This window comes from Pantoea sp. sgz302252, assembly GCF_042610525.1.
GTDB lineage: Bacteria > Pseudomonadota > Gammaproteobacteria > Enterobacterales > Enterobacteriaceae > Erwinia.
This window is the reverse complement of the sequence record NZ_JBHDVM010000004.1, coordinates 250,026-307,696: the sequence shown is the minus strand read 5'-3', so window position 1 is coordinate 307,696 and position 57,671 is coordinate 250,026. Positions and strand designations below refer to the sequence as shown.

At 53.0% G+C, this 57,671-nt stretch carries 49 protein-coding genes and 1 pseudogene (2 of these 50 cut by a window edge); 32 read left to right on the top strand and 18 right to left on the bottom strand.

Annotation, left to right across the window (positions count from 1 at the left end):
• Both ACETPC_RS09780 and ACETPC_RS09775 read left to right on the top strand, forming a co-directional pair.
• Positions 1 to 2,391 carry the 3' portion of a flavocytochrome c gene (locus tag ACETPC_RS09780; protein WP_380180833.1) on the top strand. The gene continues 390 nt to the left of window position 1, outside the view, so 2,391 of the gene's 2,781 nt are visible here — the last part of the coding sequence; the start codon falls outside the window, past its left edge; it ends in the stop codon at positions 2,389 to 2,391.
• A gap of 21 nt (positions 2,392 to 2,412) precedes the next feature.
• A complete protein-coding gene (locus ACETPC_RS09775; RefSeq protein ID WP_380180831.1) occupies positions 2,413 to 3,369 on the top strand; it encodes an FAD:protein FMN transferase in 957 nt (318 codons plus the stop codon).
• On the opposite strand, the gene dcuR is transcribed toward ACETPC_RS09775, so the two are convergent.
• Genes dcuR through ACETPC_RS09760 form a run of 3 tightly spaced genes read right to left on the bottom strand, consistent with a single transcriptional unit; the run spans position 3,350 to position 6,688 of the window.
• On the bottom strand, positions 3,350 to 4,063 hold the full coding sequence (gene dcuR / locus ACETPC_RS09770; RefSeq protein WP_380180829.1) for a two-component system response regulator DcuR: 714 nt from the start codon (positions 4,061 to 4,063) through the stop codon (positions 3,350 to 3,352). The two genes, ACETPC_RS09775 and dcuR, sit on opposite strands and share 20 nt — an antisense overlap.
• Positions 4,060 to 5,664, bottom strand: coding sequence for a sensor histidine kinase (locus ACETPC_RS09765; protein ID WP_380180827.1), 1,605 nt, complete (start codon positions 5,662 to 5,664; stop codon positions 4,060 to 4,062). The genes dcuR and ACETPC_RS09765 overlap by 4 nt, the downstream gene beginning before the upstream one ends.
• 46 nt (positions 5,665 to 5,710) lie before the next feature.
• On the bottom strand, positions 5,711 to 6,688 hold the full coding sequence (locus tag ACETPC_RS09760; RefSeq protein ID WP_380180825.1) for a LysR family transcriptional regulator: 978 nt from the start codon (positions 6,686 to 6,688) through the stop codon (positions 5,711 to 5,713).
• A gap of 515 nt (positions 6,689 to 7,203) precedes the next feature.
• On the opposite strand from ACETPC_RS09760, the gene ACETPC_RS09755 reads away from it, so the two are divergent.
• The 14 genes from ACETPC_RS09755 to ACETPC_RS09690 all read left to right on the top strand — a co-directional run bounded on the left by ACETPC_RS09755 (position 7,204) and on the right by ACETPC_RS09690 (position 24,866).
• Positions 7,204 to 8,118 carry a TauD/TfdA family dioxygenase gene (locus ACETPC_RS09755; RefSeq protein WP_380180823.1) on the top strand — a complete coding sequence of 305 codons (915 nt, stop codon included), beginning with the start codon at positions 7,204 to 7,206 and terminating at the stop codon, positions 8,116 to 8,118.
• Between the two features lie 11 nt (positions 8,119 to 8,129).
• On the top strand, positions 8,130 to 8,936 hold the full coding sequence (locus ACETPC_RS09750; protein WP_380180821.1) for a sulfite exporter TauE/SafE family protein: 807 nt from the start codon (positions 8,130 to 8,132) through the stop codon (positions 8,934 to 8,936).
• Positions 8,937 to 8,941: 5 nt separating this feature from the next.
• Positions 8,942 to 9,517 carry a GNAT family N-acetyltransferase gene (locus ACETPC_RS09745; RefSeq protein WP_380180819.1) on the top strand — a complete coding sequence of 192 codons (576 nt, stop codon included), beginning with the start codon at positions 8,942 to 8,944 and terminating at the stop codon, positions 9,515 to 9,517.
• Between the two features lie 320 nt (positions 9,518 to 9,837).
• Positions 9,838 to 10,872, top strand: a complete 1,035-nt coding sequence (locus ACETPC_RS09740; RefSeq protein ID WP_380180817.1) for a GlxA family transcriptional regulator — start codon at positions 9,838 to 9,840, stop codon at positions 10,870 to 10,872.
• A gap of 385 nt (positions 10,873 to 11,257) precedes the next feature.
• Positions 11,258 to 12,559: a serine hydroxymethyltransferase gene (glyA, locus tag ACETPC_RS09735; RefSeq protein ID WP_380180815.1), complete on the top strand. Its 1,302-nt coding sequence runs from the start codon at positions 11,258 to 11,260 to the stop codon at positions 12,557 to 12,559.
• A 20-nt stretch (positions 12,560 to 12,579) separates the two neighbouring features.
• On the top strand, positions 12,580 to 13,830 hold the full coding sequence (locus ACETPC_RS09730; RefSeq protein WP_380180813.1) for a sarcosine oxidase subunit beta family protein: 1,251 nt from the start codon (positions 12,580 to 12,582) through the stop codon (positions 13,828 to 13,830).
• A 21-nt stretch (positions 13,831 to 13,851) separates the two neighbouring features.
• Positions 13,852 to 14,208 carry a sarcosine oxidase subunit delta gene (locus ACETPC_RS09725; RefSeq protein ID WP_380180812.1) on the top strand — a complete coding sequence of 119 codons (357 nt, stop codon included), beginning with the start codon at positions 13,852 to 13,854 and terminating at the stop codon, positions 14,206 to 14,208.
• Positions 14,205 to 17,237, top strand: a complete 3,033-nt coding sequence (locus tag ACETPC_RS09720) for a sarcosine oxidase subunit alpha family protein (RefSeq protein WP_380180810.1) — start codon at positions 14,205 to 14,207, stop codon at positions 17,235 to 17,237. The genes ACETPC_RS09725 and ACETPC_RS09720 overlap by 4 nt, the downstream gene beginning before the upstream one ends.
• Positions 17,230 to 17,865: a sarcosine oxidase subunit gamma gene (locus ACETPC_RS09715; RefSeq protein WP_380180808.1), complete on the top strand. Its 636-nt coding sequence runs from the start codon at positions 17,230 to 17,232 to the stop codon at positions 17,863 to 17,865. Before ACETPC_RS09720 ends, ACETPC_RS09715 begins: the two co-directional genes overlap by 8 nt.
• A 45-nt stretch (positions 17,866 to 17,910) precedes the next feature.
• Positions 17,911 to 18,771 (top strand): formyltetrahydrofolate deformylase, encoded by an 861-nt coding sequence (purU, locus tag ACETPC_RS09710; RefSeq protein ID WP_380180806.1) that lies wholly within the window; start codon positions 17,911 to 17,913, stop codon positions 18,769 to 18,771.
• Between the two features lie 405 nt (positions 18,772 to 19,176).
• Positions 19,177 to 20,196 (top strand): GlxA family transcriptional regulator, encoded by a 1,020-nt coding sequence (locus tag ACETPC_RS09705; protein ID WP_380180804.1) that lies wholly within the window; start codon positions 19,177 to 19,179, stop codon positions 20,194 to 20,196.
• Between the two features lie 882 nt (positions 20,197 to 21,078).
• Complete coding sequence (locus ACETPC_RS09700; protein ID WP_380180802.1) at positions 21,079 to 22,455, top strand: MFS transporter; 1,377 nt, start codon at positions 21,079 to 21,081, stop codon at positions 22,453 to 22,455.
• A 50-nt stretch (positions 22,456 to 22,505) separates the two neighbouring features.
• Positions 22,506 to 23,723 (top strand): SRPBCC family protein, encoded by a 1,218-nt coding sequence (locus ACETPC_RS09695; RefSeq protein ID WP_380180800.1) that lies wholly within the window; start codon positions 22,506 to 22,508, stop codon positions 23,721 to 23,723.
• Positions 23,724 to 23,777: 54 nt separating this feature from the next.
• Complete coding sequence (locus ACETPC_RS09690; protein ID WP_380180798.1) at positions 23,778 to 24,866, top strand: FAD-binding oxidoreductase; 1,089 nt, start codon at positions 23,778 to 23,780, stop codon at positions 24,864 to 24,866.
• A 49-nt stretch (positions 24,867 to 24,915) separates the two neighbouring features.
• On the opposite strand, the gene ACETPC_RS09685 is transcribed toward ACETPC_RS09690, so the two are convergent.
• Positions 24,916 to 26,028 carry a mechanosensitive ion channel family protein gene (locus tag ACETPC_RS09685; RefSeq protein ID WP_380180796.1) on the bottom strand — a complete coding sequence of 371 codons (1,113 nt, stop codon included), beginning with the start codon at positions 26,026 to 26,028 and terminating at the stop codon, positions 24,916 to 24,918.
• Between the two features lie 251 nt (positions 26,029 to 26,279).
• Here ACETPC_RS09685 and ACETPC_RS09680 point away from each other — a divergent pair, with 251 nt between their 5' ends.
• The 7 genes from ACETPC_RS09680 to ACETPC_RS09650 all read left to right on the top strand — a co-directional run bounded on the left by ACETPC_RS09680 (position 26,280) and on the right by ACETPC_RS09650 (position 34,120).
• Positions 26,280 to 26,498 carry a hypothetical protein gene (locus ACETPC_RS09680; RefSeq protein ID WP_380180794.1) on the top strand — a complete coding sequence of 73 codons (219 nt, stop codon included), beginning with the start codon at positions 26,280 to 26,282 and terminating at the stop codon, positions 26,496 to 26,498.
• A gap of 125 nt (positions 26,499 to 26,623) precedes the next feature.
• Positions 26,624 to 27,640, top strand: coding sequence for an isopenicillin N synthase family dioxygenase (locus ACETPC_RS09675; protein WP_380180792.1), 1,017 nt, complete (start codon positions 26,624 to 26,626; stop codon positions 27,638 to 27,640).
• Between the two features lie 13 nt (positions 27,641 to 27,653).
• Positions 27,654 to 28,454 (top strand): MetQ/NlpA family ABC transporter substrate-binding protein, encoded by an 801-nt coding sequence (locus ACETPC_RS09670; protein WP_380180790.1) that lies wholly within the window; start codon positions 27,654 to 27,656, stop codon positions 28,452 to 28,454.
• Positions 28,447 to 29,235, top strand: a complete 789-nt coding sequence (locus ACETPC_RS09665; protein WP_380180788.1) for a methionine ABC transporter ATP-binding protein — start codon at positions 28,447 to 28,449, stop codon at positions 29,233 to 29,235. Before ACETPC_RS09670 ends, ACETPC_RS09665 begins: the two co-directional genes overlap by 8 nt.
• Positions 29,223 to 29,879 (top strand): methionine ABC transporter permease, encoded by a 657-nt coding sequence (locus ACETPC_RS09660; protein ID WP_380180786.1) that lies wholly within the window; start codon positions 29,223 to 29,225, stop codon positions 29,877 to 29,879. The genes ACETPC_RS09665 and ACETPC_RS09660 overlap by 13 nt, the downstream gene beginning before the upstream one ends.
• Positions 29,880 to 30,202: 323 nt before the next feature.
• Positions 30,203 to 33,565 carry a DEAD/DEAH box helicase gene (locus ACETPC_RS09655; RefSeq protein ID WP_380180784.1) on the top strand — a complete coding sequence of 1,121 codons (3,363 nt, stop codon included), beginning with the start codon at positions 30,203 to 30,205 and terminating at the stop codon, positions 33,563 to 33,565.
• A 6-nt stretch (positions 33,566 to 33,571) separates the two neighbouring features.
• Positions 33,572 to 34,120 carry a hypothetical protein gene (locus tag ACETPC_RS09650; RefSeq protein ID WP_380180782.1) on the top strand — a complete coding sequence of 183 codons (549 nt, stop codon included), beginning with the start codon at positions 33,572 to 33,574 and terminating at the stop codon, positions 34,118 to 34,120.
• 78 nt (positions 34,121 to 34,198) lie between these two features.
• Here ACETPC_RS09650 and ACETPC_RS09645 read toward each other — a convergent pair whose 3' ends face one another.
• Positions 34,199 to 34,558 carry a DUF6404 family protein gene (locus ACETPC_RS09645; RefSeq protein ID WP_380180780.1) on the bottom strand — a complete coding sequence of 120 codons (360 nt, stop codon included), beginning with the start codon at positions 34,556 to 34,558 and terminating at the stop codon, positions 34,199 to 34,201.
• Between the two features lie 1,224 nt (positions 34,559 to 35,782).
• Between ACETPC_RS09645 and ACETPC_RS09640 the strand changes: the two genes are divergently transcribed.
• Entirely contained in the window at positions 35,783 to 37,189 is a 1,407-nt protein-coding gene (locus tag ACETPC_RS09640; protein ID WP_380180778.1) for an amino acid permease, read from the top strand.
• A 195-nt stretch (positions 37,190 to 37,384) separates the two neighbouring features.
• Positions 37,385 to 37,786: an H-NS family nucleoid-associated regulatory protein gene (locus tag ACETPC_RS09635; protein ID WP_380180776.1), complete on the top strand. Its 402-nt coding sequence runs from the start codon at positions 37,385 to 37,387 to the stop codon at positions 37,784 to 37,786.
• Between the two features lie 112 nt (positions 37,787 to 37,898).
• Here ACETPC_RS09635 and ACETPC_RS09630 read toward each other — a convergent pair whose 3' ends face one another.
• Complete coding sequence (locus tag ACETPC_RS09630; protein WP_380180774.1) at positions 37,899 to 38,561, bottom strand: GntR family transcriptional regulator; 663 nt, start codon at positions 38,559 to 38,561, stop codon at positions 37,899 to 37,901.
• A 112-nt stretch (positions 38,562 to 38,673) separates the two neighbouring features.
• Between ACETPC_RS09630 and ACETPC_RS09625 the strand changes: the two genes are divergently transcribed.
• The 4 genes from ACETPC_RS09625 to ACETPC_RS09610 are packed head-to-tail and all read left to right on the top strand — an operon-like array spanning position 38,674 to position 42,652.
• The gene (locus tag ACETPC_RS09625; protein WP_380180773.1) at positions 38,674 to 39,354 is read left to right on the top strand and encodes a DUF2848 domain-containing protein; all 681 of its coding nucleotides are present in this window, start codon (positions 38,674 to 38,676) and stop codon (positions 39,352 to 39,354) included.
• A gap of 11 nt (positions 39,355 to 39,365) precedes the next feature.
• The gene (locus tag ACETPC_RS09620) at positions 39,366 to 40,709 is read left to right on the top strand and encodes an amidase (protein WP_380180771.1); all 1,344 of its coding nucleotides are present in this window, start codon (positions 39,366 to 39,368) and stop codon (positions 40,707 to 40,709) included.
• A gap of 1 nt (position 40,710) precedes the next feature.
• The gene (locus ACETPC_RS09615; protein ID WP_380180769.1) at positions 40,711 to 41,346 is read left to right on the top strand and encodes a hypothetical protein; all 636 of its coding nucleotides are present in this window, start codon (positions 40,711 to 40,713) and stop codon (positions 41,344 to 41,346) included.
• Positions 41,339 to 42,652, top strand: coding sequence for an MFS transporter (locus ACETPC_RS09610; protein WP_380180767.1), 1,314 nt, complete (start codon positions 41,339 to 41,341; stop codon positions 42,650 to 42,652). The genes ACETPC_RS09615 and ACETPC_RS09610 overlap by 8 nt, the downstream gene beginning before the upstream one ends.
• 339 nt (positions 42,653 to 42,991) lie before the next feature.
• Here the strand turns inward: ACETPC_RS09610 and ACETPC_RS09605 are convergent, their stop codons facing one another.
• From ACETPC_RS09605 to ACETPC_RS09580, 6 genes are all read right to left on the bottom strand, one after another.
• Positions 42,992 to 43,186: a hypothetical protein gene (locus tag ACETPC_RS09605; protein ID WP_380180765.1), complete on the bottom strand. Its 195-nt coding sequence runs from the start codon at positions 43,184 to 43,186 to the stop codon at positions 42,992 to 42,994.
• Between the two features lie 260 nt (positions 43,187 to 43,446).
• Positions 43,447 to 43,707: a hypothetical protein gene (locus tag ACETPC_RS09600; RefSeq protein WP_380180763.1), complete on the bottom strand. Its 261-nt coding sequence runs from the start codon at positions 43,705 to 43,707 to the stop codon at positions 43,447 to 43,449.
• A 197-nt stretch (positions 43,708 to 43,904) separates the two neighbouring features.
• A complete protein-coding gene (locus ACETPC_RS09595; protein ID WP_380180761.1) occupies positions 43,905 to 46,001 on the bottom strand; it encodes a peptidase domain-containing ABC transporter in 2,097 nt (698 codons plus the stop codon).
• Complete coding sequence (locus ACETPC_RS09590) at positions 45,994 to 47,268, bottom strand: HlyD family secretion protein (protein WP_380180759.1); 1,275 nt, start codon at positions 47,266 to 47,268, stop codon at positions 45,994 to 45,996. Before ACETPC_RS09590 ends, ACETPC_RS09595 begins: the two co-directional genes overlap by 8 nt.
• 90 nt (positions 47,269 to 47,358) lie before the next feature.
• A complete protein-coding gene (locus ACETPC_RS09585; RefSeq protein WP_380180757.1) occupies positions 47,359 to 47,793 on the bottom strand; it encodes a toxin-activating lysine-acyltransferase in 435 nt (144 codons plus the stop codon).
• A gap of 7 nt (positions 47,794 to 47,800) precedes the next feature.
• On the bottom strand, positions 47,801 to 49,348 hold the full coding sequence (locus ACETPC_RS09580; RefSeq protein ID WP_380180756.1) for an MchC protein: 1,548 nt from the start codon (positions 49,346 to 49,348) through the stop codon (positions 47,801 to 47,803).
• Positions 49,349 to 50,931: 1,583 nt separating this feature from the next.
• Here ACETPC_RS09580 and ACETPC_RS09575 point away from each other — a divergent pair.
• Complete coding sequence (locus ACETPC_RS09575; protein ID WP_380180754.1) at positions 50,932 to 52,074, top strand: glycosyltransferase; 1,143 nt, start codon at positions 50,932 to 50,934, stop codon at positions 52,072 to 52,074.
• 258 nt (positions 52,075 to 52,332) lie between these two features.
• On the opposite strand, the pseudogene ACETPC_RS09570 reads toward ACETPC_RS09575, so the two are convergent.
• The 3 genes and pseudogenes from ACETPC_RS09570 to ACETPC_RS09560 all read right to left on the bottom strand — a co-directional run.
• Positions 52,333 to 52,443, bottom strand: a pseudogene (locus ACETPC_RS09570) (integrase); the annotation flags it as partial.
• Between the two features lie 183 nt (positions 52,444 to 52,626).
• Entirely contained in the window at positions 52,627 to 53,718 is a 1,092-nt protein-coding gene (gene ychF, locus ACETPC_RS09565; protein WP_380180752.1) for a redox-regulated ATPase YchF, read from the bottom strand.
• A gap of 12 nt (positions 53,719 to 53,730) precedes the next feature.
• The gene (locus tag ACETPC_RS09560; protein WP_380180750.1) at positions 53,731 to 53,919 is read right to left on the bottom strand and encodes a hypothetical protein; all 189 of its coding nucleotides are present in this window, start codon (positions 53,917 to 53,919) and stop codon (positions 53,731 to 53,733) included.
• Between the two features lie 580 nt (positions 53,920 to 54,499).
• On the opposite strand from ACETPC_RS09560, the gene ACETPC_RS09555 reads away from it, so the two are divergent.
• Positions 54,500 to 55,141: an EAL domain-containing protein gene (locus ACETPC_RS09555; RefSeq protein ID WP_380180748.1), complete on the top strand. Its 642-nt coding sequence runs from the start codon at positions 54,500 to 54,502 to the stop codon at positions 55,139 to 55,141.
• A gap of 46 nt (positions 55,142 to 55,187) precedes the next feature.
• Here ACETPC_RS09555 and pth read toward each other — a convergent pair whose 3' ends face one another.
• A complete protein-coding gene (gene pth, locus ACETPC_RS09550; protein ID WP_380180746.1) occupies positions 55,188 to 55,772 on the bottom strand; it encodes an aminoacyl-tRNA hydrolase in 585 nt (194 codons plus the stop codon).
• Between the two features lie 260 nt (positions 55,773 to 56,032).
• On the opposite strand from pth, the gene ychH reads away from it, so the two are divergent.
• Positions 56,033 to 56,314, top strand: a complete 282-nt coding sequence (gene ychH / locus ACETPC_RS09545) for a stress-induced protein YchH (RefSeq protein WP_380180744.1) — start codon at positions 56,033 to 56,035, stop codon at positions 56,312 to 56,314.
• A gap of 92 nt (positions 56,315 to 56,406) precedes the next feature.
• Here the strand turns inward: ychH and prs are convergent, their stop codons facing one another.
• Complete coding sequence (prs, locus tag ACETPC_RS09540) at positions 56,407 to 57,354, bottom strand: ribose-phosphate diphosphokinase (protein WP_124232585.1); 948 nt, start codon at positions 57,352 to 57,354, stop codon at positions 56,407 to 56,409.
• Between the two features lie 139 nt (positions 57,355 to 57,493).
• Positions 57,494 to 57,671, bottom strand: partial view of a 4-(cytidine 5'-diphospho)-2-C-methyl-D-erythritol kinase gene (gene ispE, locus ACETPC_RS09535; RefSeq protein ID WP_380180741.1) — the 3' end only. It continues 686 nt past the right edge of the window; the window shows 178 of its 864 coding nt (coding positions 687-864); its start codon lies beyond the right edge, outside the window; it ends in the stop codon at positions 57,494 to 57,496.

Below are 57,671 nucleotides of genomic sequence, written 5' to 3'. Positions count from 1 at the left end.
CGTGAAGGCGCTACCACGCCGCAGGCGCTGACGGGCGAAGAAGTCGAGGTGATGATCACCAAATTTGGCGATGCGGTAAACCGCGCTATTAAGGCTGGCTTCGACGGTGTGGAACTGCACGGCGCCAACACCTACCTGATCCAACAGTTCTATTCGCCTAATTCTAACCAGCGTGACGACCAGTGGGGCGGCAGTCGCGAAAACCGTACGCGCTTCCCGCTGGCGGTGCTGGAAATTACGCATAAGATGGCCCGGCGGCTTGCTGATGATACCTTTATTATCGGCTATCGCTTCTCGCCGGAAGAGCTGGAAGTGCCCGGCATCCGTTTTGACGACACCATGTATCTGCTGGAAAAGCTTGCCGCTCGCGGTCTGGACTATGTGCATTTCTCGGTGGGCCAGCTGCTGCGGCCATCCATCGTCGACACCAGCGATCCCACGCCGTTAATCACCAAATTCCGCGCGATGCGTTCAGAGACCCTGGCGAAGATCCCGGTAATCGGCGTCGGCGGCGTAGTCAATAAATCGGATGCTGAAAGCGCGCTGGAACACGGCTTCGATCTGGTTGCCATCGGCAAAGCCTGCATCGCTTATCCCGACTGGGCCGACCGTATTATCCGCAACGAGCGGCTCGAACTTTTCATCGACAGCAACCGTCGTGAAGAACTAAACATCCCGGAACCGCTGTGGCGTTTCTCGCTGGTGGACGCGATGATCCGCGATATGAGCGTGACCGGCCGAAAATACAAGGCTGGCGTCTATCAGGAAAAAGTCGAAGCGGAAGCGCTGAAGCTGAAAATCAACGTCGCGCTGGATACCGACCGCATTACCGATATTACGCTGGTGCCGGACGACACGCTGGATGTGGATTTCACCACCACCTTTGAAAACCTGCGTAACCGTATTCTGGTCGCCAACAGCCCGCATGTGGACGCCATCACCGGCGCGACGACGCAAAGCGAGGCGCTGAAAAAAGCGGTTTCGCGCGCGCTGGCTACCTCCAGCAAAGAGCAGGTGATAGAAGAGGGCGGCAATCCGCAGGCGCCGCAGAACTATGATGTAGTGGTGATCGGCAGCGGCGGCGCAGGCCTGGCGGCGGCCATTCAGGCGCATGATGAAGGCGCACGCGTGGCCATTATCGAAAAAATGCCCACCATCGGCGGCAACACCATCAAGGCTTCGGTCGGCATGAACGCTGCCGAAACCCGCTTCCAGAAGCTGAAAGGCATCAAGGACAGCAAAACGCTGTTCTATGAAGAAACCCTGAAGGGCGGCCACTTCAAAAACAATCCGGTGCTGCTGAAAGAGTTTGTGGAGCTGGCGCCGGAAGCCATCGAATGGCTGGCGGCGAAAGATATAGAGCTGAACGATATCACCATCACCGGCGGCATGAGCATAGATCGCACCCATCGCCCGGCTGACCGTTCAGCAGTAGGCGGCTTTTTAATCAGCGGCCTGGTGAAAAACATCAACAAGCGTGAAATCGAAGTACTGCTGGAAACCACCGTTGAAGAAATTATTTTCGCCGAGGGTAAAGTGACCGGCGTGAAGGTGGTGGATGAATACTACGATAGCCGCATTCTCAACGCCCGCAGCGTGATCGTCGCGACCGGTGGCTTTAGCGCCAACCGCGAAATGGTGACTAAATACCGGCCGGAGCTGGATGGTTTTGTCACCACTAACCATAAAGGTGCGACCGGCAGCGGCATAGCGCTGCTGCAAAAAATCGGCGCCGGCACGGTGGATATGAAAGAAATCCAAATTCACCCGACCGTAGAGCAAACCACTTCCTACTTAATTTCAGAAGCTATTCGCGGCGGCGGCGCTATCCTGGTCAGCCAGGCGGGCCAGCGCTTCTGCAACGAAATGGCGACCCGCGACAAGGTGTCGGCCGATATTATCGCGCTGCCGGAGAAAAGCGCCTGGGTGATTTTCGATGAGCAGGTCAGGCTGAACAACAAGGCCGCTGACGAATACCTCGCCAAAGGTTTTGTGGTCAGCGCGCCTTCGCCGCAGGAGCTGGCGATAAAACTCAATATGGATCTGCATGTGCTGCTGGCGACGCTGGAGCGCTACAACCTCTTTGTTGATAAACAGCAGGATGAAGATTTTGGCCGCCAGACCGCGCTGCGCCATCCGCTGAACCAGGGGCCGTTCTATGCGATCCGCGTTGCGCCCGGCGTGCACCATACAATGGGCGGCGTCACCATCAACAGCGATACGGCGGTGCTGGACGAGCAGCAGCAGGTCATTGCTGGTGCCTGGGCGGCGGGCGAAGTGGTGGGCGGCATTCACGGCGGCAACCGCATTGGTGGTAATGCCATCGCCGATATTATTATCTTCGGTACGCTTGCTGGCCGTCACGCAGCCGATTTCGCCCTGCATCACTAACGTCAGCCAGCGAGGTTAAAGATGCAGCAGCCCTGTTCTTATTCGGCGGTACTGATGGGATCGCCGATCCTGCTGAAGCTGGCGCAGCATGATGAACGGCTGGCGCATGATGTGTTTCGCCTGATTCGCCAGCAGGAAAACCTGTTCACCGTTAACCGCGCAGGCTCACAGCTTATGGCAATCAACGCTGCGGCGGGCAAGCATCCCGTCGCGGTCAGCGCTTCGGTTTTTGCCTTGATTGAGCGCGCCAGGGAAGTGAGCCTGTTGCCAGGCTGCTGTTTTAACTTCGCTATCGGGCCACTGGTTAAACGCTGGAAAATCGGGTTCAAAGGGGATAGCGTCCCGCCAGCACACGAACTGAAGGCGCTGCTGGCGTTAACCCGACCTGAACTTGTGCAGCTGGATAAGCAACAGCACACCGTGTTTTTGCCAGAAGCGGGAATGGAGATCGACCTGGGAGCAATAGCCAAGGGCTATATCGCCGATCGTGTCAGGGATTTTCTGCATCAGCAGGGCTGTTACTGCGGCCTGATCAACCTTGGTGGCAACCTGCAAACGCTTGATGCGCCTGAGGGCGAAACAAGCTGGGCGATAGGCCTGCAAAAACCCTTTGGTGAACCGGGCGCGTTAATCGCTACGGTAGCCGTCAGCAACAAATCCGTGGTGACATCGGGCATTTATGAACGCTATTTCGAGCTGGATGGCCGCTGCTATCACCATATCCTCGATCCGCAAACCGGCTATCCGCTGGATAACGAGCTGCTGAGCGTGACCGTGATCTCCGACAGCTCGCTGGATGGCGATATTTTCACCACGCTGCTTTACGGGCTGGGCGTAGAAAAAGGCCTGGCTTTGCTAGCCGACTATCCGCAAATTGAGGCCGTTTTCGTTACCAGAAAGCAGCAGGTGGTGCTGGCGACGCAGCAGCCTTTCCGGCTGCTGGACGAAAGCTATCAGGTTATTGACAGTACTGCTTAAGCAGCTCGCTGTATTCCGCCTGTAGCCGGTAGCGGTAAACCGGCCTGCCGGTCGCGCCGTAGTGAATGCTGGTAAAAAGGATATTGCACTGTGCCAGCCAGATCAGGTATTTACGGCAGGAGACGCGCGAGATATTAACGGCGGCGGCCAGCTCGTCGGTAGAGAACTCTTCCGCCGGATGCGCGTCTATCCACTGGCAAAGCGTGCGCAGCGTCTGCGGCGTTAAGCCTTTCGGCAGCCGCTTGCCGTCGGTCGAGGCGGCCTGATCGCCGTGGATCAGCCGATCGACATCGGCCTGCTGATACCAGGGCTGGCTGTCCATCAGCGCCTTGCGGCGACGCCAGCCGGTCAGCGCCTCTTCAAAGCGCGAAAACTGGAAAGGCTTAATCAGATAATCGACTACCCCATAGTGCAGCGACTGCCTGACGGTATCGGCGTCCGCAGCCGAGGAGATCACAATCACATCCACAGCCTGCTTCGCCTGGCGCAGCGCGGGCAGCAGATCCAGGCCGCTCTCCTGCTGCAAATAGATATCCAGCAGGATCAGATCTACGCCGCCGTGCAGCGCCATCTCCTTTGCCTGTTGCAGCGTGGAGGCTACGCCCGTACAGTGAAATCCCTCCAGCTGGCCGATATAACAGCGGTTTAACTCTGCGACCATGGCGTCATCGTCGACGACTAACACGTTAATCATGCGCTTTTGTTTCCTCTATCCCAGGGCATCTGGACTAAAAATTGCGTATAAACGCCGGGCTCGGACTCTACAATAATTTTCCCGCCAAGGCTTTCAGTTTGTTGTTTTACCAGAAATAAGCCCATGCCCCGATCTTCGCCTTTGCTGGAGACGCCTTTGTTAAAGATAGCATCCAGCCGCGCTGGCGGAATGCCCGGCCCGTCGTCGCTGACCTCGCAGGCCAGCCAGCCGTTCTGGTAGTGCAGCAGCACGCTGATTTCGCCGCCGGGCTGGCCTTCCGCCGCATCCAGCGCGTTTTCGATCAGGTTGCCCAACACGGTGATCAGCGCGCTTGACTGGGTTTCGCTGCCGCAGTCGGGCAGCAGGCTCTCTTCGCTGATAATCAGCCGATGGCCCAGATCGGCGGCTCGCTCGATTTTGCTCAGCAGAAATCCGGCAATCACCGGCGACTTAATCTTCAGCAGCAGCGAGCCGATCTCCGTCTGGTAGCTGTTGGCCGTCTTGAGAATATAGCTTTCGAGCTGCTGGTAGTTTTTCATATGCAGCAGGCCCAGGATAACATGCAGCTTGTTCATAAATTCGTGCGAGCGCTCGCGCAGCGCATCGACATAGTTGACCAGGCCATCCAGCCGCTGCACCAGCTGGCTGACTTCGGTTTTATCCCTGAAGGTACAGACCGCGCCGATAGTTACGCCTTTGCTGCGTACTGGCATAGTGTTGCTGAGCAGTACACGGCCCTTAAAGTGCAGCTCTTTGTCGCGCTGTGGCGTGCCGCTTTGCAGCACCTCGCGCAGATTAGCGATTAGCGGGCCGGGCGCCTGATCCTGAGGATGGCGCGCTTCGGTGAAAAGCTGCTGCGCGGCGCGGTTGATCAGCGTGACCTGCGCCCGATCGTCTACCGCAATAACGCCTTCTTTGACCGATTGCAGCATCGCCTGGCGCTGCTCGAACAGCATGGAAATCTCATAAGGCTCCAGGCCAGAGAGCACACGGCGGGAAGCCCTGACCAGACAATAAGTGCCAATCGCGCCCGCCAGCATCCCGAACAGCGCCGTCCAGAGCACCGACCAGCGGCTGCGGGCGATCTGCTGCGCCACTTCGCTTAATGAAATCCCGACCGCCACCACGCCGATTTGCCGCTGCTGCGCGTCATAAACCGGCGTAAACACCCGTAGCGCCTGCGCAAGCTGACCGCGGTTCACCGAAACATTTTCACGTCCGGCCAGCGCGGGCTGCAAATCCTCGCCGATAAAGTGGCGGCTGATAGCGTTTTTATTGGGATGGGAGTAGCGGATGCCGCGCATGTCGGTCACCACTACAAACAGCAGATGGTTGCTCTGCTGCACGGCCTGGGTCAGCGGCTGAATAATATTGCGGTCTGGCGGCAGCAGCAGTCCGCGCTGGATTTCGGCGGAGTCGGCCAGCGTGCGGGCGACGGCCAGCGCGGTATCCTTAACGCTGGTGCGGGTAATATGGCTGATCTGAAAAAAGTAAAAAAGATGTACGATCAGCAGTACGGCTGCCAGCACCGCGCCGACCATCAGGCTGACCGAAGTGCTGAGTTTAAGCGGCCGCTTACGGGACGGCGGAAAAGTGCTCATTATCGCTCCATAACATTGACGAAAGCCTGTAGCCGCCGAATTGCTATCAGGCGAGGGCGCCTGATGTAGTGTGGCTTAATGCGGGTTTGCTGAGGCGTAAGGCATCCGCGGCTATCTCTTCGCGCAGTAGCGCTATCAGCTCGCGCAGGCCCTGGGGTACCCGGCGATGGCCGGGATAGTAAAGATACATGGCTGGCTCAACGGGCGACCAGTCGGGCAGCACCACGCGCAGAGAGCCATTCAGCAACTGCTCGGTTACCCGGTTTTCCAGACAGTAAGCGATACCCGTTCCGGCAAGCGCCAGCTCCAGCGCCAGCGTGGTTTCGCTAACGCAGATTTGCCCCGGCACGTCGATAACACGGTAGTCGTTGCCCTGGCGAAACTCCCATTTATAAATCACGCCCTGGCCGGTGCGCATGCGAATACAGGAATGCGTGCGAAGATCTTCAGGCTGCGCGGGCTGGCCCCGATGATAAAGATAGCGCGGCGAGGCGACGGCTACCCATTTTAGTTCCGCGCCCAGCTTCACGGCGACCAGATCTTGCGGCACCGTACCGCCAAAACGAATCCCGGCATCGAAGCCTTCCGCCACGATATCGACCATGCGGTCATCCACGCAGACCTCTACCTCGACTTCCGGGTATTTGCTGAGAAACTTTGGCAGATAGCGGCCAACTATCAGCCGTGCGCCGTCGCTCAGCACATTAAGGCGCAGGCGACCAGCCGGACGATCGCGCATGCGGCTAATCTCGTCCAGCGCATCGCCGATTTCCTGAAAGCCGACGTTCAGCCGCAGCGCCAGACTGGCCCCGGCCTCGGTAGGGAAAACGGTGCGGCTGGTGCGATTAAGCAGCCGCACGCCCAGCCGGGTTTCCAGATTGCGGATGGCGTGGCTCAGCGCAGAAGTGGTGATGCCCAGCTCCACGGCGGCTTTGGTAAAGCTGCGCAGCCGCTCCACCATACGAAAGGCGTTCAAATCGGCAAGATCGCTGCGCGACAGCGCGGCGGTAGATTTTGCGGGCATAGCGCGTTATCCCAAAGATGAGCCAGATTCAATGCTGAATGGAAAGCCATAGCAGCCTGGCGGCGATAAAGGGTGTTAAGTTTAATGATATTCATCGTTGGGAAGCAACCTCAGATGCGGTTAACGGACGGCGGGCAGACCAAATTCCAGGCCGATCGTATTCAGTCCTGCACCGTTTACAGGTCATGTCTTAACCTTCAGCAAAATAATTTGTGGTCTCGGAAAAACGCCATCCGGTTCAGCACATTAGAGTAAGAGATACTGTTTTTACTGCCAGCATTGAAGGTCAGTTTATGGCCGCAAAACCCCAGAGAAAAAATTTGCGCCCAGGCTATAAACAAGGATTTTTGACTGTAAAGAAATCATTTTTTACGTAAACCAACCAAATTATACATAAAAATTACTTATTAGTTTGCGCTTGGTTAATCATATGTTAAAAATACGGTCGCCTTAAAACATACATTTGTCTTGGTTGAATCAGCTCTATTTTTGAAAAAAGGTTGGTAACTCAATTAATGAAAAATGAATTAATTTTGACCAAAGCAGACCGCATACGTGATGTTCTGCCAATGAGTAGTCAGGAATTTAAGAATAAACTCAACAGAGACTGTTTTGTACTGTGGTCTCTTCCGCAATTTAAGGCCGATGAACTAACGGAAACGCCTGTTCTCCCTTCCTACGCGGATTATATTGAAAGAAAAAATAGTGATTTACATGGCGCATTGTTATCCGCTCATTTTGAAGCGGGTTTATGGCCGGTGGTTTACCAGGGAGAAAATAATGGGCACTTAATTCGGCACGTATGCCCAATGATTAAATCCGAAGACAAAGTCAGTTCCCAGGGCGGGAAATTTGATTTTTATCCTCATGTCGATAATCCCGACTTATGTATAGCAGGGGAGAAAATATCCCACAGGAAAGGCCCTTGTCCGGATACATTAACACTGCTTTGCCTGCGTAAAGAAGATAATGTAAAAACTAGTCTTCTAAAGCTGGACGCTGTTTTAGATCTCGTTTCAGATAGTGACAAATATTTGCTGGCTCAGCCTGTTTACAGCGTTAAGCGGCCAGCCAGTTTTGAAGAAGGCAGTTCTGTTGACGGGGTACCGATCCTGGTGCACAACAATAACAGGTGGTACTCCCGCTTTGACTGGCATAATACACGGGGGATAAATTCTGAAGCTGAAAAGGCATTAAAAAACCTGCGTGATCTGACGCTCGATCGCAGTCTCTGGTTTGATGTGCCACTCAACCCCGGTGAAGCAGTTACCTTTCTTAATCAGAGAACCATGCATACCCGAAATGCTTTTGAACCACGTTATGATGGGACAGACAGGTGGTTGTTAAGAGTGTTTGGGTTAACAGAACGCCCTCTGGACAGTCAGTTACTGGAACCAGAAAATTGCCTTCACCACCTACGTACTATTTAACGGATAAAAAAATGTTGGATTTATTTGAACCCTCTTTTTTTACTGAGGGAAGCCTGATCGCTAATTATATTTTTATTGGCCTGGTTTTATTGGTCGTTGCTTCTTTTGTCGCGGGCTACATCGATGCCATTGCAGGCGGTGCCGGCCTGATTCTCATTCCCGCCTTTATCTTAACCGGGCTGCCGCCGCAGATTGCGCTGGGTCAGGAGAAGCTGGTCAGTACCATAGGGACAATCGCAGCCATAAAAAACTTTATAAAAAATAAATCGGTGATTTGGGGCGTCGTGCCGGCTGGCCTGGCCTCGGCGCTGGTGGGTGCTTATGTAGGCGCAAAGGTAATATTGTTATTACCTGCTGAAGCCTTGTCTCTGGTTATTGTAGCTCTTTTGCCAGTCGGCCTGCTGGCAGCTACTATTAAAGGAAAAGTAAAATCCTCAGAAGAGTCTGCAAGTAAATCTTCTTTACAGGTGTTTATGGTTTGTTTTACCGTGGGGTTTTATGATGGTTTTTTCGGGCCAGGAACGGGGAGCTTGTTCATTATCGCGCTGTCGGTTATCAATAAATTTGGTCTTTTACCTGCCTCTGCAACCAGTAAAATCTTTAACTTTTCCTCTAATATTGGCGCTTTTGTGGCCTTTGCCGTAGCTGGTAAAATGGCTTATGTCATTGGCATTCCAATGATCGTAGCGAGTCTGTTGGGGAACCATATTGGCAGTTTACACGCTATAAAAACCAATGGTGAAATAATAAGGAAAGTGCTTTTTATTTCAGTAGGTATTATGATGATAACTTTGTTGATTAAATATTTTGCGGGTTAATGTTGATGAAAGATAATAGTGTAAAAATTACCGTTCGTCTGGCAAATAGCGAAGATATCGCGGAAGTAAAACAGTTGCTGGAGCGCCACCATGTTAAAAATCTGGCTGCCGAACAGCGCGCAAACGGTTTTGTCACAACTGATATGACCGAACAGCAGTTAAAGAATTTAAGCGATGAAGAAAGTGGAGTAGTAGTCGCTTATGATGAAGAGAAGCAAAAAATGGTGGGTCTGTTGTTGGGTGCCTCCTGGCAATTTTTGAAACCCTGGCCAATGTTTGATTATATGGCAAACATTTTGCAAAATTATCAGTTCAGGAATGAAAGCATTTCAGCCGTTTCTTCCTATCAGTATGGCCCAATTTGTATTGACGCAGCCTACAGGAGCCAGGGGATCGGCGAGAAATTATTGGCTTTTCAGCGAAAAGTATTTGCGAAAAAGTTTGGTCAGACGGTGACTTTCGTGAATGTACTCAATCCCCGTTCTTACGCTTTCCACCGCCGTAATCAGTTTGAAGATGTGGGTCTTTTTGAGTTCAATAATAATAAATATCATATGCTGGCAATGAATACGAAAGATTAAGTTTTACTTATGGCTGAGTCCCGGCAAAGCCGGGGCTTTAGCCGCGCATACCTATGAAATTATTATCGGCGGCGGTTCCGATGGTAATGATGTGGTGAATACGGACGTTACCAAAAGTTGAGTTGTGTAGCCTGAAGGCGGGCATGTTCTTCAGGCACCCTACAGAGCCGTTTGCTGAAAGCTTTACCGGAGGCCGTAGCCGGTAAACACGGCTTCATCACACCGCATTCCCTGTTAACACTCCTACAAAAGTCATTGCCTTAATCGACGTGATTCGCTAACTATTAACCTCTTATATTGCCCCTGGGATGCCTATCGCCATGAAGTCCGCCCGTGCCATCACGCTGGAATCCGCCTCGCCGCTCTCGGTCGGTTTTATTCTGCTGCACCGTTTTACGCTGCTGCCTTTCGCCGCTTTTGTTGACTGCCTGCGGCTGGCGGCGGATGAGGGCGATCGCAGCCGCCAGCTACGCTGCCACTGGACGTTTATGACCCCCAACGGCGAACCGGCAACGTCGAGCTGCGGCGCGGTGATCACGCCGTGTGAGGCGCTGATCAATCCGGAAAAATTTGACTATATCGTGGTGATTGGCGGGGTGCAGGACGAAAAAGAGAAGCTGGATCGCCGCGCTATCGACTATCTTCGCCTGGCCGCGCAGTTTGGCGTGCCGCTGGTGGGCCTCTGTACCGGCGTTTTTGCCCTGATTCAGGCAGGCGTGATGGACGGCAGACGCTGCTGCGTTAGCTGGTATCATCACGGCGATCTGGCGCGGCGCTTTCCAGCGATTACACCCGTGGCGGATCGTTTGTTTGTCGATGACGGCAAGCTGATCACCTGCGCAGGCGGCATTGCCGCAGCGGATGTTGCCGCGCACCTGATCGAGCGCCATTTGGGTCGCGCCTGGGCGATTAAAAGCCTGCACATTATGCTGATAGACGAGATGCGGCGCAGCGAGCACCCCCAGCCGCAGCCGGTGATTTTTGAAAAAGTCGAAGACCGGCTGGTACGGCGGGCGATCGATATTATCTCCCAGCATATGGGCGAAGCGATCGGCATTGAGGATCTGGCAAAAAGGCTGAATACCTCGCGCCGGAACCTGGAGCGCAAATTCCAGGAAGAGCTGGGCGTCGGGCCGCAGCGCTTTGCCCGCGATCTCAGGCTGCGCTATGGCTTATGGCTGCTGCACTACACCACCAAAAGCGTTACCGAAATCGGCGAGCGCTGCGGCTTTGCAGATTCGGCGCACTTTTCCCGGCATTTCCGCGAGGCTTTTGGCTATCCGCCTTCCGGCGTGCGTAAAGGCACCCAGGAGCATGTCGATCCTTTCTTTTTACATATTGCCAGCGAGCAATAATAACAGTTTTTGGCATCTTGTAATGACATAAGGCGGCTCGTATTTAATTACAGTCGCGGTATCATCCTTATTATTCCCGGGCCTTATCATCTCCTTCAGCAATAATATTTGCTTATATCTCAAAAGCCTGCGTACAAATATTTTTAAAAATTAAAAAATTTTATCTCTTTGATTTTTAATGCTTGTCGCAGAAATGTCATCTTTTTTGTCGCAAACGTTCAAGCTTCTTGCGCGCACTGCTGGCTATTCTGAAGCGGTGGTGGACGTGCTCCTGAGAAAGTGTGATTTACCTCACAATGCCGCCCTTATTTATTCCGCCTGCTTCGTCCGGCTTTATTTTCATTAAAGCCTTGTGCCCTTACTGCTTGCGCCTGAAGGTGAAAAGATGAACGCAAATGATTTAAATACTGTCGATCCGCAGCTGTTTGCCGCCGTAGTTGACGAAATGGTGCGCCAGGAAGCGCATATTGAATTAATCGCCTCGGAAAACTACGTCAGCAACCAGGTGATGTCCTTGCAGGGCAGCCAGTTGACCAATAAATATGCCGAAGGCTATCCGGGCAAACGCTATTACGGCGGCTGCGAGCATGTGGACGTGGTAGAGCGGCTGGCGATCGAACGTGCCTGCCTGCTGTTTGGTGCTGACTACGCCAACGTGCAGCCCCATTCCGGCGCACAGGCCAACGCGGCGGTATTTATGGCGCTGCTAAAGCCCGGCGACACCATCCTGGGCATGAGCCTGGCGCACGGCGGTCATTTAACTCATGGGGCCGCGCCTAACGTTTCCGGCAAGCACTATAACGCCGTGCAGTACGGGCTGGATCCCGAAACCGGCGAAATCGATTACCGCGAAGTAGAGCGGCTGGCGCAGGAGCATCAGCCAAAACTTATTGTTGCAGGCTTCTCGGCCTATTCGCGCGTGGTTAACTGGCAGCGCTTTCGCGAAATCGCGGACAGCGTGGGTGCATGGCTGATGGTGGATATGGCGCACGTAGCCGGTCTGGTGGCGGCGCGCTGTTACCCAAGCCCGCTGCCGCATGCACACGTTGTTACCAGCACCACGCACAAAACGCTGCGCGGCCCGCGTGGTGGTTTAATCCTCTCGGCTCTCGGCGACGAATCGCTCTATAAAAAGCTCAACAGCGCGGTTTTCCCCGGCCAGCAGGGCGGCCCACTGATGCATGTTATCGCCGCCAAGGCGATGGCCTTCCGTGAAGCGATGGAACAGGACTTTATCCACTATCAGGCGCGGGTAATTGATAACGCGAAAACCATGGCGAAAGTCTTTATCGAGCGCGGCTTCGATATCGTTTCCGGCGGCACCGATAACCATCTGTTTCTGGTCTCGCTGATTAAAAAAGGCATTACCGGTAAAGAGGCCGATGCGGCGCTGGGCCGTGCGCATATCACCGTGAATAAGAACAGCGTGCCAAACGATCCGCAAAGTCCTTTTGTGACTTCCGGCCTGCGCATCGGCACGCCAGCAGTCACTACCCGCGGTTTCGGCCAGAAAGATTGCGAAAACCTGGCAGGCTGGATCTGCGACATCCTGAATGCCTTAGCTAAAAAAGAAGACAGCACCAATATCGAAGCCTGGGTGCGTTTCAACGTCGCCGAGCTTTGCGCCCGCTATCCGGTTTACGGCGAATACCATAAGACCTCGCTCGCTAAAGCCGCTTTCGCCTGATTCGTCCATAAGGAGAGACCATGCAACGTTATTCCGGCTTCGGCCTGCTCAGCCACGGGCTGAGCTACCACGAAAACTGGCAAAAGCTCTGGCGCAACCCGATGCCAAAAAAATCCTATGACGTCATCATTATTGGTGGCGGCGGCCACGGTTTGGGCACGGCCTATTACCTGGCGAAAGAGTTTGGCATCCGCAACGTGGCTGTAATTGAAAAAGGGTGGCTGGGCGGCGGCAATACCGCGCGTAACACCACTATCGTGCGCTCAAATTATCTGTGGGACGAGGCGGCGGCGCTGTTTGAACACTCCATGAAGCTGTGGGAAGGCTTAACCCAGGAGCTGAACTACAACGTAATGTTTTCCCAGCGCGGCGTGCTCAATCTGGGGCATACCTTGCAGGATATGCGCGATATCCAGCGCCGCGTCAACGCTAACCGCCTGAACGGTATTGATGGCGAAGTGCTGGATGCGCGCGGCGTTCAGGATCTGGAACCGCTGCTGGACTGCTCTTCACGCGCCCGCTTTCCCATTATGGGTGCTTCGTGGCAGCCGCGCGGCGGCGTAGCCCGTCACGATGCTGTCGCCTGGGGCTTCGCTCGCGGTGCAGATGCGCACGGCGTGGATATTCTGCAACAAACGGAAGTTACCGGACTGAAGATCCGCGACGGCAAAATTTATGGCGTACAGACCAGCCGTGGCGATATCGAAGCCAAAACCGTGGGCTGCGTGGTGGCGGGTAACTCCGGCGTGCTGGCGAAAATGGCCGGGCTGAGGTTGCCGCTGGAGTCGCATCCGCTCCAGGCGCTGGTATCGGAGCCGCTGAAGCCGGTAGTTAACACTGTGGTGATGTCCAACCACGTGCACGGCTACGTCAGCCAGTCGGATAAAGGCGACCTGGTAATAGGCGCGGGCATTGATGGCTATACCGGCTACGGCCAGCGTGGCAGCTATCCCATCATTGAGCATACCTTACAGGCCATCGTCGAGATGTTCCCGGCCTTCTCGCGCGTGCGTATGAACCGCCAGTGGGGCGGCATCGTTGATACCACGCCGGACGCCAGCCCGATCATTTCCAAAACCAACGTTGACGGCCTCTATTTTAACTGCGGCTGGGGCACCGGTGGCTTCAAGGCGACGCCGGGCTCGGCCCACGTTTTCGCCGCCAGCCTGGCGAAGCGTGAAATGCATCCGTTGGCCGCCCCGTTCTCTATCGAGCGCTTCCACAGCGGCGCGCTGGTCGATGAACACGGCGCCGCCGCCGTAGCCCACTAAGCCGCAGAAAGGAGCAGGACTATGTTTCATATTTATTGTCCGTGGTGCGAAGAGCATCGTGAAGAAGAAGAGTTTCATGCCAAAGGCCCGGCGCATCTTGTTCGCCCGCCTGAACCGGAAAAATGCAGCGATGACGAATGGGGCGAATACCTCTTTTTCCGCGACAATCCGCGCGGCCTGCACCATGAACTTTGGGTACACAATGGCGGCTGCCGTAAATTTTTCAATATTGCGCGTAATACCCAGACCTATGAAATTCTGGAAACCTACAAAGTTGGCGAACAGCCGGGCCTGAAGGATGCACAAGTGCTGCCGCTGCCGGTACGCACCGCCGAAGAGCCGGAAAGCCTGAAAGTGAAAGTGGGAGAACGGGCATGAAGCAGGTTAACCGTCTTAAAGCTGGCGGACGCGTTGACCGCGCCCGCAAACTGACTTTTCGTTTTAACGGCGAGGAACTGGAAGGCTATGCAGGCGATACGCTGGCCTCGGCGCTGCTGGCCAACGGCATCGATATCGTTAACCGCAGCTTTAAATATTCCCGGCCTCGCGGCATCGTTGCGGCGGGCGCGGAAGAGCCGAACGCCATCGTGCAGCTGGGCAGCAAAGAAGCGGAGCAGATCCCTAATATTCGCGCCACGCAGCAGGCGCTTTATCAGGGACTGGAGGCGCGTAGCACCAACGGCTGGCCCAACGTGCGCCACGATGCAATGGGCGTAGCGGGCAAGCTGCTGGGTCGCTTTATGCCGCCGGGTTTCTACTACAAAACCTTTAAAAGACCCGCTTCGATGTGGATGACCTATGAAAAGTACATCCGCAAAGGGGCCGGGCTGGGCCGTAGCCCGCAAGAAGCCGATCCCGATATTTACGACAATTTTAACCAGTACTGCGACGTGCTGATTATCGGTGCAGGCCCGGCAGGCCTGGCCGCCACGCTGGCTGCCGGACAAAGCGGCGTGCGCGTCATCCTCGCCGACGAGCAGGAAGAAATGGGCGGCAGCCTGCTGGATAGCCGCGAAACCCTGAACGATGCGGCGGCAGAGCTGTGGGTAGCTGAAACGCTGGGGCAATTAAAAGGCATGCCGAACGTGCAGCTGCTGCCGCGAACCACGGCTAACGGTTATCACGACCACAACTTCGTGACGCTGGTGGAGCGCCGTACCGATCATTTGGGCATCGTTGCACCACGAGTTAACGGCCATCGTCAGGCCCGTCAGCGTCTGCATCGCGTAAGGGCGAAGCGCGTGGTGCTGGCAACCGGCGCTCTTGAGCGGCCTCTGGTTTACGCGGGCAACGATATTCCCGGTAACTTCCTGGCTGGCGCCGTTTCAACTTATATCCGCCGTTACGGCGTGGTGCCAGGCCAGAAGCTGGTGCTTTCCGCCACCAACGACGAAGCCTGGCGTACCGCGCTGGACTGGTTCGACAGCGGGCGCGAAGTGGTGGCGATTGTCGATGCGCGTCCTCATCCGGATGGCGAATTAGTCAAAGAAGCCCGCCAGAAAGGCATTCGTATTATCACCGGCAGCGCGGTTATTGAAGCTACAGGCTCGGCGCGCGTGCAAAGTGCGCTGGTTGCTGAAATCGATGCAGAACGCTTTCGCGTAACCGGGCCGATTACAAAGCTTGCCTGCGATACCATCGCCAGCTCTGGCGGCTACAGCCCGGCGATACACCTTTCTTCACATACCGGTGCTCGCCCGGTCTGGCGTGAAGATATCTTTGGTTTTGTGCCTGGCTCGGTGAAAGGGATGATTGCAGCAGGTGGCGCGCACGGCTGCTACAGCCTGGCGGACGTGATTCAGGAAGGCGGCAATGCCGGACTGCGTGCGGCCGAAGAGACCGGCGGCAAAATTACGGCGGTGAAGCTGCCGCAGGCTAAACAGCGGCGCGACGGTGCAGCGATGGCGCTTTATCAGGTGCCGCACAGCAAGCCAACAATGCGTGCGCCGAAACAGTTTGTCGATTTACAGAATGACGTAACGGCGGCCTCGATCGAGCTGGCTACGCGTGAAGGCTTTGAGTCGATAGAGCATATCAAACGCTACACGGTAATGGGCTTTGGCACCGATCAGGGCAAGCTGGGCAATATTAACGGCATGGCGATTGCCGCCCGCGTGCTGGGGCGCTCTATACCCGAAGTGGGCACTACGGTCTTCCGGCCTAATTACACGCCGGTCGCTTTCGGCGCGATTACCGGCAGGCACTGTAACGATCTTTTCCAGCCGGAGCGCTATACCGCGCTACATCAGTGCCACGTTGAGTTCGGTGCGGAATTTGAAGATGTCGGCCAGTGGAAGCGTCCGTGGTATTTCCCGCTGGCAGGCAAAAACGAAACCATGCATGAAGCCGTCGCCAGAGAGTGTCGGGCGGTGCGCGAAGGTGTGGGCATTCTGGATGCCTCCACGCTGGGCAAAATCGATATTCAGGGACCGGACGCGCGTGAGTTTCTGGAGCGTGTTTACACCAACAAATGGATGAAGCTGCCGCCGGGCCGCGTGCGTTACGGCCTGATGTGCCGCGATGACGGCATGGTATTCGACGACGGCACCACCAGCTGCCTGGGCGATAACCATTTCCTGATGACCACCAGCACCGGCAACGCGGCGACCGTGCTGGAATGGCTGGAATTGTGGCACCAGACGGAGTGGCCGGAACTGAAGGTTTATTTCAACTCAGTTACCGATCACTGGGCGACGCTGTCGATCTCCGGCCCGCTGTCTCGCCAGCTACTGGCGGAAGTGTGTGATATCGATCTGGCGAAAGAGGCGTTTAAATTTATGGACTGGCGGGAAGGCAACGTGGCTGGCGTGCCCGCGCGCGTATTCCGTATCTCTTTTACCGGCGAGCTTTCCTGGGAGATTAACGTGCAGGCGAACTATGCCCGCCACGTATGGGAAACATTGTTCAGCCACGGCGAAAAATATGGCCTGACGCCTTACGGCACGGAAACCATGCACGTTCTGCGCGCGGAGAAGGGCTTTATTATCGGCGGGCAGGATACCGATGGCTCAATGACACCAATGGATCTGGGTATGCAGTGGTGCGTGGGTAACGACAAACCCTTCTCCTGGATTGGTAAACGTGCCCATCAGCGTAGCGATACACAGCGCGAAGATCGTAAGCAGCTGGTCGGCCTGCTGCCGGAAGATCCTTCGGTGGTGCTGGAAGAGGGCGCTCAGGTAGTTTTCGACCCGCACCAGGCTATCCCGATGCCGATGTATGGGCATGTGACATCCAGCTACTACAGCCCGACGCTCAACGGCGGCTTCGCGCTGGCGGTGGTAACGGGCGGCCATCAGCGCAAAGGGCAGAAAGTATGGCTTGCCTCTTCCGACGGGAAATTCAACGCCGCCACCATTGTCGATACCATTTTTGTTGACCCGAAAGGAGAACGCCAGAATGCCTGAGCCAACCTGCAAAATGTTTCAGTCGCATCCCGACAGCGCGGTGCCAAAAGAGTCGCCTCTGGCCTGGTCGTATCAACATGTCGGCCTGCCGAAGACGGACAGGCAGAGCACGGTGCTGCTGCACGAGCATGCTTTCCTCGGTCATCTGCTATTACGCGGCGGCGCTATCGCGCTGGATAAGGCTTTGCGCAGCGTACTGAATATGTCGCTGCCAGCCAGGCCGCTGTCGCTAACGGAAAAAGGCGATTACAGCGTGCAGTGGCTGACGCCGGACGAATGGCTGCTGATTGTGCCGCAGGGCCAGGAGTTTGAAACAGAGCGCAAGCTGCGCGAGCAGTTACAGGACGAGCACTACGCCATCGTCAACGTCAGCGGCGGGCAGACGCTGTTCACGCTAACGGGCAAAAATGTACTACCGCTGCTGATGAAATCGGCGGTATACGACGTGCATCCGGCTAATTTCCCGGCGGGTAAAAGCGTGACGACCGTTTTCGCCAACACGCCGATGGTGCTGCGCAGGCCCGATGAAGAGCGCTGGGAGCTGGTGGTCAGGCGCAGCTTTGCGGATTACATCTTCCGCTGGCTGCTGGACGCGGGCGCAGAGTACGGCATCAACGTCTCGCGCTGATTAACCGTGACCGGGCCAACGCTGGCCCGGTAAAAGGAGCAATGTATGAGTCGCAATACTGACGGATGGATCTTAACGGCGCAGTGTCCCAGCCAGCTGGGCACGGTAGACGTAGTAACGCGCTTTCTGAAGGAACAAGGTTGCTATATCACTGAACAAAACTCGTTTGACGACAAACATGCGCAACGGTTTTTTATCCGCACCGAGTTCAGGCCTCAGAGCGAAAGCTTCGATGCAGCCGCTTTTCGTGACGGCTTTGGCGCTAAGGCAGCGGCTTTTGACATGACTTTCGAGCTGACCGAGCCAGGCTACAAGGTGCCGGTGGTGATTATGGTTTCCAAAACCGACCACTGCTTAAACGATCTGCTTTATCGGCATCGCACCAACAAGCTGGCGATCGATATCAGGGCGGTTATCTCGAATCATCCCGATCTGGAGCCGCTGGTGCGCTGGCACGGCCTCTCTTATTACCATCTTCCGGTAAATAACGAAACGCGCGCAGAGCAGGAGAAAAAAGTCTGGCAGGTGATTCAGGACAGCGGCGCGGAGCTGGTGATTCTGGCTCGCTATATGCAAGTGCTGTCGGATGAGATGAGCAAAAAGCTGGCGGGCAGGGCGATCAATATCCATCACTCGCTGCTGCCCGGCTTCAAGGGCGCGAAGCCGTATCACCAGGCCTATGCAAAAGGCGTCAAGCTGGTGGGCGCCACAGCGCATTTTATCAATGAGGAGCTGGATGAAGGGCCGATCATCAGCCAAAAGGTAGAGGTAGTCAGCCACAGCGATTATGCGGATGACCTGATCGATAAGGGAAGGGATATCGAAAGGCTGACGCTGGCGAACGCCGTTTCCTGTTATGCCGAGCGGCGGGTCTTTTTATATAACAACCGCACGGTAGTCTTTTAGCCCCGCAATCATACGTAAAGGTACGAAGCTGCGTCTTTTGCGGCTTGAGGTTGATGACAAACCCCTGGTCGCTTTTAAAACGGTGGCAGAGCAGCAGAGGCAGATCGGAACACGGACGCGCCGTGAATACTTCCATGTAGGCTCGGTTGGCGCGTCCATGCGCCAAACGGTCCGTTTATCCGCTCAGCCTCTGCTGCTAAAAAACCGCTGCGTTGCTGCAAAAAACAGAGGCTCACCTGAGCTTTTTTTACTTTGTCAGCAGTCTGAAGCCGCGTCTTTTGCGGCTTCTTCTGTTTTCGTCAGCCGACGATTGTCAGCGGCCCGTGGTTCGGTTTATAAAATCGGGCGCTTATCGCAAGGCGTGGAATAACCCGGCGGCCAGGCCGCCTGAGGCAGAGGCGTAACATGGAACAGAATAGCGAAGTGCCGATGACCCCGGATATTCGGGTCGGTTTTTTGTTAATGAATCAGTTTACGCTGCATACGGTAGCTCAGCTGATCGATCCGCTGCGTTTCGCCGCCGACGTCGCTTTCGGCAGCCGTCAGATTTTCTGTAAATGGGAGTGGATGACCTGTGATAACCGGCCGGTGGTCAGCAGCTGCGGCATGCCGGTAGCGCCAACTGCGCCGCTAAAGCTGGACGACAGCTGGGACTATGTGGTGCTGGCTGGCGGGCTACTGGAAGAGACGCGCAATCCGCCTGACTGGCTGCTGGAGGCGCTACGCAAGCTGCATGCGCTCAGAGTGCCTGTCATCACGCTTTGCAGCGGCTCTTTCGTGGTCGGCAAAGCGGGGCTGCTGGATGGCAAGCGCTGCGCTATCCATTTCACTACGCGCGATGAGTTTAAGGCGCGCTTTCCTAAAGTGACACCCGTTATCGATCAAACCTATATCAGCGACGGCGGCATTATCTCTACGCCTGGCGGTATCTCCGTGGAGCTGGCAGTAGATATTATTCGGCGCCACTGCGGCGAGCTACGGGCGCAAAAGGTGCTGAAGTACCTGCTGGCAGAAGAGGAACAGGCGAAAAAGCCAACGCCCGCCCGCTATCGGCTAAATGAAAAGCAGGCGGTCTGGGACGACCGGCTGGTGCAGCGCACCACCGCTTATATGCAGCAGCATCTTGACTCGCCGGAACCATTGCAGCATCTGACCAAACAGATGAAGGTCACGCTGCGGCAGCTTAACCAGGCCTTTTTGCGCAGCACTGGTGATACCGCCGCCGTGCACTGGCGTAAGCTGCGGCTGGAGAAAGCGCGCAGGCTGATGACCGATTCCGATTACAGCATTAATACCATCGCAAAAGCCTGCGGCTTTGCCGATGCCTCCCACCTGATTACCTGGTTTCGCAAGCACTATGGCGAAACGCCCTCCGGCTTCCGCAAGCGCCGCCGCGACGTCGAGCGTATTTTAAGCCTGGAGTAGCCTGAGGCCACTGTGATTAAGCAGCGGCCTGGCCGCGTTTAAATCAGCGACAAAGCAGCAGAGGCGGAACGGAACATGGACACGCCGTTAAATCATCCCTGATGGCTCGGTTGGCGCGTCCCTGCGCCAAACGGTCCATTTATCCGCTCCGCCTCTACCGCTATCAAGCGACTGTGTTGCTGTAAGAAAGTGAACCCCGGCAAATGCTTCAGGTTGGTCAGCTTTCTGCGACCGCTGTGATTAAGCAGCGGATTCTTCACAGCTCATCCTGCGTCCGGCTGCGATAACTCCTTAAGATTTAACATATTTTTCACAATCAGGCGACTGGCCGTTTGTCTGTTCATCTTTCTGAAATATATAGAAATTATTCCTTATTACCGGTTACGAGTTGCGCTATACGCCAGCAAAAAGGTGGTGTGTTTCACAAAAATAAGAAAACTATATGAAGAAAATGTTAATTGCTTAACCCATTGATTTAGAAACAAATAGAAGATTAAGGCCGTTAAAATTTCATATAAACCCTCTTTTTCTTCTTATTCCGGATTTTTCAGGTTATTGACCAAAGTGAAGTTCAGGTGCAATTATTTCTTTCAGAGATAAAGCAGAAGGTGAAAAATATGTTTTAAAGAATCTATTTTCAGCAGGAGAGATTAGAAATAATGCCAGCATTTATTTAACTTTAATCATTAAAAAAATATTAAATATGGCGTTAAAAGCACAAGATAACATTCCTTAGAACACACAGCCAGAATATATAAAAAATATTATGGCGGCAAAAAGTCATGCCGTTCGTAACTATGGGTGCAGTGAATAATAAGCCAGGTATACTCTCTGCGGAGTGGCTTATTATTCTGCGCCTCTTTAAGCTAACCCGGAGGCTTTATGAGCAAGGCTTACAGTATGTCGGTCGAAGACGCGCCCCTGAATCGATTTCATAATATTTTAACGATGCGTTCCGGCGGCGGTTCTTTTATCGATGGTTACGTATTAAGTATTATCGGCATAGCCATGGCAAAGGTTTCCCCTGCTTTAGGCTTAACTTCTTTTTGGGAAGGCACGATTGCGGCATCGGCTTTAATCGGTATTTTCTTTGGCGGCTTTATGGGCGGCTTTTTAACTGACCGCCTTGGCCGCAAAAGGCTCTATTTTATCGGGCCGCTGCTGTTTATCTTCTGTTCCATCGCGCAGTTCTGGACGGAAAGCGGCGGCATGCTGTTTACGCTACGGTTTATTACCGGTATGGCGGTTGGCATTGAATATCCGGTAGCGACCGCGTTCCTGGTTGAATTTTTGCCAAAAGAGTACCGTGGGCCAAGGCTGGCCGCGCTGACTATTCTCTGGTTCGCCGGTGCGGCCATCGCCTATGTCGCTGGCGAAATCATTATCACTTTTGGCGGCGAGCAGGCCTGGCGGTGGACGCTGGCCAGCGCCGCGCTGCCCGGCCTGATGCTGCTGTTAATCAGGCTGGGCACGCCAGAGTCGCCGCGTTGGCTGATCAGCAAAGGGCGCCTGAGCGAAGCCGAACGCGTCATCAAAAAGGTGTGGGGGCCGCAGTTTGGCATCGGCAATCTGCCGGAACAGCAGGAGCAGCGTCATCTCTCTTTTCTTAGCCTGTTGCATTCCGGCTACGGCAAGCGCATGGCTTTTATCACGCTGTTCTGGACCTGCTGCATCGTACCGCTATTCGCCGTGTATGCCTTTGTGCCGCGTGTGCTACAGGCATTGCACGTTGATGGCAACTGGGCCTCGGCTGGCTCGATAACCATTACCCTGCTTTTTGTTCTCGGCTGCATAGTGGCAACCAGGTTAATTAACCGGCTTGGCCGCCGTAGCCTGCTGCTGCACAGCTTTCTCTGGTCGGGGCTTGCGCTGCTGCTGCTGGGCTGGCAGCACAACGGTGCGCCGCTAACCATTCTGATCCTGTTTGGCGCCTATGCGCTGTTTATCGGCGGCGCGCAGGTGCTGACGCTGGTTTATCCCAATGAAATTTTTCCGACGGAAATTCGTGCTGGAGCCGTAGGCTTTGGCACCTCAATGTCGCGGATCGGCGCAGCGGCAGGTACATGGCTGGTGCCGGTTTCGCTGCAGTCGCTGGGCGTGGAGCAAACCATGTATATCGCCGCTGGTATTACCCTGTTCGGCCTGCTTGTCTCCTGGTTTATGGCGCCGGAAACCACGCAGCTTAATTTAAACGAGGCGGCCTCGCTGGAAAATACGCCGCCAGGGGAAGAGACAACGCCGCAGCCTGCGGTGAAATAAGCCGAATAAAAACCTTCATTTCTGGTAGTAAAGAATGGGAGCGCATTATCGTGAGCACAACCACACTAAATTATATTGAGCAACGTAAAGCGGGCTACGCTTTGGGCCGTGAACTCTATTGCGATGAACAGGTATATCGGCAGGATCTTAAACATATCTGGCACAAAGAATGGATATTCGCCTGCCATACTTTTGAGCTGGAAAAGCCAGGGCAGTTTATTACCCTGCAAATAGGCGACTATCCAATAGTGGTAGTTCGCGGCAGCGATAAAATAGTGCGTGCATTTCATAATGCCTGCCGCCATCGCGGCTCGAAAGTCTGCCAGCAGGAAAAAGGGAAATCGGCAAGGTTAGTTTGTCCCTATCATAAGTGGACGTTCGATCTTAACGGCAAGCTGCTTTATGCCGGGAATATGGGCAGCGAGTTTAATAATGAAGAACATGGCCTTATGGCGGCGCATTGTGAAATCGTTGAAAGCTACATTTATGTTTGCGTGGCCGAACAAGCGCCCGATTTTGCCACCTTTCGGCAGGCCGTTACGCCCTTTATCCGTCCGCACTATCTGGACAACTGCAAGGTCGCTTTTGAATCCAACCTGATTGAAAAGGGGAACTGGAAGCTGGTGTTTGAAAATAACCGCGAATGTTTTCACTGCGACGGCTCGCACCCGGAGCTGATGAACTCTTTTGTAGAGAATCTTTCCGTTGCGGGCGTGGATGCGGACGATGACCCTGAGTTAACGGCGTTCTGGCAAAGCTGCGAAACGGCGGGGCTGCCAGGCCAGCTGGTGATGGATGAACAGGGGCAGTTCCGCATGACGCGTATTCCGCTTTCCGCCAAAGCGGTCAGCTATACCCTGGACGGGCAGCCAGCGGTGGCGCGTCGCCTGGATGAGAGCGGCCTGCACAATATCGGCGCGCTGCTCTACTTCAACTATCCCTCGACCTGGAACCATTTTCTTGGCGATCACGCTCTGAGCTTCCGCGTGCTGCCGCTGGGGCCAAATGAAACCCTGGTGACCACCAAATGGCTGGTGCATAAAGATGCGCAGGAGGGCGTGGATTACGATTTGGACCGGCTGACCAAAGTCTGGCTGGCGACCAACGATCAGGATCGCGAGCTGGTAGAGGGCACCCAGGCCGGCGTTAAATCGCCCGCTTATCAGCCTGGCCCTTTCTCGACGCTAGCGGAAAACGGCGTTTGCCAGTTTGACGACTGGTACTGCGCCACCATGAAAAATCGGCTGGCGGTGGTCAACCTCCTTTAAAGCTCTATTACGGCTCCCAGGCCGGTTCAGGGAGCCTGACGACAGGTGTCGCTTATGCAAAGGTTATCCAGTCTGGATTATTTTAATCCGGTTAATACGCAAACCTGGGCCAACGGCCGCCATCAGGTTCGCTGCCTGAAAGTTATTCAGGAGACGCACGATGTTAAAACTTTCTGCTTCGATATGGCCCAGCCGATGCTTTTTTTCTTCAAGCCCGGCCAGTTTATTACGCTGGAGCTGGCTATCGGCACCGAAACAGTGATGCGCTCCTATACGATTTCCAGCGCGCCCTCTATTCCCTATAGCTTTTCTATTACGGTGAAAAGGGTCGCTGGCGGCCAGGTTTCTAACTGGCTGCACGACAATTTACAGAGCGGCGACTCGCTGATCGTGCATGGCCCGATCGGCCAGTTTAACTGTATGGATTTCCCGGCAGATAAGGTGCTGCTGCTGTCGGGCGGCGTTGGGATTACGCCGGTGATGTCGATGGCGCGCTGGCTGTTCAATACCAATGCCGGGGTTGATATGGCTTTCGTGCATAGCGCCCGCACGCCGGACGATATCATCTATCGCGCCGAGCTGGACTATATGTCGACGCGCATTGAAAACTTCCGGCTGCACGTTATTTGTGAAAAGACGCTAACCGGGCAGGCCTGGAGCGGCTATCGCGGTTACCTTAACGCGGATCTGCTGCAAATCATCGCGCCGGACTTCCGTCAGCGGGAAATTTTCTGCTGCGGGCCTGCGGTCTATATGAACGCCGTGCGCGCTTTTTTGCAGGCCAGCGATTTTGATATGTCGCGCTATCACGAAGAGTCTTTTGGCGAAACAGCAGCGAATCTAACCACGGCGGAAAGCCCGGCGCAGTGCGAAGCAGAAGCGCTCTGCCGGGTTACGTTCAGGGAATCAGGGAAATCCGTGCAGGTCGCGCCTGGCACTACGCTGAACGCCGCCGCGCTTAGCGCGGGCGTGACTATTCCTAAAGCCTGCGGCATGGGTATCTGCGGCACCTGTAAAGTGAGAGTGCTGGACGGGCAAACCGAAATGAACCATAACGGCGGCATCAGCGAGGAAGAGGTGGAAGAGGGCTATATTCTGAGCTGCTGCACGACTGTTAGCGGCAACGTGGATATCGATTATTAAGCATTAAAAAAGCCGGAGCCGACGCTGCTGGTCGGTTCCGGCAAACCGGTCAGGCCGATTTTCTCTGTTCCATGCTGGCTTCCTGCAGCGGCAGCGGGCTTTCAAAGCTGACAAAGCGGTGTGGGCCAGCCAGACCGATGCCGGTTTCTTCCAGATACTCTTTAATGCGCAGGTTGATCTCCTGCTGAATATCCATGTACTGGTTGTAATCGGAGAATTTCAGGATATGCACGACTTCGAACATAATGCGATCCGACTCGAAAGAAGCCAGGTGCGCGCGGTCAAAGCGAGTTTTATCAATATTGCCGATCACTTCGCTCACCATCGGGCCAATTTTGCGCAGCTGCTCGGCTGAAGTTGCCAGCGGCACGCCAAAGCTAAAGACGATGCGGCGCGTTTGCATCCTTTTATAATTGTGGATGGTTTGCTGTAACAGAATGGCGTTGGCGCAGACAATCTGTTCGCCGCTCAGGCTGCGGATACGCGTGGTTTTCAGGCCGATATGCTCAATGGTACCCGCCACATCGTTAAATACCACAAAGTCGCCGATTTCAAAGGGCTTGTCGATGCCGATAGAAAGCGAAGCGAAAAGGTCGCTGAGCACCGTCTGCACCGCCAGCGCGATGGCGATACCGCCGACGCCCAGGCTGGCTACCAGCGCGGTGATATTGACGCCCGCGTTGGCGAGTATCGACAGGATCATCACCGACCAGACCAGCGCCCGAAAAAGCAGCCCAAGAATAATGGTGGTGACAGGGTTACGGTGCGAATCCGGCCCGGAGTTATTCAGCGAGTAGCGCAGCCAGGATTGCACGGCCTGATCGAGCCAGAGCGCAATTTGTAATGCCAGCACTAAAAACCAGGCGTGCGGGATAGTGCCGCTAACCTGGCCGGGCAGCACGATAAATTGCAGGCTGAAAAGAAAAGCGGCAAAGAAGATCAGCGTGACCCTGGTTTTGCTTAGCACATCCAGAAAGACGCGGTGCGCCACGCGATTGTCATGATCCTCCGCCCAGGAACCTATGCGTTTTTGCAGCAGCGAAATAACCTTGCGGATCACCAGAAAGGTCACGGCGGTGATCACCACTACCAGCAGAATGTTCCCCCAGAAGGTCACTGACGTAATCAGCTTTAAATAATTGGTATGAAAGATTTCTTTCACCTGGCCTCCTTGATTCTGTGTTGGTAAGGGGGTAATTGTAGTAGAGGATGACTATTTTTCTTTATTTCTATATTATTTTTTGGTTAGGTTTCTTCTGAAATAAAAAATAAATATCTTTTTTTATTTTTGCCATCTCTTACGTTCTTTAAAGAGAATATTTTCAGTGGCGCCTTTTTTCTGCGGATTCAGAGTGTGGAAAATTTATATTTTTAGACTTAGGGTGTTAATTAACCAGCGCTGGAGAAAAAGTTATGCTTATTTATCAGGTTTTCAATCGCTATATTGGCGTAAAGCGTGAGCAGACGCGCTGGCTGGCGTACCGAATCGACCTGAGTGAACGAAAATCTTCACCCCTGCGGGACGTTATTATTCCGGATGAGTTAACCGAAGCCGAACTTCCCGGCTGGCTGGGCGATCTGTTCCATGAGTCCGCCAGCGAAAAATATCCTGATGTCAGGCGTATTGAATAACCGGCTGGCGCAGCCGCTGGCAAAATAATTTTCGGCGGCTGCATATCGATAGCAGGAATAGTTGGTAGTGAATAATCCGGCAGAGTGGCAATGTGGCGTTAATCTCCTCAGCCTGGATAAATTTAATGAGTGAAAACAGCCCATTGGCGCTTCCGGTTATCGATTTTTCCCGCCTGAGCGGATCGGCGCAGCAGCGAAAAGAGTGGCTGGAGGAGCTTGGCCGCGCTGCACGAGAGGTCGGCTTTTTCTACCTGGTCAACCATGGCATAGACCAACAGCTTACCGACAGCGTTCAGCAGATCGCCCGCGCTTTTTTCGCTTTGCCGCAGGAAGAGAAGCTTAAGGTTCAAATGGCCAACTCTCCGCACTTTCGCGGTTATAACCTCGCAGGCGTAGAGATAACACGTAGCCAGCCTGACTATCGCGAGCAGTTCGATATTGGCGCGGAGCGGGAAGCGCTGCCCGTTACGCCAGACGCGCCAGCCTGGCAAAGAATGCAGGGCCCCAATCAGTGGCCGCAGGCGCTGCCCCAGCTACAAATGCTACTGACCCGCTGGCAGCATGAAATGACCGGCGTGGCGTTAAAGCTGCTGCGCGCCTTTGCGGAAGCACTCCAGCTGCCGCAGAACGCCTTCGATGAGCTTTATGGCGCATTACCTAATGAACATATCAAGCTGATTCGCTATCCGGGCCGCGCAAACAATGAATCGCGGCAGGGCGTCGGCGCACATAAAGATTCCGGTTTTCTGACGCTGCTGCTACAGGACGATAAGCCGGGTCTGGAAGTCGAGGTAAGGCCTGATGAATGGGTGGCGGCGTCGCCTTTGCCCGGTTCGTTTGTGGTTAATATCGGTGAGCTGCTTGAGCTGGCTACCAACGGTTATTTACGCGCTACCGTCCACCGTGTCGTCTCGCCGCAAGCGGCTCAGGAAAGATTGTCCGTTGCCTTCTTCCTGGGGGCACAGCTGGATGCCGTAGTGCCGGTGTTTCAACTCCCGGAAGCGTTGGCAAATCTGGCGCAGGGGCCGGAAAGCGATCCGCGAAATCCGCTGCTGCGGGAAGTTGGCTGGAATTATTTAAAAGGGCGTTTGCGCTCACATCCTGAAGTAGCACAACGTTTTTACGCTGAACTTATTAAGTGATATCGGGGGAAAAATGAAAAAAAGCCTTTATAGCCTGGCCGCGTTGACTTTATTTATCGCTCAGAGTTTACAGGCTGCGCCCCTGCGGGTCGCTGCCGATCCGGTGCCGCATGCTGAAATTCTGGAATATGTACAGAAAATCGATCCCAAACTGGATCTTAAAGTTATCGAGCTGAACGGCGGTATCAACGCTAACGAACTGCTGGCCTCCGGCGATGTAGACGCCAACTATTTCCAGCATCTTCCTTATTTACAGGAGCAGGAGAAAGCGCTGGGAAAAACGTTCAGCGTGGCCGCCAGCGTGCATATTGAGCCGCTGGGTATCTATTCGCACAGGATAAAAGCGCTGTCCGCATTGCCACAGGGTGCCTCTGTCGCCGTGCCTAACAACGCTACTAACCTGAGCCGCGCGCTGTGGTTATTACAGGATAAGGGCGTTATAAAGTTAAAAGCGCAAAATCGGGCTAATTCAGCGCTGGTAACGCCAAAAGATATTGCCGATAACCCCAAACAGATCAAGATAGTTGAGATCGAGTCGCCGCAGCTACCGCGCTCGCTGGACGATGTGGATGCAGCGATCATTAACGGCAATTATGCGCTGGAAGCAGGGCTTACGCCTGCTAAGGATGCGTTAGGCCTGGAGTCTGCGGAACATAACCCTTATGCCAATTTGCTGGTCACCACGCCGCAGCTTTTAAAGGATCCGCGCGTGCAGCAGCTAGCAAAGGATCTTACCTCACCGCAGGTCGCAGACTTTATTCGCCAACGCTATAACGGCTCGGTCATCCCTGTAGCGGATAACAAGCATGATTAAACTTACCAACGTCAGTAAAAGCTACGCGGGCGCGACGCATCCGGCTCTGGCGGCGGTCTCCCTGGCCATTGAGCCGGGCACTATTTTCGGCATTTTGGGGCGCAGCGGAGCGGGGAAAAGCACGCTGCTACGTTGCCTGAACGGACTGGAGCGGCCGGATACAGGCACTGTTGAAGTAGACGGCCAGGATATTGCGCGCTCAGATATTGCGCAGCTGCGCCGTCAGCGGCAGCAGATGGGCATGATTTTTCAGCATTTCAATCTTCTGCATGCCCGCAACGTTTATCAAAACATCGAGCTACCGCTGGAAATCGCTGGCATAGCCGCAGGCGAGCGGCGCGAACGAGTTAATGCGCTGTTGCACCTTGTTGGCCTTGGCAGCGCCGGTAAAGCCTGGCCGTCACAGCTTTCCGGTGGGCAAAAGCAGCGCGTTGGTATTGCGCGGGCGCTGGCCGCCAAACCGCGCTATTTGCTGTGCGACGAGGCGACCAGCGCGCTCGATCCGGAAACAACAGCCTCGATCCTGGATTTACTGGCCTCGATCCGTCAGCAGCTTGGCATCACTGTCGTTTTAATTACGCACGAAATGACGGTGGTAAAACGCATCTGTGACAGCGCGGCGCTGCTTGAGCAGGGCAGGCTGACAGAGAGCGGCAGCCTGGCGGAGATCATGGGCCGCCAGGAGAGCCGCCTGCGGCAAATGCTGCTGCGCGATGGCGAGGCCGATCGCGCCTTTCTCGCTAAATACCAGCAGAAAGAGGTAAATCAATGCGTAGCCTGAACTGGACGCTGCTGCTCGACGCCACAGGTGAAACTTTGTATATGGTGGCGCTGGCCGCGCTGTTTACCGTCGCGCTGGGGCTGCCGGTTGGCGTGCTGCTTTTTCTGACCCGGCGAGGCAGTATATTGCCCAACAGGGCGGTTGCCGTATCGCTGAATGCGATAGTAAATATTGGCCGCGCCTTGCCGTTCGTGGTGCTGCTGATAGCACTTATTCCTTTCACCCGTTTGCTGGTTGGCACCACGCTGGGCAGCACGGCCGCAGTGGTACCGATAACGCTTGGCGCTTTTCCCTTTTTCGCCCGCATCGTCGAAAACGCGCTGGATGAAGTAGATCGCGGCCGTATTGAAGCCGTAGTTTCCATGGGCGGTACCCTCCGGCATATCATTACCCGGGTTCTGCTGCCGGAAGCTCTGCCTGCGCTAACAGCCGGCGTTACGCTGACGATTGTAATGCTGATAGGTTTCTCCGCTATGGCAGGCGTGGTTGGCGGCGGCGGGCTGGGCGATTTAGCCATCCGCTACGGCTATCAGCGCTTCGATAATCAAATAATGATGGCGACTATTATCGTGCTGCTGGCTTTGGTACAGACAGTGCAGAAGCTGGGCGATCTTCTGGTCAGGCAGCTTGCCCACAGGCGATAGCCTCTTCTCTGTTGCGCCTCAGTACAGGTAAGCAGCAAAACTTAAATAACAGTTTGGCTGCTTACTGCCGGGCATAAAATAGAATTAAATTCGCGCTGCGAAAATTCCGAACTGTTGGGCAATTTTTTCCGCTCTCTGCAATATTATTTGCGCATGTTAAGTTTTCACTTGGGCAAAATACCTTACTGAGAGTTGACAGTCCGTTTATATTTTTTTATCTTGCTGCGATCGCTTGTTACTATAGTGTTTTTTTAATGTACCCTTATTCTTCCCGTTCGGAAAACAAACCCATTCCTGTTTGTGCAGGTTATTTTAAAGGGGATATGCTTTTTGAAGTCGGAGGATTACCCCGCGAACCGGGCAGAGTGCCGGATTACATTGCCAATACCTTTGCGGTACTGACGCGCGGCATGCCTTCTCGCCCTGCGCCGCAGCTTCTGCAGCATTTTAAAATTCGCTGGCAAGAGCTGTCACAGGCTTCACTGCTGTTAATTGCCGATTCGACACCCTGTTGGGGCGAAACGATTCGGGGCAGCGAGGATGGCTATAATCCGGCGCTGGAATTTTTTGCAGAGATTGTGCCGCAGCATCTTGAGCAGTGGCACTTTATTCAATATCTGCTGGTGCCTGAATATCCTCTTTTTGCGCAACTGAACGCGCCGCGTAATTTAATCCGCGAAGCTAACTCAGAGCGTGTAGATTTCTTTCTTCCCCAGGCTGACCTGGTGATTGAGATCGACGGTGTCCAGCATAAGCAGGCGGCACAGGCAGCCAAAGATCGGGAAAGAGATCTTTTTCTGGCACGTTTTGGGATCGAAACGCTGCGCCTGGCGACGGAAGATTTGCGTAGTCAAAATGAGCGCTTTGCTGATTTTATTACCCGGCTGGCGCAGCGCTGCGAAACCAGTTCCCGTTTAAAGGCCTTTCAGCGCCACCTCGCTGATAAACAATTTTCCATTCCTTCGCTGCGCTATGATTTAACCGCCACGCTGCGATTGCAGATTGCGCTTATTTTAGCTGTAGCCTGCGGCTGCCTGAAGGTAACAGCGTCGGAATGGCGACTGCACGTTACTCAGGATTTTCCCGCCAGCAAGGGCCATAACTGGGTAACTATTGCCGTAGAAGAGCTGTTCAACTGGTTCGATTTATTTGCGCGATTAAATAATCAATCTTTTACCCGGCCCACCCTCGTGTATGCGCCTGACGGACTACACTTTGACCTGCGGCTTTTTCAGCGTGCCGATGATAACGCGTTCAAAAATAAAAGTATTGGCATCTATACTGCTGCCGTACAGGATCTGCCGTTCTCTTACGGAGAAGGGAAGGATAAAAAAATAATAAGGATACGCGCGCTCAGTAAAGCCTGTTTGATCTCAGAACCGGCGGCTGAACGGCAGGAGGATTTTTTACCCACAGCAGCGGACCTCATGGAGCTGAACCATCGCGTCTTTGGGCATGAGGGCTTTCGGCCGGGGCAGGAGACGCTTATTTTCAACGCGCTGTCAGGCCAGAAGTCTTTAGGGTTGATGCCTACAGGCGGCGGCAAATCGCTCTGCTTTCAAATTCCCGCACTATTGAGCCAGGGTGTGACTATTGTGGTCGTGCCGATAAAAGCTTTGGGCCGCGATCACTGCGCGGAACTGGAGGCCGCTGGCTTTCGGGGAAGAGTGGTCAATATCGACAGTGATGTGCCCGTCGCCCTGCGCGAGCACCTTTATCAGCCGAGAATAGCAAGCGGCGAAATGCGCTTTGTTTTTGTCTCGCCCGAGCGTTTTCAAACACAAGGCTTCCGCAAAATTGTCAGCCAACTGCGCCAGGCTAATCTGTTGCGTATGTTTGTGATTGATGAAGTGCACTGCATGAGCGAATGGGGTCACGATTTTCGCCCCTCCTATCTGACCCTGCCAGGCACTTTGCGTCAGCTGGCCCCGGACGTGCCGCTGATGGGGTTGACGGCTACCGCCAGCGTTAATGTGCTGCGTGATATTCAAAGCGAGTTTCAGATCCCCGATGAGCTGGTCGCTTATGAGATGCACCGTAGCCGTACCGAACTTAATTTCGCTATCCGTAAAGACAAAAGCTCCGCAGCAGTTGTGGTAAAGGAAGTTACTAAAATACTTGCGGCACAAATTGAGGCGGGCAAGCCGCCGATCCATATCTTTTCACCTTATGCCAGCGGCGCTAACGGCGTGGCTTCTTTATCAAAAGCGCTGGCTGCTACCGGACAAGGCCTGAAAGTTGGATTCTTCTCCGGCTCGGCACCGGGCGATTACCAGCCTGAAAACGCCTGGCAGCTTTTACAGAACGACCGCCTGGCCATTCCGCCAGATTATGAGCATTATAAAAAGGTTGTTCAGTCCGGCTGGAAGAAAGGCCGTCTTGACGTCATTGTGACCACGAAAGCGTTCGGCATGGGCGTTAATAAACCCGATGTGCGCCATACGCTGCATGCCGGTATGCCGGGCTCAATGGAGGCTTTCTATCAGGAGGCGGGACGTGCGGGGCGCGATCGGCTGCCCTCTTTTTGTCACATGCTGTTTCGTCCCGAACCCGACGATGCGGAACAGGTCTGGCTGCGGCTACAGGCCAGCCTCACGCCCGAAGCAATCCAGCGCGAGCTTGACCTTTACGGTCGGCATAGCCGGGGCGATTTTCGTGCCCAACTGTGGTTTCTTCGTCAGGGGCTTATCTCGCTGGAAGAGGAACTGGATCTGCTGACGCGGCTGCACGCCTTGATTCGTGACTGGGCTCAGGATAGCCGGATTATCCGTGTCAGACAGCTGGGTGAGAATTTGCAGGGCGGTTTACGCTTTCAGTTAACACTTTTCCGGCTTTACCAAATGGGCCTTATTGAGCCCTGGACCGTTACGGACTGGGGAAGAGGGGGGCAAGAAGAGCTTTCCGTTCAGGCCGTCGAGGTTCGCCGCCTGGAAATTAGCTTCGCCGCCGCCTGTAACGCCGTTATGCTGCGCATCCAGTCAGTGGATGGTAAAGGCGCAGAATCGGCGACGATCGAAAACCTCAGAGCCCTTGCGCAGCAGCAGGAAAACTGGACGGGGCTTTATCGGCTGCTGCTGGCCTGGGTCAGACGTACGCAGCTCGGCAGCCGGCTACAGTCGACCTGGAACCTGTATAACGCCTGTTTGCATTTTGCCCCGGAACAGGCTGCTGCTTTTCGGGATACGCTGGAATCTTTCTTTAAGATTGATAGCAATGCTTTTCGCCTGGCCTCGCTACGCGATATGACGCTGAGCGAGGCGGCCGTTGCGCTTAACAGCCTGATAACCGTGAACGGCACGGAAGACCTTCCTGAACGCGCGCTCCTGAACAAGCTCTCTGCCCAGTTGGCACGTTTACTGGAGGGTACTCAGGAAAGTCGGGGACTGAATCTGGCTGCGGCCTGCCTGCAATTGTTAACAGAACAAACGTCAGACAGCGAAGCTGCGAGGCGTTTCCGCCAGGCAGTGCCTGAAGGTGCGCTGGCTTTCTGGCAAGGTGCCGGCAAACCGTTGCTGGCGCGGGTGGCTGGAGGCAATCCCCTGGCTCGTGAAACCATCGGCGACTGGTTGCTGGAAGGAAAACCGGCTCGTTATGAGCTGCTGGCTATTTACAACGCATTGCCGGCCAAAGTAATCGAAGCCGCGCTTTTCAACGAAGTCGCTGCCGAACTGGCACAAATTCTGTGAGGAACTATGTCTTTTGAAGAAGGTTTTGCCGCCATCGCTCAGGTGAAAGCCTCGGGTGAGAAGCTTGGCGAGACAATTAAGCGAATAACGGCGCTGGAAGGTTGGCTCACTGAGCTGCGCGAGACACAAACTGGCGCTAAAGATACCTTTGCAAGTGCAAGCACAGCTATTGATTTACTGCGAGAGGAAGCAGGGAGTCTTGCTCAAAGCCAGAAAGTAATTGCCAAAGAAGTGGAGATGTTGCCGGTAGCCATTGAGCAGGTGCTTGTCACGGCAGAGGAGCGGCTGGCGCAACAGTTGGCGGAGCAAGAGCGAATGCTGGCGCGTTTTCCCGCTATGGTTGAAGAAGCTGTAGAAAAAAAACTTACGGCAATTCTCTCGCAGATGGAAGCCAGGTTTAACGAACGACTACGTGACGAATTGAAAGATACCCGTACCACACTGCGGGAAACGCTGGAATATAGCGCCAGCCGCACAGAGATCCGTCTGGAAGAGTTAAAAAAAGAGATAGTCGCAGAACTACCACGAGGATTATTTGGTCGCCGAAAAGGATAATAATTTTCTGAAGCCGTCCCGATAGCTGGCTTCGGAGAGCCAGTTATCGGGGACAATTTAAATCATTGCCGTCAAACGCTACAGCTGTTCCCAGCTCGGCAAATGATTGGCCTGGCCTCGCCATCTCTGAAACGCCGCCATAGCCATCCCGAACAGCAGACCCACTATCAGCGTCGAGGTTGCCGCAGAAAGCAAGGTGGTGCCGTGGTCTTTCCAGAAAATAAACCACATCACCACGCCCCAAAACGGCGTATAGACACAGGCAAAGCAAAAAAAGTTTGTCCAGAACCTGGAGAAGGGCGGCGGCGGAACGTGGATGCCCAGGCGCCACAGGAAAATATGGCAAGGTGGCGCATAGATGCTGGGCCACATGCCTTTACGTTCCATAATCGCCATCGCGCGGTTTTTTCTCTGTTCAAAAACTGATTCCCTGATCATTTGCATCACCCCCCTCTTTTTTTTCTTTGCCCTAATTATAACGGATGGGTCAAAAAACGTTCTTTTTTTAGGAATTTGTGGAAATATCGGGAAATGAAATAAGGCGATTTTGACGTTAACTTGATGAATATTGGTATGTTTGTTTCTGATCATTCTGTTAAAACCAGGCCGCCGATTTTTTAAGTTTTGCCAGTAAACCCGCTTATGCGTGTTTTGGGTCGGTTTCGTTGTCAGCCCTTAGCGTCATCGCTGGTAGATTAAAGAGGTAACAAGCATTAAAATAAAATTTAACTATATCGTAACATATTGAACGCTATAGCTTTTCTTCTTTATTTGCCGTGAAAATAGTTATTTTGCGTAATCTGTTGATTTTTATCATTTTATTTTTAATGCGCCCGAGATGGTAACCGTAAAATTTGGGCCATTTCACAAAAATAAGAAAAGGATATGAATGAATTGTTAAATAATTAATTTATTGATATTTAAAAGATAAATAATATAGCGTGACGAATTCCTTATATAAAACTGCTTTTTCTTCTTATTCTCTCCGGCCAACTCAGTTGACCCGATAAATCACAGGTGCAATCATTTCTCTTACTTATTAAGCGCAAAGTTGCGAGGTTGGAAAATGATAAATCAATACGCAATTTCCAAACGGTTACAGGATGGTGGGGCATTGAAAAGCCTTTTGGCAAGCGGCAGAAATAAAAACAAAAAACGTAAAGTTATTTATTGCGCCGTAGCCGAAGGTATTATCAGCGATAGCGAAGTTAGCCATTTTGCGGAACGGGGTGCAGAAGCACACCCGGCTGCCGTTTATCGGCTTTCATTAAGCCTGTGCGGCCAAAGCCTGTTAAAAGCCGCTAAATACTTAACCCGCATAGTTTATCAGAAATAGCCAGGGCGCTTTGGCGGTCGCTGGCTCTTTTACGCAAAGCAGCGACTCAGCATGCAAAGATTTAAATTTATTTCCCGGCATTAGCGCCGGTTAATGTTAGCTGGCAAGCTATAACGGCGCTTTGATGCTCTGACGCTTATTCACAAGTGCTATTGATTTAAATTACTGGCTGATTTTATAAAATCGACCAGGGCCTCTCTTTGTCTTAAAAAGAGTTGCAATCTATCCCGTTTATAGTTGGCGTGCGGAAAAATAATGCTGTCCCTAAATAGTTATTTAAAAAGGCCGCTGTGCCTGATTCATTCCGTCATTTTTAAGGAATACCTATGAGCAGATCACCCGTTAAGCAGGCTTCGTTAGGCGATGGGCTTTCCGATAAACAGGTCAGCATGATTTCCATTGCCGGGATCATTGGCGCCGGTCTGTTTATCGGCTCGGCTAACGCCATCGCTACGGCGGGGCCAGCGGTACTGTTATCCTATGCGCTGACCGGCGTGCTGGTACTATTGGTGATGCGCATGCTGGGAGAGATGGCGGTAACGCAGCCGGATTCCGGCTCGTTTTCCACCTATGTCGCCAAAGCGATTGGCCCCTGGGCTGGTTTTACTATCGGCTGGCTCTACTGGTGGTTTTGGGTGCTGCTGATCCCGGTGGAGGCCATTGCCGGTGCCGATATTCTGCATGCCTGGTTTCCGGCAATACCGGCCTGGGCTTTTACCACGGCGATCATTGGCCTGCTGACGCTAACCAATCTTTTCAGCGTGAAAAACTTTGGCGCCTTTGAATTCTGGTTTGCGATTATTAAAGTTGTGGCGATTATCGCTTTTATCGCTGTCGGCACCTTGGCTGTTTGCGGCTACTGGCCGCTTGCCGATGTTAGCGGCGTAACGCATCTGTACGATCGCGTTGGCTTTATGCCTAACGGTTTTGGCGCGGTTATTACCGGCGTATTAATTACTATTTTCTCTTTCTTTGGCGCCGAAATTATTACTATTGCGGCGGTGGAGTCTAAAAATCCGGCGCAGAAGATCAGGCGGGCGATTAATCTGGTGGTTTACCGTATCGCGCTGTTTTATCTCCTCTCAATTTTTCTGGTGGTGGCGCTGGTGGGCTGGGACGAACCTGGCCTGAGAAGCCAGGGCACTTTTCAATACGTACTGAGCAAACTTAACGTGCCTGGCGCGGAACTGCTGGTGGATAGCGTGGTATTTATTGCGGTTTGCAGCTGCATGAACTCTGGCTTGTACACGGCATCACGTATGCTCTTCTCTTTAGCAACGCGGGGCGATGCACCGAAAAAGTTTGCGGAAATTTCCGGCGGTGGCGTACCGCGAGCCGCCGTACTGGGTTCGACGTTCGCCGGGTTTGCCGCCTGTTTCGCCAATTACGCTTTTCCCGGGCAGGTTTTTAATTTCCTGATCTCAACCACCGGCGCTATCGCGCTGATTGTCTATCTGGTGATTGCCGTCAGCCAGCTGCGTATGCGGCTGGCGCTGAAAAAACAGGGAAGCGAGCCAGCTTTTAAAATGTGGCTTTTTCCGTGGTTGACCTGGCTCACCATCCTCTCTATCTGTGCGGTGCTGGGCTATATGTTTTACCTGCCTCAGTATCGCTATGAAAGCCTGATGACCCTGCTGGTCACGCTGGTAGTGCTCTCCGTGGGGATTAGCGTTAACGGCAAAAGAAAAAGAAGCGGCCAGGCCGTCGTTACGATGAGAGCAAAAATTGAGTGAGGTTTTTTTACCCTGATTTTTAAACGCCAGACCGCGCTAATACGCGGTCTTATTCATCAGAAAAATTATATATTCTCGCCAATCTTCCGCGATAATCGGCAATTAACATTAAATCCAGGGTGAATAAATGTTATCCTTGCCGCTGACGGCGAATGCTCGCTGTTTTTTTAATCAGAGTATTTAAGGAAGTAAAGTATGAGTTTTACCCTGAGCAGCCTGAAAAATATCCGTTCGCTACGTGCACAGGCGCGCAATATGGCTACAGAGGATCTGACAGAGATACTGGAAAAGCTAAAAGTTGTGGTTAACGAACGTCGCGAAGCCGCCAACGCTACCGCTGAAGAAGCCCGCGAAAAAGCAGAAAAGCTGGCGATGTACCGTGAGCTACTGCTGGAAGACGGCATTTCTGCGGCGGAGCTGGTAAATAACCTGCAACCCGCTGGCAGCGCAAAAAAGAAACGCGCGCCGCGCCCGGCGAAATATAAATATACCGATGAAAATAACGAAATCAGGCACTGGACCGGACAGGGCCGCACGCCATCGCCAATTAAAAACGCGATAGCCCAGGGGCAGTCGCTGAATGATTTCCTGATTTAATCGACGGAATATTCTCCAGGCAGTAAGGCTGAGTTTTAACCCATGCCTTACTGCATCAATCCAGCGTCCGAAAATTGCTGTCGCCTGGTTTTATGCAGCGCGATTGCAAATATCAGGTAGCAAGCAGGGCACGTTTAAAAGAATAAATATGCGCACGGGCCGCCTCGGCAGCGCGTTGCGTATCACCGGCTGCCAGCGCTGCGATAATCTCATTATGCTCGGCAATCACCTCATCTATATGGGCAACGCTGGATAGCGTCATCGCCCAGAAGCGCTGTGCCTGCGCATGGATTACGCTCAGGATATCCGTCAGACGGCTGTTGCCGGCAATCTCTGCCAGCGCCTGATGAAACTCCCGATCCAGCAGCATCATTTTTTCCCGGTCGCGCGCTTCGCCCGCCGCCGCAATTTGCTGATTCAGTTCACGCAGCTGGCCGATCTGTGCCTCATTTGCTTTCTGGCTGGCAAGCTCCAGGCAGAGCCCTTCGTTAACCAGGCGCACCTCAATCAACTCCAGCGCGTCATCAATGGATAAAGGCGCAACCATAATGCCTTTGCGGGGAATAATGTGCAGCAGCCCTTCGGTAGCCAGCCGGTGGATCGCCTGGTTGACGGGCGTTCTTCCCATCGCCAAATCCTCCATCACCTGAGCGGTATTCAGGTAGTCACCAGGCTTGTAGCGCAGCGTAATCAGTCTGTGTCTTAACGCCAGCCAGGCCTGTTCGTTCAGTGACGGGCTGCGGCGGTTCACAATTTCGCTAATTGACTCACTCATCTTGCTCTTCCTTTTTAGCCTTTGCGACATCTTACACAAAAAGCTGGCATGAAAATCGCTAGTTTGAAATATGAGTGAAATTTCACAGTGATTTTTAACCGAGGGGATTGTTATGCATCTTGAGTTCACTACCGAGGATAAAGCCGCAGCCAGCCTGGCCGTTGAGATAACCCGTTTCGTTATCGCGGGCTGGGCCGGGCGCGATAAAGAGGCGGTGTTGCACCATATCAGGGAGCTGGAGGCCTTAGGCGTGCCCGCTCCCGGTGCGGTGCCGCTGTTTTACCGCGTCGCCACTAATCAGCTCAGCCAGAAAACAACGTTGGAAGTGGTTGGCGAAGAGACTTCGGGCGAAGCTGAGCCTTTTGTATTTTTCCATCGCGGCGAGTTTTGGGTCTCCCTGACCTCCGATCACACCGATCGCTATCTGGAAACTTTCAGCGTTGCGCTTTCCAAGCAGGCCTGTATCAAGCCGGTCGCCAGCGCGGCGTGGCGCATGAGCGAAGTAGCGGAACACTGGGATGCGCTTGAGTTGACTTCGTGGATCAAAGAGCAGGGCGAATGGGTGATCTATCAGCAGGGATCGCTGGCCTCTCTTTTAACGCCGCAGGATTTATTGGCGCGTTATCTGGACGGCGAAGCGGCGGAAGAAGGGCTGGCTCTCTCCTGCGGCACGCTAAGCACCATCGGCGGCATCCGGCCCGCCAGCGAATTTCGTATGGCGCTGCACGATCCGGTGCTGGGCCGTACGCTTGAGCACGCTTACCGTACCGGCTCGCTGCCGGTCGTGGCATAGGGAGCACGCTGATGACGACACTCTGGCAGGCAAGTCAACAGCTTCAGACTGGTGATGCCCAACCTGAAGCCTTTACGGAAAGCGCCTTAAACACCGCGCGCGATGCGGGAAAAGAGGGCGCACGCGTTTTCATAACCCGTTACGAGGCGCAGGCAAAACAGCAGGCACAAGAAGCGGGAAACCGCTGGCAAACGCAGCAGCCGCTAAGCCAGATTGATGGGCTGCCCATCAGCATCAAAGATCTGTTTGATGTTAAAGGCGAGGCGACCACAGCCGGTTCGCGCCTGCTGTGCGATGCGCCAGCGGCAACAGCGGACGCAAGCGTAGTAGACAAGCTTAAACAGGCTGGCGCAGCGATAGTGGGCAAAACCAATATGACCGAGTTTGCCTTCTCCGGGCTGGGCATCAATCCCCATTACGGCACGCCAGCCAATCCCTGGCGACGTGATGAAAAACGTATTCCCGGCGGTTCTTCTTCCGGCGCGGCGGTGGCCGTTGCGGATGGCATGTGCCTTGGCGCTATCGGCACAGATACCGGTGGCTCCGTGCGCATTCCCGCCGCGCTTTGCGGCCTGACAGGCTTTAAACCTACGGCCAGCCGAATCAATCAGGCCGGAACGCTGCCGCTTTCTGCTTCGCTTGACAGCATTGGCGTTATCGCTCATGACGTGCGCAGCTGCTGGCTACTCGACGGCATTATCGCCGAAACCCCTTTGGAGCTGGTGGAATCCGATCTGCGCCACGCGCACTTTGCCGTGCCGCAGGCCCGCGTGTTGGACGGGCTGGATGAGGATGTGGCAAAGGCCTGGCAGAGTGCTGTCGATTGCCTGGAAAAAGCTGGTGCCAGGCTGGTGGAAATCCCGCTAAGCGAACTGGATGAGCTGAATACCATGAACGCTCGCGGCGGCATTACGGCTTATGAGGCCTGGCAGTGGCACCAGCGCACCGCGCAGGCACAGCCGGAAGCTTACGATCCGCAGGTGCTGCTGCGGTTGCAACGCGGCAGTTATCTGAACGAGCAGGATGCTGTCGAACTTTATCAGCAGCGCGAAGCCTGGCAGCAGCGCGTTAACAAAGCATTGGCTGGTTTCGACGCTTTACTGATGCCGACCGTGCCGCGCATCGCGCCAACTATCGCCTCGCTCGACGATCCGCAGCGCTATACCGAAATCAATGCCCTGATGCTACGCAACACCAGCGTTATCAACATGCTGGATGGCTGCGCCGTCTCCTTACCTTGTCATCAATCCGGCAATGCGCCGGTTGGCCTTAGCCTTGCTTCCGTTCATGGCGACGACGCCCGCTTGATTAGCTGGTCGCTCGCTGTGGAAACTGCCCTTAACCGGAGATCCTGAAATGAATCAACCTCACGGCATGCTGTTTGTAGCGACCAATATCGGCGCGGATGATGAAGCGGATTTTAACCAGTGGTATGACCATGAACACGTTGAGGAACGCGTGGCTATCAGCGGCTTTTTAAGCGGCACGCGCTATCAGGCGCTCGATGCAGAGCGCAAATACCTTGGCCTGTATGAAACCGAATCGCTGGAAGCGTTCACCAGCGCAGATTACCACGCTGCCTTTACGCGCCAGACCAACTGGTCGGTGAAAAACCTGCAAAAGATGGTGGATCCCATGCGCCGGGTCAGCGCCGTCACTCATCGTCACGGCAAAGGCACCGGCAGCCAGCTGGCGGTAATTATGCTACAGGGAACGCTGGATGAAGCCGCTCTGACCGCATGGCAGCAGCAGATTAGCCGGACGCCGGGCTATATCTCTTCCAGCCTGCTGACGCCGGATACGGATCTTAGCTCTCCGCTGCCGATAGAAAGCAAAGAGAACCGTCAGATGTCGCCAATGCTGCTTATCAGCTGTAGCGATGCGCAATGCTGCGACGAACTTGCTTCAGCCGCCGCAAATATTCTCTCGGGCAAGGTTCAGCGCTATGCCCTTAGCTGGCAGTTAACCCGACAGGAGATGGCGCATGGCTAATACCGATTCTGCTCTGCATCAGGCGGTGCGTGAAAAGCGCCCCAAAAGCAAAACGGGTCGCCTCGCGGCGGCCAGCTCCATCGGCACGGCGCTGGAATGGTATGACTTTACCGTTTACAACATCATGGCCGCGCTGGTGTTTAACCATGTGTTCTTTCCCAGCTTCGATCCGCTGGTAGGCACCATTCTGGCTTTTTCTACCTATGCCGTTGGCTATGTTTCGCGTCCATTAGGCGGCTTTGTGTTCGGTCATCTTGGCGATGTGGCCGGACGCAAGGCGGTGCTGATTATTACCCTGGTGATTATGGGCGTGACTACGGCGCTGATGGGGCTGCTGCCGGGCTATGCCGTTTGGGGTATCTGGAGCCCGATTCTGCTGGTGGCGCTGCGCTTTGTGCAGGGCATCGCGCTTGGCGGCGAGTGGGCAGGCGCGGTGTTGCTGTCAATGGAGCACGGCGATGCCAATAAGCGTGGGCGTAATGCTTCTTTCGCTCAGGTTGGCCCTTCCTGCGGCACGCTGATCGGTACTGGCTTTATCACGCTGGTAACGGTAGCGATCAGCGCCGATCAGTTCCAGGCATGGGGCTGGCGCATTCCGTTTCTGCTGAGCCTGCTGCTGGTAATATTCGGCCTGTGGCTTCGTCGCGGCGTGGAGGAGACGCCGACTTTTATGGCGATGCAGGCGGCAGAGAAAACCACGCATACGCCGTTAAAAGAGGTCTTCCTGAATTATCCGAAACAGCTGCTGATTGCTGGCGGCTCGCGTATCGGTTCCGATGTGCTGTATGCGCTGGTAGTGGTATTTACGTTAACCTATGTGACGACTGTACTGCACCTGCCGCGACCGCTGGCCTTAATGGCGACAATGCTGGGCGCGATCGGTAATGCCATTACCGTGCCTATGTTTGGCGCTTTATCGGATAAGTGGGGAAGGCGCCCGGTTTACATTACCGGCGCGCTGCTGGCTGTAGCCTGGTCGTTTATCTTTTTTGTGCTGCTCGACAGTACCCAGCCAGTATTAATAGTGCTGGCGGTAATTGGTGGCCTGCTTATCCATGCCATGATGTACGGCCCGCAGGCGGCGTTCGTTACCGAGCAGTTTCCTGGCCATGTGCGCTATGCCGGATCTTCGCTTGCTTATACCCTTGCCGGTATCGTTGGCGGTGGCTTCGCTCCGTTGATTATCACCTCTCTTTATAAAGAGATGGGCAGCACGCTGTGGGTTTCGCTGTATGTCTGTCTGGCGCTGGCAATTACGCTGCTTGCGGTGTGGAAAGCCAAAGAAACGGCGCATTCTCCTCATTAAATCAAGGTGGCGAAGGAATGCCACGGTTTCCTGCTTAAACGCTCAGGTAAAGCGGGCCTTACTGGATAGACGCAAATATCAGTATTAAAATTTGTAATTATTATCGCTTTCTCTACAACTGCGGGATTAATTCAGTTTTAAGAATATTATGCGGAGTAGGGATAAAGCTTCTCCAGGAATTTTTATGGGGGGAATTCAGGGGGTGATAAATCATTTCACGCCCGACAGACATCCAGTGGTTGCTGGCTGAAAAGTATTGAGGGCCTGAGGGAAAAGGTGTTCTGCGGCATTTTAGCCACAGGACACCGTAAAGCCATCCATGAATAAGCCAGCAATCTATCAGCCGCGCGTTCTCTTTTTAATCACCAGGAAATAAAACCCGATAAAAAAGGCGGTAGGAACATAGGCTGAAAGAACTTTGCTAAAACTGACTGGCTCGTCGGCGATAATAGCGCTAATTGTCGCCACTACAGAATTACAAATGCATAGCGCCAGTACCAGGCTAAAGATAATTTTATGGGTTCTGCTTAACATATTACCCTCCAGTTTGTGTTTTTACCGCTTACGCAGATTTAAGCGCCGGAAAACGCAATTTATTATGGCTGCCTGAACAGGGCGATCCATCCAGCAGGCTTGCACAACCGTTCTTTTCCGTGGCAAAAAGCAATTTTAGCATGTGCAGACGGTTCCCCGATTCTGGTGGGACGAAACTTCTCGCAATAAACTGCGGGATACCGTCCGCATTGTTAATTATCCTGCTCTGAGCAACGGTGACTGCTTAAAAGTAAAACAGATCAGGACCCGTCAGATGATGAAGAACTATTATAGGCTTCATAGGCGCCAATTCCCAGCCCAATCGCCGCGCCAACCCCTGCGCCTATCACGCCGCCCGTAGCCGCGCCAATTTCGACGCCTTCGATAGTGGAGACGGCCATCGCGCCAGCGCCACCAAGAGCGCCGCCAACCGTAGCGCCATTGCCGCCGTCAGATAAAATATCGCCGCCGGTGCCCGCGCCGTAAATTGCCCCGATTTCTGCCACAGTCAGATTACGCATAGTTATCCCTTAGCTAGTATTTTGTTGGATGTAAAATAGTGGCCCGATTACGACATAGCGTAATGAAGCTTGTTCAGAGACTGCTTTAGTTAATTTATCTCCCCCTTATTTTGATGTGAAAATGCAAAATGTTTTTTAAATTTCCTCGTCATAATTACCTTTAATTATTTTGGGCTGTTACAGAAAGTGCCGGACTTTTAAATGGCGATAATTCTGTCAACGGCCTTCAGTGTTTTTTCTCTGTGCGCGATAATTACCCGGGTAATATTAAGCTTTTTTATCTCGCCGTTTACAAAGCGTTCGCTCTCGGCATCAAGGGAACTGGTTGCTTCGTCCATAAATAAAATGCCGGGTTTACGGTAAAGCGCACGGGCAATAAATAGCCGCTGCTTTTGTCCGCCTGACAGCCCTTCACCCAGCTCGCCAATAAGCGTTTCATAGCCCATAGGCATGTTCATTATCACATCATGAATATAGCTGATCCTGGCGCATTCCCTCATCCACTCTTCGTCCATTACGGCAGTAAAACCGCAGATATTTTCGCGTATTGAGCCGGAAAAGAGTCGATCTTCCTGCATAACGCAGGCAATCATTTTATGGTAATTATTGATGCCAAGCTGGGTAATATCTTTACCGTCAACGACAATCTGGCCAGCATCCGGTTTAAAAAGTCCGCACAGTACTTTCAGCAAGGTTGTTTTACCCGAGCCGGAAGCGCCGGCTATCGCCACGCTTTCTCCTGCCGCGATGGAAAGCGTTACTTTTTGAAAAACAGGATTTGACTCGCTGTCGTAGCTGTAGCTTAAATCTTTTGCTTCCAACGTGACGGGACGCATAGCGGCGGTGTAGACCAGCTCCTGCTTTTTCTCTTCTCGCTCGTGTAAAGCAATATCTGCAATGCGCTCGTTATGCAGGCTCATCATTCTGAGCTGAAGAAGAAAGTTGGTTAACGAAGCGACCCGGTCGGAAAACTGACCGCGAAAGGCACCAAAAGCGACAAACATACCGAGAGTCAGCTGATTATCAATTACCAGGCTAGTGCCCAGCCATAAGACCGCCACCTGATCGCAAGTGGTGACAAAGGTGTTAATTCCGCCAAAAAGCATATCCATTTTAGTCAGCCTGATGCCGGAGTTAATGGCATCAATTTTCAAATTTAACCAGTGCATGGCTCTTCGCTCTGCCATGCCCTGTATTTTGACCGTGGCGATACCGTATAAGGTTTCCATAAAATAGGAGCTGGCTCGGGCGCCTCTGACAAGGTTTTCTTCCGACATTTGCCGATAATAGCCATAGGTCATCAGGCGCATAAGCACGTAAACGGCCGTAAAGCCAAGAACAACCCAGCTAAGAGAGCCGCCATAGAGCGCCATCATTATCAATACGCCCACCACCATGATGCTGTCCATAATTGCGCCGACCACGCTGGTGGTGAATGTAGTTCTCAGGGTATCAAGCGAGCCAAAACGAGACTGAATATCGCCCAGTTTACGTCGTTCAAAATATTCCAGCGGTAGTCTTACCAGATGATTGAACAGCCCCGATTGCCACTGTACATTGATCAGCGTGCCCATTATCAGCGAAGTCCAGGCCCGCACAGCACCCGCAGCGGCGCGTAAGAGAATAAAAAAAACCATGCCAACGCAGATCAGAGAGAGCAATCCCCGATCGCCTGCCGGAATGACGTGATCCATCACCAGCTGCGTGCCCACGGGCAAAATCAGGTTGATTGCTTCAATGATCACCGACAGGAAAAAAATTTTCGCCAGCGTAGCTTTGATGCCGTGAATGCTGTTAATAAGCGTTTTCATGCTCAGCTGCTTTTTAACCGTCTCTGCGGTAAATTTGCTGTCCGGCCAAAGCTCTAACGCGACGCCGGTAAAGCAGCGTGACATTTCGTCCAGACCGACTGTGCGTCGTCCTCTGGCAGGATCGTGCACCACGAAACCTTTTCGTCTGGCGTCAACCAGCACCACAAAATGGTTAAAATCCCAGTGAAGAATAGCGGGGGTTTTCAGCGTCGCCAGTCCGTCCAAATCCAGGGACACCGCACGGGTTGCCATGCCAAGCTGCGCGGCTATACCTATCGCTCCCTTAAGGTTAGCGCCGCGCAGCGACAGATTGAACTGACTGCGCAGAGAGATCAAATCGATATTTTTACCGTAGTAGCCGCATACCATTGCCAGGCATGCAAGCGAGCATTCCGACGTTTCCGTCTGATGGATGACGGGGACGCGGCTTTGCCACTGCAAATCAAGCTGGCTGAGGATTTTTTTAAATTTGCCGTTACTCATTTATCTGCCCGCTGGTGCTGTGCTTCATGTCATACAGTGGAGAAAGCATCCACTGGTAAATTTTTCTGTTTTCGAGAAAGAGCGTGCTTTGTGCCTTCATGCCATTTTCGAGCGGCAGCGTTTTGTCGCCCCAGGCGATAGTTTGTTTTTCCGGCAGGACAATGACTTTATACCAGGGGCCGGACGAGCCCGTGGTCTCTCCCGGCGCGCCCTGATAGGTCAGCATTTCCTGACGTGAGGCGGGCGTTCGGCTAAGGGTCATCACCGTTGCTGAAAACTGGCCGAATTTCTCAGAGGGAAAGGCATCATAACGGACGTTGACCTTGTCACCTTCGGTAAGATAAGGAACCGCATCATTAGGCACCCAGATAACCAGATAATAGTGACTTATCCGTTTTGGAATAAGCTGCAGCAGGCTGTCGCCGATATTTACCATCTGGCCTGGCGTGACGCTCATTGAATCAACGGTGCCTGCAGATAGCGCGCGGATAATAATTTCACTCCCCTCGTCATTATCAAGAAGTTCTTTTTTCAGATCGTAACGCTGCAGCTCCATCTGATATATTCGGTTATCAAAATCAGCTGCCTGAGTCTGTATTTGGCTTGCAAGATTGGTGATTTGCAGCGCGTTTTGCTCTTTCTGTCCGCTCAGGTTTAGCAGGTTATTTTGCTGCTGATAGTATAAAGTCTGTTGATAAGTAAGCTGATCTTTAGTAATGAGCCCTCGGTTATGGTAATCTTTGTAATTGTCCATATTCTTTTTTAAGATCGCTATTCCTTCCTGGGCGCGTTGAATAATCCCGGAAGAGAGGCTAAAGGCGTCGCTGTACTGTTGCCGCTGCTTATCCAGCGAAGCCAGCGTAACTTTTTTGCTTTCCTTGAGTCGTGCGATTATGTCATCCACGCGATGCAGCTGGCTTTCAATATTCTGATTTTTATTCACGCTGACAATACCGCTGGTGGTGCTTTTGCTGACATCAATTTGATACAGCGGATCGCCTTTTTTTACCCTTTCGCCCTCGTTAACAAATCTTTTCACGACAAATCCCTGCACGCCGGAATAGATATTGACAGGCCGTGGCCAGGTGGTGATTTCTCCACTGACGTTAATGCGGCGAGTATAATTCCCGCCAATCACAAAAATAAGAAATGCGCTGATAAAAACCGTACAGACTAAAGCCACCAGCCATAAAGGTATGCCTGACAGTAAAATTGCATTGCCACGCCAGTTCATATTGCGGTTTTTTAGCGCTTCTTCACGAAACACAATAAGCGTCCTTCAGCATAACGTATTGTCCTGAGCTGCCTGTCCGGCATGCAGATAAAATAGTAAGCAGATCGTTTCTTTGAGCGCCTGTTAACGCCGCAGAATCACCACCTTCTTCCGGCGGCTCAGCCAGCGCGCCTCGCTTTTCCCCCAAGGGCGCAGCTCCCTCAGCTTTTTAATAGCCTGAGCACCAAAGCCTGGTTTGCAGCAGAAGTCGAGGATCCAGATCCTGCCGTCTTCATCCCATTCAGAAAGGTGGAGCCTGAAATCGGCGTCACCAAGCAGGCGCTGTTCTGTGTCGGCTGCCAGATATGCCCAGGTGACATAAGCCAGCGGCCTGCCGCGCATATCGAAGAGAAATTTGATTTGCCGATGTTGTATAGCGTATTCCGTCCAGTACTGAAGAGTCAGTACCGGATAGAGGCTGTATTCACGGTTATATAACATGCAGCTTACGGCAAAACCTGTCTGCTCGTAGGCTGACCACTCATGTTGACCGTTTACTTCTTCTTTTATATAGGTCATGCCATTTTTACCCGCTGTGACCGCACGATGAGGCACTGCCCAGCGTATTTTTAGCGAATTGCTGCATCTCTGCCGCGATAGCAGAAATTGCCTGCTGTAAAGCAGGAGCGTCATCGCCATGATCTGCCAGCAATGTGGTGATTTTTCCGAACAGTTGCTCTTTGCGCAGAAAACTTCTGGGCTGCGCCTTTTGCCGCGCCTGCCGTTCCATCTCCTGGAAATCGGGAAAAGTGGCGATTTCGTTGGCCGGGCCATTTTCCTTTATCCAGTGCAGGGTTTCGCGATAGCTTTGCGCGGTAGCCGCAAAATGCGGATTAGCTTGCCACTCTTTGCTGTGACCAGCGCTCTGTCCCTGGCCTGTATGGATTAAAGCGACAACCAGACGTGATAGCGGCGTATCACTTTGGCTACCTTCTGGCGAACAGTAAAACGCGCCTTTGCAACTGTTGAACAGTTTGACAAAGCGGCCTGCCAGCTGTTGCGCTACCTGAGGCATCGTCGCCAGAGACAGCCCGATTGCCGGGATACCTAACAGCTCCAGATAGCCTCGGCAGTTGGCTTCCTGAAAAGTTTGCTGAAAACACTTTTCTACCTGCTGGCGGGCAATTGGCGTAAAAGCTGGACCAAACAAATATTTGCCGAGATAAAGACACAGATCGCTCAATCCTTGCTGTAGAACAGCGGGTTCTTTTATCAGCTCCTGCAGCCTGAGCCGATAACCAAAGTCGTCGCGGTAATCGCCGGGAAAAAGAGAATTCAGTCCGTTAAAATCAAGCAGCCTGCCATCTGTGGCGACGTTTGAAGGAGAGGTTGTCAGCCGTAAAAAACGCGTACGGCAAAACGCCATCTGCCACGCCAGCCGTCGGGCCAGTTCACATAAACCTTCAAGGCAGTAAAGCCGCTGGTTGCGACACGCTTCCTTGCTAAAACCAGCAGGCGGTGCTGGCAGGCTTGCGGGCAGCAGATGAATCACCGCTTTCACCCGTCGGGCATCATGCTGCAACTGTGCAGCAAACTCAGGCCGAGGTTTGAACCAGGGCGCCCGTTCAAAATGGGCAGGCCGAATAACTGGTTTGCGTACCAGCAGGGCCCGAGGTACGGCGTCGCCGACATCGTTAAAAGCGCGACCTGCATTACCGGTAATCAGTAAAACGGCCTGGGTTCGTACCGCACCATAAGGCAATATCTGTGCCAGAACTTCTCCCCATAGCGCTTCATAGATTGCATGCTCGGCGCTGAGTGCACCGTTTGAGTGGCGCCGATCCGAACCTTTGCCAACCAACGGATTAATGCCGATCCCTTTAATCTGATAACAGCCGTCAAAACCGCAGCGCGCGCCACCGCCATTACGTTGCAGGCCGCTTCCGCCGTAGCGTTCGGCATAAAAAAGTTTTGTGTCAGCGGATGAAGTCGGGTCGATTATATAGCTACAGGCGTTCTGCAACGTTTCGGCATCATCCACATCCGGAGAACGCCAGATCAACGAAGTCGCTACCTGACGAGCGGAAAAGGGCACCAGATTGTCGGTCAGCGCTGTTAGCGAAAGGTTCTTCATCACCGTCTCACGTAAAAGATACAGATGCGCGGTTCAGCCCGCTCTGTTTGTTATTCTCCTGCAATCAGCCCGCCTCAATAAAAAACCGGACGTTACCTGCTGCAGATTCAGACAGAAAGATTTAACTTTACATTATTATTCAAAAGCGAAATCAAGGCGTATTCACCAGTACGATTTTACTGGTAATAGCCTGGATTTAAGGTGTTTATTATAAATACCATTCTGTATTAGTCTTTTATTTATGAATCTCTGGCCGAAATATCAAAATTTTATCGGCGCTGTTTAGTTTTTAACAGGGTGGCACCCCTTCGTTGTTACAGGCTTGACCTGTGCTTTACTTTTCCTGACAAAGTTGTCATGTCGCACTTATAATGTCAATAAGTTATTTTAATTATTATGGAGAGGCGTATCTTCACAGGTTAAAACATATCCTCTGGATGCCTGTTCCTGTGACAGGGCATTTATCTGTCAGATAAGATTTATGCTAAAAGCCAGGCCTTTTTTAAAGCAGGTGTTAGAGCCAGACTGAACTTTATCAGCAGCGTTTTTATTAATGAAGATGCCAAAATTTTTATATTTTACGCCTTCTTTCTTCAAACAAAAGGCAGGGGGAAAGTGGTAAGAAAATGAGCCGGAATAGCAGGTTGATTACGAGATGAAATTATATTTAATAATAATTATTCCCTGTGGGTATCACATGAAATCAGCATGGTGAACAGCGTTGTTTACATATTCTTACTTATTTAAATATGCATAACTCATTGAATTTTAATGATTAATAAATTATGTTAATGGTAACCATTCTCATTTTGTTGATGTATGTAAAGATAGCGATATTATGCTTGCAAAATTTTATTGAAAAGCAGTTATTGCATAGCATTGTATGAGTTTTAAACTGTCTAAATGTTATTCTTAGAGGGGAAATAGATTGAAGAATAAAAACTGGCCCTAAATTCTTTACGTTACGCTGAGGGTTTTTCTATTTTTCAGGTGTGGTCTTCTTTGGCGATAATGTTAATGTCAGCTAATTATGAATGGAAAGGTAGGTTTCATTTAGTATGATATCTAATCACTTTTCTCTTTTTATGTAGCTATCTCGATCTCAACTCAGGTTGAGAGTGTCTACTGTATTTAGTATAAAGCGGGTCTCTTTTTTTTATTGGTGACAGTAGCTTTAAGATAATTCCTTAGGGTAAAAATGATTTTCTTATAAATATGTGAAGTGATATTCCTTATTGGTGCGTTTTTATATAATGAGAAAAATACTTTTCGGCCTGATTGATTCCTCTGATACTACATCTGCAAATTAATGCGGCGGTTAGTAACCGAATGCAATACCAAATTTTGTACAAAATGAACGGCTTCGCGTTGAGGATTGTGACAACAGAAAGAAGGATGTCTTCAGAAAAATCAGACTTTCGGTACCATATATAGCAGCGAAACAAAGGGGCAAGCGAGAGCGCTGAGAGCGTAGGGGAACGGCTTGCCACGGAAAAGGTTAACGACACGGCTATCCAGACAGGCGAACAGCAGGTAAACCCTGTTGTGGGTTAAATGATTCATCAGGCAGCAAAGGATGTTATATGCGTATTCTGTTTATTGGGCCGCCACTCTATGGCCTGCTGTATCCGATTCTCTCACTTGCCCAAGGGTTTCGCGCTGAGGGCCACGAAGTGCTCGTTGCCAGCGCAGGGAAATTTGCCGGCAAAGCGGCGGAAGCGGGCTTGATCGCATTCGATGCGGCGCCAACCCTCGATTCTGAGGCGGAGTATCGCTATCGCTCAGAGCGACGAAAAAGAACCAACGTTACCGGCGACTTCTCTTTTTTTAGTGATGAGATGGCCGATCGGCTGATTGCGTTTGTTGAGCAGTGGCGGCCCGATTTAATCATCTATCCGCCATTGGGTGTATTGGGGCCGCTAATTGGCGCTAAATTCAATATTCCGGTGGTCATGCAAACGGTTGGATTTGCTCATACACCCGAGCATATAAAAGGGATGACGCAAACGCTGGCCGATGCCTACGCTCGCCATAGCGTCGCCGCGCCACCGCGCGATATGGCCTGGATTGATGTCGCGCCGCCCAGTATGAGCCTGCTGTATAACGAGGGCGAGCCTGTGATCTCAATGCAGTACGTTCCCTATAATGGAGGAGGCGTTTGGGAAAGGTGGTGGAGCAGAACGCCAGGCCAGAAACGTCTGCTGGTGAGTCTCGGTACGGTAAAACCCATGATCGATGGACTGGATCTAATCTCATGGGTGATGGACTATGCAGATGAGGTCGGAGCTGAAATTATTTTGCAACTGGCTGCCAACGCGCGAGCCGGTCTACGCGAGCTGCCGCCAAACGTGCGTCTGGTAGAGTGGCTTCCTATGGGCGTGTTTCTGAACGGTGCCGATGGCTTTATCCATCATGGCGGAGCAGGCAATACCCTGACGGCTTTGCATAACGGCATTCCCCAGATTGTGTTCGGCGAAGGAGCGGATCGGCCGGTTAATGCCAGAGCAGTAGTAGATCGCGGATGTGGAATCATTCCCGGAGAGCGCGGATTAAGCAGCGAGCTTATCAATGCTTTCCTGGATAACAGCGCCTTGCGTAAAAACTCGGCACAGGTCGCAGCGGAAATGGCCGCGCAGGCTACGCCGGTTGAGGTAGCGAAACGCCTTATGGAAAAGCTGAGTAACAGCAAGAAGCGTGTGGCAAGTAACAGAGCCGTTGTGGATTAACGATTTTATGGCGTTTGCAATGACCGAAAATATCTTGTGATTGTTTACGTTCAACTTAGCTATCGCAGAGCATCAACAGTAGCTAAAACATCTTTTCCCTTTATACGGGTTTTATTTAAAGGGAAAGATCCACTGAGGTAAGCCCTTCGGCATTACAGCGTTTTATCTGAAGGCTTAGGTTGAAAACGCGCCAACAACATGAAACGCTATACACCCACCACCTTTATCCACTCATTCCTGCACCGATTATGGATGTAAGCTGTATGTAAGGCATGCATTATTGATATTAGCGTGTGCTAACTGAGCCTCGACAGCATCAGGCCGACAGCCCATTTCGTTTAAACGTGTACCGCCTGTGGTTTCGGTCGCAAAGACGATTTGTTCCTGAGTCGGCACCTGTATACTTTGCCATCAACCTTATTGCCCTTATTTTTAGCCAGGCTGTAGCGATATTATTAAAACGCCATGAACGCAAAAATCCACGCAATTGCGTGGATTTTATAGTCTTTTGCGTTTTTCATGAGGTTCAGCAAAACCCCATGAAACTACAAGTTAGACGTTAAACAAGAAGTTCATCACGTCGCCATCTTTTACGATGTACTCTTTGCCTTCAGAACGCATCTTGCCCGCTTCTTTCGCGCCTTGCTCGCCTTTATAGGTGATGTAATCTTCATAGGCGATGGTCTGGGCGCGGATAAAGCCTTTCTCAAAGTCGGTATGGATCTTACCGGCGGCCTGCGGTGCGGTCGCGCCTACAGGAATGGTCCAGGCACGGACTTCTTTTACGCCAGCGGTGAAGTAGGTTTGCAGGTTCAGCAGCGAGTAACCGGCGCGGATTACGCGGTTCAGGCCCGGCTCTTCAATGCCCAGCTCGGCCATAAACTCATCGCGGTCTGCATCTTCCAGCTCGGCGATATCGGATTCTACGGCGGCGCAAACCGGCACCACTACAGAACCTTCTTTCGCGGCAATCTCACGAACCTGATCCAGGTACGGGTTGTTTTCGAAACCGTCTTCGTTGACGTTGGCGATATACATGGTCGGCTTCAGCGTCAGGAAGCTCAGGTAGCGGATGGCCGCTTTGTCTTCATCGCTGAGATCGAGCGAGCGCAGCATACCTGCGTTCTCCAGATGCGGCAGGCATTTCTCCAGTGCGGCCTGTTCGGCTTTAGCGTCTTTGTCGCCGCCTTTGGCACGCTTCTGCACGCGCTGCAGCGCACGTTCGCAGGTATCCAGGTCGGACAGCGCCAGCTCGGTGTTGATCACTTCGATATCATCCGCCGGGTTAACTTTGTTGTTAACGTGAATGATATTGTCGTTCTCGAAGCAGCGCACTACGTGGCCGATGGCTTCGGTTTCGCGGATGTTGGTCAGGAACTGGTTGCCCAGGCCTTCGCCTTTCGACGCGCCTTTTACCAGGCCTGCGATATCCACGAACTCCATTGTGGTAGGCAGAATGCGCTGTGGCTTGACGATCTCCGCCAGCGCGTCGAGACGGGAATCGGGCATTGGCACCACGCCGGTATTCGGCTCAATGGTACAGAACGGGAAGTTTGCCGCTTCGATGCCCGCTTTGGTTAACGCATTGAACAGTGTGGATTTCCCGACGTTAGGCAGGCCCACAATACCGCATTTGAATCCCATGTTTGAATCACCTTAATTAATTGCAGGAGAAGAAACCTTCTCCGGTAAGCTGGTTAGCACAAGTTTTTGCGCATTATACACGTAATTATCGCCTGGATGGCGGCGATTTCTACCTGCGCCAGCGAGAACAGGCTTGAGATTTAAACCATGCTTTGTCGTTGAGCCTTGCTGCATAGCAAACGGCTGTTTCTGTTTACGCACTCGTTCTCTTTCTTCCCTGAAGCGCGCGCTCTGGCATAAGCGCCGCTAAGCCGCACCAGATCAAAGATTATGCTGCTTTATCCGGTGATTACCGTGACAGCCGGGCTGATAAAATCCTTTACAGCACGGGTGATGGAAGAAAGATCGAATCATTCGGAGCAGGGCAGTGTGCTTAGGGTTGCGGTAACTGTTGTTACCTTCTATACCGATCTGACGGGCGTTGGTTTTCGCCTTGTAGTCTGAGCGTATGAGCCACAGCAGTATCTTTTTTGCGCTTCGACAATGTGACATTAAGACCAGCAAAAAGTTGACCCTGGGCATTCTTGCAAGAGGCTAAAGCCTTTAGTGACGCGAAGATAGTATGAGTCGATTAAGGCGGGCAAGCCCTGACTATAGTCATTAGCGGAAGGACGCCGATGATAAAGTTACGGTTAATAGCGACTAAAAAGTAAAGCTAAGGTCGGCCCTGCCGATAAATATAAAAATCGTTATATTGCCCAATGGTTTAGAGTGAATTGCTGCTTTTTGGCGATATGGCGGATATAATCACTGGCAGGGCGACCTGAAACGACTATAAAGTATGACAAACAATTACTGTTACGTTCCGATTCATTCTCTTAGCGGCGAGCTGATAGCGCTTGAGCTTACCGTTTTACCACACCAGACCGCGCCACAAACCGAAGATGCCGAGAGCCGGCTGCTGGAACAGCTGCTGACGGTAGAACGCTACGCGGACTATTTTCAGCTGCACGGGCTGCTGTGCTGCCTGACCATCGATTTCCAGCTGGCGCGCGCGGTAACGGAATCTTCATTTATTCAGCAAATCCTCAGCCATCTGCCTTTTGTCAGGCTGAAGCTCTCTGAAGATTTTCCTAACCTGCACGATGGGCCGAACAATCCTTTACTGCGTGCGCTGGTCGATCAGCTCAATATTCTTTGGCTGGACGATCTGGGCGCGGGCGACGCCAACCTGAACGCGCTACAGTCGAAAATGTTCGAAGTGGTCAAGCTGGATCGCCAGTTCTATCTGGATAACATCAGCAAGCCCTTTTTCAACGTATTGATTGCGCATATTCGCCGCTACACCAATCGCGTGCTGGTGGAAGGCGTAGAAAACGAAGGGCAACTTGAAAAACTGGCGGCCAGTAAGGTCTGGGGCGTTCAGGGGTACTATGCGGAGACCATGACGTTAGAGGCGCTTGACGGGACGGATGGCGCATAAAAAGAAAGCCTGAAGCTTTATCCAAGGCTCAGGCTTGCTATTGTGCTTACCCCTTAAAACTATGCAGCCGGTTCATGGCTTTTAGCTTATCTTCCTTTAGCCAGACCTCGGTGCAGCGCGCTGCTTCATCTACGGCATTATCAATCATTGTCTGTTCGGCCGCCTGCGGTTTACCCAGCACAAAGCCCACAACTTTATTACGATCGCCCGGATGGCCGATACCGATACGCAGCCGATGGAAGTTGGGATTGTTGCCCAGCTTGCTGATGATATCTTTCAGCCCGTTATGACCGCCATGGCCGCCGCCAAGCTTGAATTTCGCCACGCCTGGCGGCAGATCCAGCTCGTCGTGCGCCACCAGAATCTCTTCCGGCGCGATGCGGTAAAAGGTTGCCATTGCCGCCACGGCTTTGCCGCTCAGGTTCATAAAGGTTGTCGGCACCAGCAGCCTGACATCCTCGCCGCCGATATTCAGACGGGCGGTATAGCCATAAAACTTGCTCTCTTCTTTTAACGACTGATTGTGTCGTTGCGCCAGTAAATCTACATACCAGGCACCCGCGTTATGGCGCGTGGCGGCATATTCCGCGCCGGGATTGGCGAGGCCCACAATCAGTTTAATGCTGCTCATTTATCCGTATTCCTGAAATGCTGCATCGGGGAAGGGCGCTAGTGTACTAAGAGCAACGGCATAACTCAAAACTGCGTACTGAATCACAATAGTTGATCGGCGTGATAATGCCTTTTCTATAGAAAAAACAGCGGGGTGCGCGTAAAGATTTGTCAAACTTTTAGCAACAAATGTGATCTGTCCCGCAACGGGTCGCCCAGCCATTGCATAAACTTATGGCACTAACCGCACAGGAATGCATTGACTTCTGGAGGTGACAAATGAGACGCAGACACGCGAATTTAACCGGTAACGCCCTGATGGTGGTCGGTCTGGCAGTAATGGTGACAAGCATTGGCTATGCGGTACTTAACCAACTGCCGCAGCTACAGCTGCCGCAAATTCTGGTTAACGGCGCCATTTTCGGCATTTTTATCGGCGCGCTGATGTGGCTGGTGGGGGCAAAACTCAGCGGGCGTGAAAAGATAACCGATCATTATTATTGGGTTCGGCACTATGGCGATAAGCGTTGCCGCCGCGCTTCCGGTCATGGTCACCACTGATGCTGCCAGCACTTGGCTAACAGGCATAAAAAAAGCGGGACGGTTTAACAGCCGTCCCGCTTTCTGTTTACCCGCTCCGCAGAGCGCAGCAATTAATGCTCAAACATCGCCGAGATAGACTCTTCGTTGCTGATGCGGCGGATTGCCTCTGCCAGCATGCCGGAGAGCGTCAGGGTACGCACGTTTGGCAGCGCTTTGATCTCTTCCGGCAGCGGAATGGTGTCGCAAACCACCACTTCGTCGATCACGGAATGACGCAGGTTTTCTACGGCGTTGCCGGAGAAAATTGGGTGAGTAGCGTAAGCAAACACGCGCTTCGCACCACGCTCCTTCAGCGCTTCGGCAGCTTTGCACAGCGTGCCGCCGGTATCGATCATATCATCTACCAGCACACAGTCACGGCCCGCCACGTCGCCGATGATATGCATCACCTGGGAAACGTTGGCGCGAGGACGGCGCTTGTCGATGATAGCCATATCGGTATCGTTCAGCAGCTTGGCGATAGCGCGGGCGCGCACCACGCCGCCGATATCCGGCGAAACCACAATGGGGTTTTCCAGACCGATCTGCAGCATATCTTCCAGCAGGATTGGGCTGCCGAAAACGTTATCAACCGGGACGTCAAAGAAGCCCTGAATCTGCTCGGCGTGCAGATCCACAGTCAGAACGCGGTCGACGCCGACGCTGGAAAGGAAATCCGCAACCACTTTGGCGGTGATCGGCACACGGGCGGAACGCACGCGGCGATCCTGGCGGGCATAGCCAAAGTAAGGAATAACAGCGGTAATACGACCAGCGGAAGCGCGGCGCAGGGCATCCACCATGACAACCAGTTCCATCAGGTTATCGTTGGTAGGTGCACAGGTGGACTGGATGATGAAAATATCACCACCGCGTACATTTTCATTGATTTGTACGCTCACTTCACCATCACTGAAACGACCGACGGCGGCGTCGCCCAGGCTAGTGTAAAGGCGGTTGGCAATACGTTGTGCTAGTTCCGGCGTAGCGTTACCAGCAAAAAGCTTCATATCAGGCACGAGAAGAACCTCAGGCTTTGCGTCCAGAGAATGAACATCGGCGTTAACGGCACTGGGCGGTATACCGCTAACGGGTTCATACGGGTGTAATCGAGTGGCGCGCCGCTTCAGGAACAGGGTGAAGCGGTCGCGGCAGCTCTTATTGCTCGGAAAGGTAGCGGTGCAGCGGCGAAACGTTAACGCCTCGCGCAACAAAGCCCTGCCACTTTTTCAAAGCAAGCTCAGCCACCTGACGGGCAGCGGGCTCGGTGTCGAACTCGGCGAACACGCAAGCGCCGGTTCCGGTCAGGCGCGACGGCGCGTATTCTAGCAGCCAG

Bases quoted from the DNA above. Each gene is read 5' to 3' on its own strand.
- ACETPC_RS09775 (WP_380180831.1), top strand. From the start codon at position 2,413: ATGCAGCAGCCCTGTTCTTATTCGGCGGTACTGATGGGATCGCCGATC.
- dcuR (WP_380180829.1), bottom strand. From the start codon at position 4,063: ATGATTAACGTGTTAGTCGTCGACGATGACGCCATGGTCGCAGAGTTA.
- ACETPC_RS09765 (WP_380180827.1), bottom strand. From the start codon at position 5,664: ATGAGCACTTTTCCGCCGTCCCGTAAGCGGCCGCTTAAACTCAGCACT.
- ACETPC_RS09760 (WP_380180825.1), bottom strand. From the start codon at position 6,688: ATGCCCGCAAAATCTACCGCCGCGCTGTCGCGCAGCGATCTTGCCGAT.
- ACETPC_RS09755 (WP_380180823.1), top strand. From the start codon at position 7,204: ATGAAAAATGAATTAATTTTGACCAAAGCAGACCGCATACGTGATGTT.
- ACETPC_RS09750 (WP_380180821.1), top strand. From the start codon at position 8,130: ATGTTGGATTTATTTGAACCCTCTTTTTTTACTGAGGGAAGCCTGATC.
- ACETPC_RS09745 (WP_380180819.1), top strand. From the start codon at position 8,942: ATGAAAGATAATAGTGTAAAAATTACCGTTCGTCTGGCAAATAGCGAA.
- ACETPC_RS09740 (WP_380180817.1), top strand. From the start codon at position 9,838: ATGAAGTCCGCCCGTGCCATCACGCTGGAATCCGCCTCGCCGCTCTCG.
- glyA (WP_380180815.1), top strand. From the start codon at position 11,258: ATGAACGCAAATGATTTAAATACTGTCGATCCGCAGCTGTTTGCCGCC.
- ACETPC_RS09730 (WP_380180813.1), top strand. From the start codon at position 12,580: ATGCAACGTTATTCCGGCTTCGGCCTGCTCAGCCACGGGCTGAGCTAC.
- ACETPC_RS09725 (WP_380180812.1), top strand. From the start codon at position 13,852: ATGTTTCATATTTATTGTCCGTGGTGCGAAGAGCATCGTGAAGAAGAA.
- ACETPC_RS09720 (WP_380180810.1), top strand. From the start codon at position 14,205: ATGAAGCAGGTTAACCGTCTTAAAGCTGGCGGACGCGTTGACCGCGCC.
- ACETPC_RS09715 (WP_380180808.1), top strand. From the start codon at position 17,230: ATGCCTGAGCCAACCTGCAAAATGTTTCAGTCGCATCCCGACAGCGCG.
- purU (WP_380180806.1), top strand. From the start codon at position 17,911: ATGAGTCGCAATACTGACGGATGGATCTTAACGGCGCAGTGTCCCAGC.
- ACETPC_RS09705 (WP_380180804.1), top strand. From the start codon at position 19,177: ATGGAACAGAATAGCGAAGTGCCGATGACCCCGGATATTCGGGTCGGT.
- ACETPC_RS09700 (WP_380180802.1), top strand. From the start codon at position 21,079: ATGAGCAAGGCTTACAGTATGTCGGTCGAAGACGCGCCCCTGAATCGA.
- ACETPC_RS09690 (WP_380180798.1), top strand. From the start codon at position 23,778: ATGCAAAGGTTATCCAGTCTGGATTATTTTAATCCGGTTAATACGCAA.
- ACETPC_RS09680 (WP_380180794.1), top strand. From the start codon at position 26,280: ATGCTTATTTATCAGGTTTTCAATCGCTATATTGGCGTAAAGCGTGAG.
- ACETPC_RS09675 (WP_380180792.1), top strand. From the start codon at position 26,624: ATGAGTGAAAACAGCCCATTGGCGCTTCCGGTTATCGATTTTTCCCGC.
- ACETPC_RS09670 (WP_380180790.1), top strand. From the start codon at position 27,654: ATGAAAAAAAGCCTTTATAGCCTGGCCGCGTTGACTTTATTTATCGCT.
- ACETPC_RS09665 (WP_380180788.1), top strand. From the start codon at position 28,447: ATGATTAAACTTACCAACGTCAGTAAAAGCTACGCGGGCGCGACGCAT.
- ACETPC_RS09660 (WP_380180786.1), top strand. From the start codon at position 29,223: ATGCGTAGCCTGAACTGGACGCTGCTGCTCGACGCCACAGGTGAAACT.
- ACETPC_RS09655 (WP_380180784.1), top strand. From the start codon at position 30,203: ATGCTTTTTGAAGTCGGAGGATTACCCCGCGAACCGGGCAGAGTGCCG.
- ACETPC_RS09650 (WP_380180782.1), top strand. From the start codon at position 33,572: ATGTCTTTTGAAGAAGGTTTTGCCGCCATCGCTCAGGTGAAAGCCTCG.
- ACETPC_RS09645 (WP_380180780.1), bottom strand. From the start codon at position 34,558: ATGATCAGGGAATCAGTTTTTGAACAGAGAAAAAACCGCGCGATGGCG.
- ACETPC_RS09640 (WP_380180778.1), top strand. From the start codon at position 35,783: ATGAGCAGATCACCCGTTAAGCAGGCTTCGTTAGGCGATGGGCTTTCC.
- ACETPC_RS09635 (WP_380180776.1), top strand. From the start codon at position 37,385: ATGAGTTTTACCCTGAGCAGCCTGAAAAATATCCGTTCGCTACGTGCA.
- ACETPC_RS09630 (WP_380180774.1), bottom strand. From the start codon at position 38,561: ATGAGTGAGTCAATTAGCGAAATTGTGAACCGCCGCAGCCCGTCACTG.
- ACETPC_RS09625 (WP_380180773.1), top strand. From the start codon at position 38,674: ATGCATCTTGAGTTCACTACCGAGGATAAAGCCGCAGCCAGCCTGGCC.
- ACETPC_RS09620 (WP_380180771.1), top strand. From the start codon at position 39,366: ATGACGACACTCTGGCAGGCAAGTCAACAGCTTCAGACTGGTGATGCC.
- ACETPC_RS09615 (WP_380180769.1), top strand. From the start codon at position 40,711: ATGAATCAACCTCACGGCATGCTGTTTGTAGCGACCAATATCGGCGCG.
- ACETPC_RS09610 (WP_380180767.1), top strand. From the start codon at position 41,339: ATGGCTAATACCGATTCTGCTCTGCATCAGGCGGTGCGTGAAAAGCGC.
- ACETPC_RS09605 (WP_380180765.1), bottom strand. From the start codon at position 43,186: ATGTTAAGCAGAACCCATAAAATTATCTTTAGCCTGGTACTGGCGCTA.
- ACETPC_RS09600 (WP_380180763.1), bottom strand. From the start codon at position 43,707: ATGCGTAATCTGACTGTGGCAGAAATCGGGGCAATTTACGGCGCGGGC.
- ACETPC_RS09595 (WP_380180761.1), bottom strand. From the start codon at position 46,001: ATGAGTAACGGCAAATTTAAAAAAATCCTCAGCCAGCTTGATTTGCAG.
- ACETPC_RS09585 (WP_380180757.1), bottom strand. From the start codon at position 47,793: ATGACCTATATAAAAGAAGAAGTAAACGGTCAACATGAGTGGTCAGCC.
- ACETPC_RS09580 (WP_380180756.1), bottom strand. From the start codon at position 49,348: ATGAAGAACCTTTCGCTAACAGCGCTGACCGACAATCTGGTGCCCTTT.
- ACETPC_RS09575 (WP_380180754.1), top strand. From the start codon at position 50,932: ATGCGTATTCTGTTTATTGGGCCGCCACTCTATGGCCTGCTGTATCCG.
- ychF (WP_380180752.1), bottom strand. From the start codon at position 53,718: ATGGGATTCAAATGCGGTATTGTGGGCCTGCCTAACGTCGGGAAATCC.
- ACETPC_RS09555 (WP_380180748.1), top strand. From the start codon at position 54,500: ATGACAAACAATTACTGTTACGTTCCGATTCATTCTCTTAGCGGCGAG.
- pth (WP_380180746.1), bottom strand. From the start codon at position 55,772: ATGAGCAGCATTAAACTGATTGTGGGCCTCGCCAATCCCGGCGCGGAA.
- ychH (WP_380180744.1), top strand. From the start codon at position 56,033: ATGAGACGCAGACACGCGAATTTAACCGGTAACGCCCTGATGGTGGTC.